The 57,671-nt window shown below is 70.8% G+C and carries 46 protein-coding genes, 1 pseudogene and 1 riboswitch (1 of these 48 cut by a window edge); of the genes and pseudogenes, 16 read left to right on the forward strand and 31 right to left on the reverse strand.

Translation table 11 applies throughout. The annotated features are described in order from the left end of the window. Positions 1 to 38: 38 nt before the first annotated feature. The 3 genes from ACTWNK_RS27330 to ACTWNK_RS27340 form a co-directional block, all read right to left on the reverse strand. Positions 39 to 1,355, reverse strand: a complete 1,317-nt coding sequence (locus ACTWNK_RS27330) for a glycosyltransferase family 2 protein (protein ID WP_474307409.1) — start codon at positions 1,353 to 1,355, stop codon at positions 39 to 41. After that, the gene (wecB, locus tag ACTWNK_RS27335) at positions 1,352 to 2,428 is read right to left on the reverse strand and encodes a non-hydrolyzing UDP-N-acetylglucosamine 2-epimerase (RefSeq protein ID WP_474307410.1); all 1,077 of its coding nucleotides are present in this window, start codon (positions 2,426 to 2,428) and stop codon (positions 1,352 to 1,354) included. The genes ACTWNK_RS27330 and wecB overlap by 4 nt, the downstream gene beginning before the upstream one ends. 74 nt (positions 2,429 to 2,502) lie before the next feature. After that, a complete protein-coding gene (locus ACTWNK_RS27340; protein WP_474307411.1) occupies positions 2,503 to 3,444 on the reverse strand; it encodes a heme o synthase in 942 nt (313 codons plus the stop codon). Positions 3,445 to 3,774: 330 nt separating this feature from the next. Here ACTWNK_RS27340 and tkt point away from each other — a divergent pair, with 330 nt between their 5' ends. The 7 genes from tkt (at position 3,775) to ACTWNK_RS27375 (ending at position 16,913) form a co-directional block, all read left to right on the forward strand. Next, positions 3,775 to 5,781, forward strand: coding sequence for a transketolase (gene tkt, locus ACTWNK_RS27345; protein ID WP_474310995.1), 2,007 nt, complete (start codon positions 3,775 to 3,777; stop codon positions 5,779 to 5,781). A 5-nt stretch (positions 5,782 to 5,786) separates the two neighbouring features. Then, on the forward strand, positions 5,787 to 6,878 hold the full coding sequence (gene tal, locus ACTWNK_RS27350; protein ID WP_474307412.1) for a transaldolase: 1,092 nt from the start codon (positions 5,787 to 5,789) through the stop codon (positions 6,876 to 6,878). Then, a complete protein-coding gene (locus ACTWNK_RS27355; protein ID WP_474307413.1) occupies positions 6,878 to 8,494 on the forward strand; it encodes a glucose-6-phosphate isomerase in 1,617 nt (538 codons plus the stop codon). Before tal ends, ACTWNK_RS27355 begins: the two co-directional genes overlap by 1 nt. Before the next feature lie 95 nt (positions 8,495 to 8,589). Then, the gene (zwf, locus tag ACTWNK_RS27360; protein ID WP_474310996.1) at positions 8,590 to 10,119 is read left to right on the forward strand and encodes a glucose-6-phosphate dehydrogenase; all 1,530 of its coding nucleotides are present in this window, start codon (positions 8,590 to 8,592) and stop codon (positions 10,117 to 10,119) included. A gap of 8 nt (positions 10,120 to 10,127) precedes the next feature. Then, complete coding sequence (locus ACTWNK_RS27365; protein ID WP_474310998.1) at positions 10,128 to 11,030, forward strand: glucose-6-phosphate dehydrogenase assembly protein OpcA; 903 nt, start codon at positions 10,128 to 10,130, stop codon at positions 11,028 to 11,030. A gap of 108 nt (positions 11,031 to 11,138) precedes the next feature. Further along, positions 11,139 to 11,918: a 6-phosphogluconolactonase gene (gene pgl / locus ACTWNK_RS27370; protein WP_474307414.1), complete on the forward strand. Its 780-nt coding sequence runs from the start codon at positions 11,139 to 11,141 to the stop codon at positions 11,916 to 11,918. Positions 11,919 to 12,023: 105 nt separating this feature from the next. Then, positions 12,024 to 16,913: a pentapeptide repeat-containing protein gene (locus ACTWNK_RS27375; RefSeq protein WP_474307415.1), complete on the forward strand. Its 4,890-nt coding sequence runs from the start codon at positions 12,024 to 12,026 to the stop codon at positions 16,911 to 16,913. On the opposite strand, the gene add is transcribed toward ACTWNK_RS27375, so the two are convergent. Further along, positions 16,905 to 17,912 carry an adenosine deaminase gene (add, locus tag ACTWNK_RS27380; RefSeq protein WP_474307416.1) on the reverse strand — a complete coding sequence of 336 codons (1,008 nt, stop codon included), beginning with the start codon at positions 17,910 to 17,912 and terminating at the stop codon, positions 16,905 to 16,907. The two genes, ACTWNK_RS27375 and add, sit on opposite strands and share 9 nt — an antisense overlap. A gap of 97 nt (positions 17,913 to 18,009) precedes the next feature. Here add and ACTWNK_RS27385 point away from each other — a divergent pair, with 97 nt between their 5' ends. Further along, positions 18,010 to 18,771, forward strand: a complete 762-nt coding sequence (locus ACTWNK_RS27385) for a class I SAM-dependent methyltransferase (RefSeq protein ID WP_474307417.1) — start codon at positions 18,010 to 18,012, stop codon at positions 18,769 to 18,771. Positions 18,772 to 18,778: 7 nt separating this feature from the next. Here ACTWNK_RS27385 and ACTWNK_RS27390 read toward each other — a convergent pair whose 3' ends face one another. Further along, a complete protein-coding gene (locus ACTWNK_RS27390) occupies positions 18,779 to 19,504 on the reverse strand; it encodes a hypothetical protein (RefSeq protein ID WP_474307418.1) in 726 nt (241 codons plus the stop codon). A gap of 86 nt (positions 19,505 to 19,590) precedes the next feature. On the opposite strand from ACTWNK_RS27390, the pseudogene ACTWNK_RS27395 reads away from it, so the two are divergent. Next, a pseudogene (locus tag ACTWNK_RS27395) lies at positions 19,591 to 20,010 on the forward strand (Clp protease N-terminal domain-containing protein); the annotation flags it as partial. Between the two features lie 176 nt (positions 20,011 to 20,186). On the opposite strand, the gene ACTWNK_RS27400 reads toward ACTWNK_RS27395, so the two are convergent. Continuing rightward, positions 20,187 to 21,209, reverse strand: a complete 1,023-nt coding sequence (locus ACTWNK_RS27400) for an N-acetyltransferase family protein (protein WP_474307419.1) — start codon at positions 21,207 to 21,209, stop codon at positions 20,187 to 20,189. A 147-nt stretch (positions 21,210 to 21,356) separates the two neighbouring features. Between ACTWNK_RS27400 and ACTWNK_RS27405 the strand changes: the two genes are divergently transcribed. The 4 genes from ACTWNK_RS27405 to ACTWNK_RS27420 all read left to right on the forward strand — a co-directional run bounded on the left by ACTWNK_RS27405 (position 21,357) and on the right by ACTWNK_RS27420 (position 26,516). Next, the gene (locus ACTWNK_RS27405; RefSeq protein ID WP_474307420.1) at positions 21,357 to 22,757 is read left to right on the forward strand and encodes an NAD(P)/FAD-dependent oxidoreductase; all 1,401 of its coding nucleotides are present in this window, start codon (positions 21,357 to 21,359) and stop codon (positions 22,755 to 22,757) included. Between the two features lie 11 nt (positions 22,758 to 22,768). Further along, complete coding sequence (locus tag ACTWNK_RS27410) at positions 22,769 to 24,376, forward strand: amidohydrolase (RefSeq protein WP_474307421.1); 1,608 nt, start codon at positions 22,769 to 22,771, stop codon at positions 24,374 to 24,376. 125 nt (positions 24,377 to 24,501) lie between these two features. After that, on the forward strand, positions 24,502 to 25,167 hold the full coding sequence (locus ACTWNK_RS27415) for a glycoside hydrolase family 25 protein (protein WP_474307422.1): 666 nt from the start codon (positions 24,502 to 24,504) through the stop codon (positions 25,165 to 25,167). Between the two features lie 82 nt (positions 25,168 to 25,249). Further along, a riboswitch (cyclic di-AMP (ydaO/yuaA leader) is annotated at positions 25,250 to 25,387 on the forward strand. 226 nt (positions 25,388 to 25,613) lie between these two features. Then, complete coding sequence (locus ACTWNK_RS27420; protein ID WP_474307423.1) at positions 25,614 to 26,516, forward strand: CHAP domain-containing protein; 903 nt, start codon at positions 25,614 to 25,616, stop codon at positions 26,514 to 26,516. A gap of 347 nt (positions 26,517 to 26,863) precedes the next feature. Here ACTWNK_RS27420 and ACTWNK_RS27425 read toward each other — a convergent pair whose 3' ends face one another. The 5 genes from ACTWNK_RS27425 to gap all read right to left on the reverse strand — a co-directional run bounded on the left by ACTWNK_RS27425 (position 26,864) and on the right by gap (position 30,626). Beyond that, a complete protein-coding gene (locus ACTWNK_RS27425; RefSeq protein ID WP_189140373.1) occupies positions 26,864 to 27,208 on the reverse strand; it encodes an RNA polymerase-binding protein RbpA in 345 nt (114 codons plus the stop codon). A gap of 78 nt (positions 27,209 to 27,286) precedes the next feature. Then, a complete protein-coding gene (gene secG, locus ACTWNK_RS27430) occupies positions 27,287 to 27,517 on the reverse strand; it encodes a preprotein translocase subunit SecG (RefSeq protein WP_474307424.1) in 231 nt (76 codons plus the stop codon). A 101-nt stretch (positions 27,518 to 27,618) separates the two neighbouring features. Then, a complete protein-coding gene (gene tpiA, locus ACTWNK_RS27435; protein ID WP_474307425.1) occupies positions 27,619 to 28,401 on the reverse strand; it encodes a triose-phosphate isomerase in 783 nt (260 codons plus the stop codon). A gap of 33 nt (positions 28,402 to 28,434) precedes the next feature. Further along, positions 28,435 to 29,622 (reverse strand): phosphoglycerate kinase, encoded by a 1,188-nt coding sequence (locus ACTWNK_RS27440; RefSeq protein ID WP_474307426.1) that lies wholly within the window; start codon positions 29,620 to 29,622, stop codon positions 28,435 to 28,437. Then, positions 29,622 to 30,626: a type I glyceraldehyde-3-phosphate dehydrogenase gene (gap, locus tag ACTWNK_RS27445; RefSeq protein WP_474307427.1), complete on the reverse strand. Its 1,005-nt coding sequence runs from the start codon at positions 30,624 to 30,626 to the stop codon at positions 29,622 to 29,624. Before gap ends, ACTWNK_RS27440 begins: the two co-directional genes overlap by 1 nt. Positions 30,627 to 30,834: 208 nt before the next feature. Between gap and ACTWNK_RS27450 the strand changes: the two genes are divergently transcribed. Continuing rightward, complete coding sequence (locus ACTWNK_RS27450; RefSeq protein WP_474307428.1) at positions 30,835 to 31,380, forward strand: hypothetical protein; 546 nt, start codon at positions 30,835 to 30,837, stop codon at positions 31,378 to 31,380. 607 nt (positions 31,381 to 31,987) lie between these two features. On the opposite strand, the gene whiA is transcribed toward ACTWNK_RS27450, so the two are convergent. The 10 genes from whiA to uvrA all read right to left on the reverse strand — a co-directional run bounded on the left by whiA (position 31,988) and on the right by uvrA (position 45,060). Beyond that, entirely contained in the window at positions 31,988 to 32,968 is a 981-nt protein-coding gene (gene whiA / locus ACTWNK_RS27455) for a DNA-binding protein WhiA (RefSeq protein WP_474307429.1), read from the reverse strand. Between the two features lie 71 nt (positions 32,969 to 33,039). Then, positions 33,040 to 34,026 carry a gluconeogenesis factor YvcK family protein gene (locus tag ACTWNK_RS27460; RefSeq protein ID WP_474307430.1) on the reverse strand — a complete coding sequence of 329 codons (987 nt, stop codon included), beginning with the start codon at positions 34,024 to 34,026 and terminating at the stop codon, positions 33,040 to 33,042. 442 nt (positions 34,027 to 34,468) lie between these two features. Then, positions 34,469 to 35,443, reverse strand: a complete 975-nt coding sequence (gene rapZ, locus ACTWNK_RS27465) for an RNase adapter RapZ (RefSeq protein ID WP_474307431.1) — start codon at positions 35,441 to 35,443, stop codon at positions 34,469 to 34,471. 37 nt (positions 35,444 to 35,480) lie between these two features. Then, positions 35,481 to 37,412, reverse strand: a complete 1,932-nt coding sequence (gene uvrC, locus ACTWNK_RS27470; protein WP_474307432.1) for an excinuclease ABC subunit UvrC — start codon at positions 37,410 to 37,412, stop codon at positions 35,481 to 35,483. A gap of 90 nt (positions 37,413 to 37,502) precedes the next feature. Next, the gene (locus tag ACTWNK_RS27475; RefSeq protein WP_474307433.1) at positions 37,503 to 37,952 is read right to left on the reverse strand and encodes a Rieske (2Fe-2S) protein; all 450 of its coding nucleotides are present in this window, start codon (positions 37,950 to 37,952) and stop codon (positions 37,503 to 37,505) included. 94 nt (positions 37,953 to 38,046) lie between these two features. After that, positions 38,047 to 38,511 carry a Rieske (2Fe-2S) protein gene (locus ACTWNK_RS27480; RefSeq protein ID WP_474307434.1) on the reverse strand — a complete coding sequence of 155 codons (465 nt, stop codon included), beginning with the start codon at positions 38,509 to 38,511 and terminating at the stop codon, positions 38,047 to 38,049. Positions 38,512 to 38,645: 134 nt separating this feature from the next. Beyond that, on the reverse strand, positions 38,646 to 39,080 hold the full coding sequence (locus ACTWNK_RS27485) for a Rieske (2Fe-2S) protein (RefSeq protein WP_474307435.1): 435 nt from the start codon (positions 39,078 to 39,080) through the stop codon (positions 38,646 to 38,648). Between the two features lie 150 nt (positions 39,081 to 39,230). Beyond that, positions 39,231 to 40,568: a S8 family peptidase gene (locus ACTWNK_RS27490; RefSeq protein WP_474307436.1), complete on the reverse strand. Its 1,338-nt coding sequence runs from the start codon at positions 40,566 to 40,568 to the stop codon at positions 39,231 to 39,233. Beyond that, positions 40,565 to 41,203, reverse strand: coding sequence for a hypothetical protein (locus tag ACTWNK_RS27495; RefSeq protein WP_474307437.1), 639 nt, complete (start codon positions 41,201 to 41,203; stop codon positions 40,565 to 40,567). Before ACTWNK_RS27495 ends, ACTWNK_RS27490 begins: the two co-directional genes overlap by 4 nt. A gap of 1,016 nt (positions 41,204 to 42,219) precedes the next feature. Further along, positions 42,220 to 45,060 carry an excinuclease ABC subunit UvrA gene (uvrA, locus tag ACTWNK_RS27500; RefSeq protein WP_474307438.1) on the reverse strand — a complete coding sequence of 947 codons (2,841 nt, stop codon included), beginning with the start codon at positions 45,058 to 45,060 and terminating at the stop codon, positions 42,220 to 42,222. Positions 45,061 to 45,408: 348 nt separating this feature from the next. Between uvrA and ACTWNK_RS27505 the strand changes: the two genes are divergently transcribed. Together ACTWNK_RS27505 and ACTWNK_RS27510 are read left to right on the forward strand one after the other, a co-directional pair. Then, on the forward strand, positions 45,409 to 46,236 hold the full coding sequence (locus ACTWNK_RS27505; RefSeq protein ID WP_474307439.1) for a maleylpyruvate isomerase family mycothiol-dependent enzyme: 828 nt from the start codon (positions 45,409 to 45,411) through the stop codon (positions 46,234 to 46,236). A 26-nt stretch (positions 46,237 to 46,262) separates the two neighbouring features. After that, positions 46,263 to 46,919: an MBL fold metallo-hydrolase gene (locus ACTWNK_RS27510; RefSeq protein WP_474307440.1), complete on the forward strand. Its 657-nt coding sequence runs from the start codon at positions 46,263 to 46,265 to the stop codon at positions 46,917 to 46,919. Positions 46,920 to 46,926: 7 nt separating this feature from the next. Here ACTWNK_RS27510 and ACTWNK_RS27515 read toward each other — a convergent pair whose 3' ends face one another. From ACTWNK_RS27515 to recN, 10 genes are all read right to left on the reverse strand, one after another. Then, the gene (locus ACTWNK_RS27515) at positions 46,927 to 47,196 is read right to left on the reverse strand and encodes a hypothetical protein (RefSeq protein ID WP_474307441.1); all 270 of its coding nucleotides are present in this window, start codon (positions 47,194 to 47,196) and stop codon (positions 46,927 to 46,929) included. A gap of 94 nt (positions 47,197 to 47,290) precedes the next feature. Continuing rightward, positions 47,291 to 48,121 (reverse strand): CDP-diacylglycerol--serine O-phosphatidyltransferase, encoded by an 831-nt coding sequence (pssA, locus tag ACTWNK_RS27520; protein WP_474307442.1) that lies wholly within the window; start codon positions 48,119 to 48,121, stop codon positions 47,291 to 47,293. Then, a complete protein-coding gene (locus ACTWNK_RS27525) occupies positions 48,108 to 48,755 on the reverse strand; it encodes a phosphatidylserine decarboxylase (protein ID WP_474307443.1) in 648 nt (215 codons plus the stop codon). Before ACTWNK_RS27525 ends, pssA begins: the two co-directional genes overlap by 14 nt. Before the next feature lie 111 nt (positions 48,756 to 48,866). Then, positions 48,867 to 49,859: a TerC family protein gene (locus ACTWNK_RS27530; protein WP_474311000.1), complete on the reverse strand. Its 993-nt coding sequence runs from the start codon at positions 49,857 to 49,859 to the stop codon at positions 48,867 to 48,869. A gap of 183 nt (positions 49,860 to 50,042) precedes the next feature. Then, positions 50,043 to 51,131, reverse strand: coding sequence for a glycosyltransferase family 4 protein (locus tag ACTWNK_RS27535; RefSeq protein ID WP_474307444.1), 1,089 nt, complete (start codon positions 51,129 to 51,131; stop codon positions 50,043 to 50,045). An 8-nt stretch (positions 51,132 to 51,139) separates the two neighbouring features. Further along, positions 51,140 to 52,783 carry a murein biosynthesis integral membrane protein MurJ gene (gene murJ, locus ACTWNK_RS27540; RefSeq protein WP_474307445.1) on the reverse strand — a complete coding sequence of 548 codons (1,644 nt, stop codon included), beginning with the start codon at positions 52,781 to 52,783 and terminating at the stop codon, positions 51,140 to 51,142. Between the two features lie 10 nt (positions 52,784 to 52,793). After that, the gene (locus ACTWNK_RS27545; RefSeq protein ID WP_474307446.1) at positions 52,794 to 53,672 is read right to left on the reverse strand and encodes a hypothetical protein; all 879 of its coding nucleotides are present in this window, start codon (positions 53,670 to 53,672) and stop codon (positions 52,794 to 52,796) included. Between the two features lie 4 nt (positions 53,673 to 53,676). Beyond that, positions 53,677 to 54,657: a copper transporter gene (locus tag ACTWNK_RS27550; RefSeq protein ID WP_474307447.1), complete on the reverse strand. Its 981-nt coding sequence runs from the start codon at positions 54,655 to 54,657 to the stop codon at positions 53,677 to 53,679. Further along, entirely contained in the window at positions 54,654 to 55,850 is a 1,197-nt protein-coding gene (gene steA / locus ACTWNK_RS27555) for a putative cytokinetic ring protein SteA (RefSeq protein ID WP_474307448.1), read from the reverse strand. The genes ACTWNK_RS27550 and steA overlap by 4 nt, the downstream gene beginning before the upstream one ends. Before the next feature lie 126 nt (positions 55,851 to 55,976). After that, positions 55,977 to 57,671, reverse strand: the 3' portion of a protein-coding gene (gene recN / locus ACTWNK_RS27560) for a DNA repair protein RecN (RefSeq protein WP_474307449.1). It continues 15 nt past the right edge of the window; the window shows 1,695 of its 1,710 coding nt (coding positions 16–1,710); its start codon lies beyond the right edge, outside the window; the stop codon is at positions 55,977 to 55,979.

The following is a 57,671-nucleotide window of genomic DNA, read 5'->3' on the forward strand; positions in this document are numbered from 1 at the left end:
GGACGCGTGTCGACACCGTGTGGACGGATGTCGCCTGTTCAGGCCTCCAGGGCCACCTGCTGGCCGCCCGCGGTGAGCTCGGCGTTGCGCCGGGTCTTGGCCCAGCCCCCGCGCCGTCGCAGCAGCCGGTAGAAGGCACGCCAGGCCGTCACGTAGAAGGCCGCCAGGTACAACGGGTAGGCCAGCCCCCAGCCCACACCGCGCCACCACGACTCCCCCGTGAGCACCAGCCGACGGTACCTGGGCCCCCACAGCGCGAACGGCGCCACGCCGAAGGCCATGAGCGAGGTCAGCGACCACAGCCCCAGCGTGCTCTGACCGGCGGCCAGCAGGGCGATCGGCACCGGGTAGACGAAGCTGGCCACGATGTGCAGCCACGGCTGCATCAGCGTGTAGGTGATCTCACTCGCCGACCTGAACGGCAGCAGCCGCCACACCCGCGGCAGGTAGGCGGCGCACTCCATGTTGCCCTGCGCCCACCGGGTGCGCTGCACCAGCAGGCGGCGGGTGTCGTACAGGCCCTCCTGCTCGACGAACGTGGCCCGGGTGAACGCCGTGCGCATCCCGGCCAGCAGCAGGTGCAGGCCGAGCTCGAAGTCCTCCAGCAGCGAGCCGCGCCAGGGGCCTTCGCCCTCGTCCACGGCCGCGAGGGCGTTCAGCCTGGCGAACTGGCCGTTGCCGCCGAGCGCGATGCTGGCCGTGCCGCGCCGCAGGCTCTGCAGGGCGGCGACGGGCGCGCGGAACTCGATGTCCTGCATGCGCACCAGCGTGCGGGCGTAGAGGTTGCGTGCCCGTCCCGACCCGGGGCGCGGCCTGCGCTCGTCCCTGTTGACCATGCGCACCTCGATCTGCACCGCGTCGACCGCCGGGTCGCCGAGTATCGCGGCCAGCACTTCGAGACAGTTGGGCGCCGGTCGCCCGTCGGCGTCGAACACGCCCACGACGACGTTGCCCGGGTCGCGGCCCCCACGCCAGTCGAGCAGCGCGTGGTAGGCGGCGTTCAGCGCGCCCGACTTGCCGGTCCTGGCGTCGGGCAGCCGCCTGCGTACCAGGTGCACGAGGGGGTCGCGCTCGGCGTGCGAGGCGGCGATGCCGGCCGTGCGGTCGCCGGAGTCGTCGTCGACCACCCACACGTGTGCCTGCGGCAGCGCCGCGCGCAGATAGGCGATCGTGTGGCCGATCACCGCCTCCTCGTCCCGGCACGGCACCAGCAGATGCCACTCCAGCGGCGCCGGATCGCCGAGCCTGACGCGCCCCACCCGCCCGAACGTGGCCAGCAGCACCAGCAGCACGACCAGGAACAGCCCGCTGAGCAGCAGCGACGCCACCAGCGCCGCCGCGAGATACCCGCTCATGCCGCCGCCGCTCGCTCCAGGTAGGCCTGTGCGACGTCGGCCACCCGCCTGGCCGCGAGCCCGTCCCCGTACGGCGAGGCCACCTCCAGCAGGTCGCGGCCGATCAGCTCGCGTGCCGCCTCGCCGATGCGCGAGGGCGTGACGAGCCTGGCGAAGTGCTCCATCGACTCGGGGCGCTCGGTGGAACGGCGGACGACGGCCAGCGGGCGCTTGAGCACCGTGACCTCCTCCTGCACGCCGCCCGAGTCCGAGACCAGCAGCGCCGCGTGCCTGGCCAGCGAGAGGAACCTGGCATGGCTCAGCGGCTCGGTGACGACGAGGCCCTCCAGCGACTCCTGCCGCCGCCGCAGCGCCTTGCGCGTGCGCGGATGCAGGGCCAGTACGACGGGCAGCGGGAGCGCGCGCAACTCGGCCAGGATGCGGCCGAGCACGGCGGGGTCGTCGGTGTTCTCCGGCCGGTGCACGGTGGCCAGCACGTAGCCGTCGGGGGTCAGGCCGAGCCGGTCGAGTTCGGCCAGCCTGGCCGACATCAGCGGCAGCCTGCCGGTGACGGCCTCGACGACCGTGTTGCCCGTCACCACGACGCGTTCGGGCGCGATGCCCTCGGCGGCGAGGTTGTCGGCGTTGTGGCCGGTGGCCGCGCACAGCACGTCGGCCAGGTGGTCGACCAGGATCCTGTTGTGCTCCTCGGGCATGGCCCGGTCGCGGCTGCGCAGCCCGGCCTCGACGTGCACCAGCGCGATGTCCCTGGCGTTGGCGGCCAGGGCTCCGGCGAGGGTGGCGTTGGTGTCGCCCTGGACGATCACGACCTCGGGCGGGTCGGCCTCGAACAAGGCGTCGAGCTGGGTCAGCGCCAGGCCGATCTGCACCGCGCGCGGGCGGCCCGCCACGCCGTGCAGGGTGATCGGCTCGGCCAGGCCGTACTCGGCGAAGAAGCCCGCCGACATGCCGTCGTCATGGTGCTGGCCGGTGTGGTAGATCCGTACGGGGATCCCCCTGTCGCCGAACTCCTTGATCACTGGAGCCAGCTTGACGATCTCCGGCCTGGTGCCGAGCACCACAGCGACGTGCATCTCTTCCTCCGACTGAACGAACGGTGTCGTCCATGGGGAGGGGCGAGATGCCCCGTTTCATACGGTGATAGCGGTCACACCAGCAACGCGTCGACGGCGACGGCGAGGAAAAGCAGCGCCAGGTAGGCGTTGGACCAGTGGAAGAAGCGCATGGGACGCAGGTCGACGCCGGTCTTGCCCGCCTTCAGCCTGCCCCGCAGCCGGTAGACCTCGACCAGGCACGCGACGCCCAGCACGGCGGCGACCACCGGGTAGAGCAGCGTGGTGCCCGCCACCGGCCACAGCAGCAGCGAGCACGCCACGGTGGCCCAGGTGTAGAGGATCGACTGACGCACGACCTCGGCCTCGGTCGCGACCACGGGCAGCATCGGGATCTCCGCCGCCGCGTAGTCGTCCTTGTAGCGCATGGCCAGCGTCCAGGTGTGCGGTGGCGTCCAGAAGAACACCACGCCGAACAGCACCAGCGGCGCCCAGTCCAGGCGACCGGTGATGCCCGCCCAGCCGATCACCACCGGCATGCACCCGGCCAGGCCGCCCCACACGATGTTCTGCGAGGTGCGGCGCTTGAGGAACATCGAGTACACGAAAATGTAGAACAGGATCGCCGCCGTCGACAGCACGGCGGCCAGCCAGTTGGTGGTCAGCCACAGCCCGGCCGTCGACAGCACGCCGAGCACGATGCCGAAGATCAGCGCGTTGCGCGGCGTCACCTGGTGGCGGGCCAGCGGGCGCTTGCGGGTGCGGCGCATCTTCACGTCGATGTCGCGGTCGATGTAGCAGTTGAGCGCGTTGGCGCTGCCCGCCGACAGGGTGCCGAAGACCATCACCGAGATCGAGGTCCACAGATCGGGCAGGCCCCCGGCGGCCAGGAACATCACCGGCAGCGTCGTGATCAGCAGCAGCTCGATGACACGCGGCTTGGTGAGCGCGACGTAGGCCTTGACGACGGCGCCGAAGGTGCGCGGCATGTCGTCGGCTGCTGCGGCCGTCGCCTGCTTGTTGGTGAGCACCGTCAAGGCGCTTCCAGCACGTGCGGAGTCAACGCGTAACCTCGTGATTGGATCCGTGGACGCCTCTCATTACCCCGGACGTCACTGCGAACAAACAAACTGTAGTCGCAGGGGTGGGCGGTCCGGCCACAGGGGGCACAAGCCATCTGGGGGCCCGGCTACCACGGGGTAGCGGAACAACCCGTTAGGGTCCGGTGTTGGCGGGAAAAAACGCCAGACCGGCGTCACCATACACAACGAGATCCGGAGACAGAGCACTTGAGCAGCGAACTCGTGCCAGCCCTTGAATGGAACGACCTGGACCGGCAGGCGGTTGACGTCGTGCGGGCCCTGGCCATGGACGCGGTGGAGAAGGCGGGATCGGGCCACCCCGGCACCGCCATGAGCCTGGCGCCCGCCGCCTACCTGCTTTTCCAGCACACGATGCGCCACGACCCCTCCGACCCGACGTGGGCCGGTCGCGACCGCTTCGTGCTCTCCCCCGGTCACTCCAGCCTGACGCTCTACATCCAGCTCTACCTCTCCGGCTACGGCCTGACCCTTGACGACATCAAGGACCTGCGTCAGTGGAACAGCCTGACGCCGGGCCACCCCGAGCACGGCCACACCAGGGGCGTGGAGACGACGACGGGCCCGCTGGGCCAGGGCGTCGGCAACGCGGTCGGCATGGCGATGGCCGCCCGCCGCGAGCGCGGCCTGTTCGACCCCGACGCGGCGCCCGGCGCCTCGCCCTTCGACCACCACATCTGGTGCATCGCCTCCGAAGGCGACATCGAGGAGGGCATCAACCACGAGGTCGCCGCGCTGGCCGCCCACCAGAAGCTCGGCAACCTGACCGTGCTGTTCGACTCCAACCACATCTCGATCGAGGACGACACCCAGATCGCGCTGTCGGAGGACGTCGTCGCGCGCTACGAGGCCTACGGCTGGCACACCGCGGTCGTCGACTGGACCCAGACCGGCGACTACGTCGAGGACGTCCAGGCGCTGCACCAGGCGCTGGAGGCGGCCAGGGCCACGACCGACAGGCCGTCGTTCATCCGGCTGCGCACGATCATCGGCTGGCCCGCGCCGAACAAGCAGAACACCGGCAAGATCCACGGCTCGGCCCTGGGCGCCGACGAGGTCGCCGCGACCAAGCGCGTGCTCGGCCAGGACCCCGACAAGAGCTTCGACGTGCCCGAGCAGGTCCTCCAGCACGCCCGCGAGGTCGTCGCCCGCGGCCGTGAGGCCCGCGCCGAGTGGGACAAGGCCTATGCCAGCTGGCGGCTGGCCAACGAGGAGCGCGCGGCCGAGTTCGACCGCATCTCCGCGCGCGAGCTGCCCGCCGACTGGACGAGCGCGCTGCCCGAGTTCGAGGCGGGCTCCTCGGTCGCGACCCGCAAGGCGTCGGGCGAGGTGCTCAACTCGCTGTCGCGGGTGCTGCCCGAGCTGTGGGGCGGCTCGGCCGACCTGGCCGAGTCCAACAACACCACGATGAAGGGCGAGCCCTCCTTCATCCCCGAGGAGTACCAGACCAAGGAGTTCCCGGGTCACCGCTACGGCCGCACGCTGCACTTCGGCATCCGCGAGCACGGCATGGGCGCCATCCTCAACGGCATCGCCCTGCACGGCGGCACCCGGCCCTACGGCGGCACGTTCCTGGTCTTCTCCGACTACATGCGGCCCGCCGTACGGCTGGCGGCGCTGATGAAGCTGCCCGTCACCTATGTGTGGACGCACGACTCCATCGGCCTGGGCGAGGACGGGCCCACGCACCAGCCGGTCGAGCACCTGTGGGCGCTGCGCGCGATCCCCGGGCTCGACGTGGTGCGGCCCGCCGACGCCAACGAGACGGTGGCGGCGTGGAAGACCGTGCTGGAGCACACCGACAGGCCGGCGGCGCTGGCGCTGACGCGGCAGAACCTGCCGGTGTACCCGGCCAATCCCGAGGGCGTGGCCAAGGGCGGCTACGTGCTGCAGGAGGCCGGCTCGGGGGTGCCCCAGGTGATCCTCATCGCGACCGGCAGCGAGGTCGAGCTGGCCGTGGGGGCGCGCGAGATCCTGGAGGGCGAGGGCATCGCGGCGCGTGTGGTGTCGATGCCGAGCGTGGAGTGGTTCCAGGCGCAGGAGGAGGGCTACCGGCACTCCGTCCTGCCGCCTGCGATCAAGGCGCGTGTCGCGGTCGAGGCGGGAATCGGCCTCGGCTGGCGCGAGTTCGTGGGAGACGCGGGGGAGATCGTGAGTCTCGAGCACTTCGGCGCCTCCGCACCGTACAAGACGCTTTATGAGCAGTTCGGCCTCACCGCCGAGCACGTGGCGGCGGCCGCGAAGGCCAGCCTCGCCAAGACGACGGAGAAGTGAAGAAGATGAGCGAGAACCTGAAGAAGCTGTCCGCAGCCGGCGTTTCGATCTGGCTCGACGACATCAGCCGCGAGCGCCTGCGCACCGGCAACCTGGAGCAGCTCATCCGCGAGAAGAACGTCGTGGGGGTCACCTCCAACCCGACGATCTTCCAGGGTGCGCTGGGCAAGGGCGACGCCTACGACACCCAGCTGCGCGACCTGGCGCTGCGCGGGGTGAGCGTCGACGAGGCGGTGCGGGCGCTGACCGCCTACGACATCCGGTGGGCGGCCGACGTGCTGCGCCCGGTCTACGACGCCACCGGTCACGTCGACGGGCGCGTGTCCCTTGAGGTGGACCCGCGGCTGGCCCGCGACACCGACAAGACGGTCGCCGAGGCGCGTGCGCTGTGGTGGCTGGTCGACAGGCCCAACCTGCTGATCAAGATCCCGGCCACGCTGGAGGGCCTGCCCGCGATCACGCAGGCGATCTCCGAGGGCATCAGCGTCAACGTCACGCTGATCTTCTCCCTGGAGCGCTACCGCGCGGTCATCGACGCCTGGCTGAGCGGCCTTGAGCAGGCCAAGGCCAACGGCCTCGACCTGGCCTCGATCGAGTCCGTCGCCTCCTTCTTCGTCAGCCGCGTCGACTCCGAGATCGACAAGCGCCTGGACAAGCTGGGCAGGCCCGAGCTGAAGGGCAAGGCCGCGATCGCCAACGCCCGCCTGGCCTACGCGGCGTTCGAGGAGATCATGAACTCCGACCGCTGGGCCGTGCTCAAGGCGGCGGGCGCCCGTCCGCAGCGCCCGCTGTGGGCCTCGACCGGCGTCAAGGACCCGGCCTACTCCGACACCATGTACGTCGACCAGCTCGTCACCGCCGACACCGTCAACACGATGCCGGAGAAGACCCTCGACGCCACGGCCGACCACGCCGCGATCACCGGCGACACCGTCAAGCCGTTCTACGAGGACGCCTGGAACACCATGGCGGCGCTGAAGGACGCGGGCGTCGACTACGACGACGTCGTCAACTCCCTTGAGGAGGAGGGCGTGCAGAAGTTCGAGGCCTCCTGGAACGATCTGCTGGACAGCGTCACGAAGAAGCTGACCGCCTGATGGATGTGACCTACGAAGACGGCGAGGTGGCCGAGCTGGCCGCCTCGGCCGTCCGTGGGCTCACCCAGGAAGGTGTGCCCGCCAAGCTCGCCGCGGGCGACCCCACGCTGTGGGGCCCGGCGGCCGAGGCCGAGGCGGCCCGCCGCCTCGGCTGGCTCAACCTCCCCCTCACCTCGCGCGAGCTGCTGCCCGAGATCGGCAAGCTGGTCGAACGGGCCCGCGCCGAGGGCCTCGACCATGTCGTGCTGGCCGGGATGGGCGGCTCGTCCCTGGCGCCCGAGGTCATCGTCAACTCCGCCGAGCTGGCGCTGACCGTGCTGGACACCACCGACCCGGGCCAGGTGCTGCGCGCCCTGTCCGACCGGCTGGACCGCACGATCCTGGTGATCGCCAGCAAGAGCGGCTCGACCGTCGAGACCGACAGCCACCGCCGCGTCTACGAGCGGGCCTTCACCGAGGCCGGCATCGACGCGGCCGAGCGGATCGTCGTGGTCACCGACCCCGGCTCGCCGCTGGAGCAGATCGCCCTGGACAAGGGGTATCGCGTCCTGCTCGCCGACCCGAACGTCGGCGGGCGCTACTCGGCGCTGTCGGCGTTCGGCCTGGTGCCGAGCGCGCTGGCGGGCGCCGACGTGGGCGTGCTGCTCGACGACGCCGCCGAGGTGGCGCCGCTGCTGGCGGGCGATGAGGGCAATCCCGGCCTCGCGCTGGGTGCGGCCATCGGCGCCGCGGCCCTGGCCGGGCGGGACAAGCTGCTGCTCGACGACGCGCTGTCGGAGATCAACGGCCTGCCCGACTGGATCGAGCAGCTCGTCGCCGAGTCGACGGGCAAGCAGGGCAGGGGCGTGCTGCCGATCGTCGGCGCCGACCGCACCGACGCGCCCGACCAGCTGGTCGCGGGCATCGACGGCGACGGCGACGTGCGCGTCGACGGGCCGCTCGGCGCCCAGTTCCTCATCTGGGAGTACGCCACCGCGATCGCGGCCAGGCTGCTCGGCGTCGACCCCTTCGACCAGCCGAACGTCACCGAGTCCAAGAACAACACCGCCAGGCTGCTGGCGGGCGGCGAGGTCGTCGTGGACGCGCCGGTGCTCGTCGACGGGCCCGTCGAGGTGCACGGCGCGCTGCCCGAAGGCGTCAAGGACCTGCCCGGCGTGCTGACCTGGCTGCTGGAGGCCGTGCCCGACGACGGTTACCTCGCCGTGCTGGCCTATCTCGACAGGCAGGCGGCCTTCGACGCGCCGGTGCGCGAGGACGCCTCGTTCGAGGAGATGACCGACGCGTGGATGGCGGCCGACCCGGCGACGCTGCGGGCGCTGCTCGCGGTGCGCACCGAGCGGCCGGTCACGTTCGGGTGGGGGCCGCGCTTCCTGCACTCCACGGGGCAGTACCACAAGGGTGGACCGCAGAACGGGGTGTTCCTGCAGATCACGGGGGTGGTCGAGGTCGACGTCGAGATTCCCGGCAGGTCCTACACGCTGGGCGGGCTGCAGCTCGCCCAGGCGCTCGGCGACTTCGGGGCGCTCGTGGAGCGCGGGCGGCCCGCCGTACGCCTGCATCTGACCGACCGCGTGGCGGGCGTCACGCGGCTGCTCGAAGCCGCACGGGAGGTGTGACGGTGACCGGAGTGAACCTCGACAGTCTTGAGCCTGGCGCGCCGGTCGAGGAGGCGCTGACCGCCGCCTTCGCCGCCGCGAGCACGGCCACCACGCTGGAGGCGGCGGCCAACAACCCGCTGCGCGACCCGCGTGACAAGCGGCTGCCCAGGGTGGCGGGGCCGTGTGTGCTGGTGCTGTTCGGCGTGACCGGCGACCTGGCCAAGCGCAAGCTGCTGCCCGCGATCTACGACCTGGGCAACAGGGGGCTGCTGCCGCCCGGTTTCTCGCTCGTCGGGTTCGCCAGGCGTGACTGGGCCAACCAGGACTTCGCCGCGCTGACCCACGACGCGGTCAAGGAGCACGCGCGCACGCCGTTCCGCGAGGAGGTCTGGAAGCAGCTCGCCGAAGGCATCGTGTTCGTGCCTGGCGAGTTCACCGACGACGGGGCGTTCGACGCGCTGTCGATGGCGCTGAAGGAGATCGACGAGAGCCGGGGCACGGGCGGCAACTACGCCTTCTACCTGTCGGTGCCGCCGAAGTTCTTCCCCACGGTCGTCGAGCAGCTCAAGCGCACGGGCCTGGCCAACGCGCCTGACGGTTCGTGGCGCAGGGTGGTCATCGAGAAGCCGTTCGGGCACGACCTGGAGTCGGCGCACGAGCTGAACTCGATCACCAGCGCGGTCTTCCCCGAGTCGTCGGTGTTCCGCATCGACCACTACCTGGGCAAGGAGACCGTCCAGAACGTCATGGCGCTGCGGTTCGCCAACACGCTCTACGAGCCGATCTGGAACCGCAACTATGTCGACCACGTCCAGATCACGATGGCCGAGGACATCGGCATCGGCGGCAGGGCCGGGTACTACGACGGCATCGGCGCCGCCCGTGACGTGATCCAGAACCACCTGCTGCAACTGCTCGCGCTGATCACGATGGAGGACCCGAGCACGTTCGAGTCCGACGCGCTGCGCCGGGAGAAGGAGAAGGTGCTCAAGGCGGTCCAGCTGCCCGCCGACCTGAAGCTCGGCACGGCGCGCGGCAAGTACGCCGCGGGCTGGCAGGGCGGCGAGAAGGTCGTCGGCTATCTGGAGGAGGAGGGCATTCCGGCCGACTCCATCACCGAGACCTACGCCGCCATCAAGCTGGAGATCGCCAACCGCCGCTGGGCGGGCGTGCCGTTCTACCTGCGCACGGGCAAGCGTCTGGGTCGCCGGGTCACCGAGGTTGCCGTGGTGTTCCAGCGGGCGCCGCACCTGCCCTTCAGCAAGGACGACACCGAGATCCTCGGCCAGAACGCGCTGGTCATCCGGGTGCAGCCGGACGAGGGCATCACGGTGCGGTTCGGCTCGAAGGTGCCGGGCACCGCGATGGAGGTACGCGACGTCTCGATGGACTTCGCCTACGGGGAGTCGTTCATGGAGTCCTCGCCCGAGGCCTACGAGCGGCTGCTGCTGGACGTGCTGATCGGCGATCCGCCGCTGTTCCCGCATCAGCGCGAGGTGGAGCTGTCGTGGAAGATCCTCGACCCGATCGAGGAGTTCTGGGCCACGCAGGGCCAGCCTGAGGACTACCCGTCGGGCACCTGGGGCCCGCCGTCGGCCGACGAGATGATGGCCCGCGACGGCCGAGTGTGGAGGCGACTGTGACCTCGTTCATGCTGACGGGCACGACAGCGGGCAAGATCTCGGCCCAGCTCACCCATCTGCGGCACAAGATGGGCGCACCGGCCATAGGGATGGTGCTCACGCTGGTCGTGGTGTGCGACGAACGCGACCAGTACGACTCGGTACGCGCCGCCACCGAGGCAGCGCGCGAGCATCCTTCGCGCATCCTGGTGGTGATCCCGCGCGAGAGCGACGAGGCCAACCGCCTGGACGCCGAACTGCGCATCGGCGAGTCGACCCCGGGCGAGGTCGTGGTGCTGCGCCTGTACGGCGAGCTGACCTCGCACGCCGACTCGGTCGTCAGCCCGCTGCTGCTGCCCGACACCCCCGTGGTGGTCTGGTGGCCGGGCACGGCTCCGGCGGTGCCCGCCGACGACCCGATCGGCATGCTGGCCCAGCGCCGCATCACCGACGCCAAGTCGGCGAGCGACGGGGTCAAGGCGCTGGTCACCAGGGCCAAGGGCTACCACCCCGGCGACACCGATCTGGCCTGGGCCAGGCTGACCCCGTGGCGCAGCCTGCTGGCCGCGGCCTTCGACCAGCCGGTCGGCAAGGTCAAGAAGGGCTTCGTCGAGGCGGTGGCCGGTCATGCGAGCGCGCCGCTGCTGGCGGCGTGGTTGTCGGAGCGGCTCGGGGCGCCGGTCAAGGTGTCGGACTCGGCCGGGCCCGGCCTGACGTGTGTCAGGCTGACGCTGGCCGAGGGCGGCGAGATCGCGGTGACCCGCAACGACGCGCGTCAGGCCTCGCTGGCCAGGCCCGGTCAGCCCGACCGGCATGTGGCCCTGGCCCGCCGGGTGACCTCCGAGCTGCTGGCGGAGGAGCTGCGCAGGCTGGACTCCGACGAGGTCTACGAGTCGGCGGTCAAACGCCTGGCCCGCAGCCACAAGTCCTGAAAAATCCGTGGATCGACCGGTGGCCCCGCTGCTGCAGCGGGGCCACCGGCGTCTGCATCGTCATCGAGGGGCGCCCGGGCCGAACGGCCGGGCGTGAAAGGTAGATCTGTGAGCGCAGTACCCACGGTGGTCGTCCACCGCGACGCCGCCGTCCTGGCCGACGCGGTCGCCGCCCGTATCATCACCCGGCTCGTCGACGTGCAGGCGGCGCGCGGCTCGGCCTCGCTGGTGCTGACCGGCGGCTCGGTCGGCATCGCCACGCTGGCCGCCATCGCCGCCACCCCGGCACGCGACGCCGTCGACTGGCGTCACCTGGACATCTGGTGGGGCGACGAGCGTTTCCTGCCGTCGGGCGACCCCGAACGCAACGAGACCGGCGCCCGCGCCGCCCTGCTCGACCATGTCGACCTCGATCCCGCCCGGGTGCACGTCATGCTCGGCCCCGACTCCGGCCTGAGCGCCGAGGAGTCGGCCGAGGCCTACACCGAGGAGCTGCGCAAGGCCGCACGCCCCGAGGACCACGGCCCCGTGCCCTCCTTCGACGTCATGCTGCTCGGCATGGGCCCCGACTCGCACGTCGCCTCGCTCTTTCCCGGCATGCCCGCCCTCTACGACGAGCGTCCCGCCGTCGCCGTACACGGCTCGCCCAAGCCGCCGCCCACCCGCGTCTCGCTGACGATGGCGAGCATCCACGCCTCGCGCGAGGTCTGGGTGGTGGCGGCCGGACAGGAGAAGGCCGGAGCGGTACGGCTGGCGCTGGCGTCGGACTCCGGGCCGGTCCAGGTGCCCGCCGCCGGGGCGAGGGGCAGGCAGGCGACGCTGTTCCTGCTGGACCGGGCGGCGGCGTCGAAGATCCCGGCCGGGCTCGGGCGCATCGCCTCTCCCTGAGCGTCTCCCCCGGCGGGGAGGTGTTCGTGATCGCGAAGTGAGGGCGCGAAACGGGGCGCGTCCTTAAGATGTCCGTCATATGCGCGCTTCTGGCGAGGAGAGGCGATGACGGAGCGTTCCATCACCGTGTTGCATCTGGAGGGCCCCCGGTTCGGCGCGGAGGGGGTGGCGACGCCGCCCAAGCTGGCCACCGCCCTCCTGGCCGACCTCGCCGCGGGGCCGCCCATGCGTCCCGATCTCATGGTGGTGGCGGGCGCTCTCACCCATGGGGCCAAGCCCTCGCAGTTCGCCCAGGCGCGGGAGTGGCTGAGGCGGCTGGGCGCGGAGCTCGGCCTCGGGCCGGGCCGGGTGGCCATGACGCCGGGCGAGAGCGACGTCAACCTGGCCAAGTGCCAGGGGTACTTCCTGGAGATGCAGGACGAGGAGCAGGGGCCGGTCCCGCCGTACTATCCCAAGTGGCGGCCCTACGCTGAGATGCTTGAGGAGTTCTACCAGGGGCTCGCGGACGCTCCTCGTTTCCTGCCCGACGAGTACTGGTCGATGCTGGTGGTGCCCGAGCTGCGCACGGTGGTGGCGGCGATGAACTCCACCGAGGCGGTCAGCCATCTGGGCGGGCAGACGGGCCGCCACCAGCTGGGCGAGCGGCAGACGCGGTGGTTCGCCGACCGGCTGTGGAGCTATCGCAGGGACGGCTGGCTCAAGCTCGGCGCCGTGCACGGCTATCCAGCCACACCCGTGCTCGACCTGGTGCTGAACGGTCCCGCGCAGTCGTCGGGCGGCTACCGGCTCGTGCGCGTCTCGCCGTCGGGGTTCGAGTCGGTCTGCAGGCGCCCGGCCCAGGGAGAGCGCTGGACCACGGCACCGGCCCCCGCCCTGCCGAGCCGCCCGGCGGACGCGCCCGCGCTGTTCGGCACGCCCGCGACCGGGGAACGCGCGGTCGTCGTCGGCGGGGACAACACCGGCGTCATCATCACCGGCGACCTGGACGCGCGCCTGCCCCCGCCCGACGACCTGCTCTCGCGTGTCTGGCGCATCTGCGAGGAACGCGAAAAGGGCGCGAGGGTCGAGCCCCAGCGCCACGTCAAGGGGCTTGCGTACCTGCGCGTCACCGCGGCCAGCGAGTCGTGGGTCTCGGTGTACCCGGTGGGCGTGCACGCGGGCACCCCCACCGAGGACGTGCTGCGCGCCTTCACCGAGGAGGTGCACGAGAGCTACCGTGCCGGCGGCCTGGCCACGGCCTCCTATCTCGTCTACGACGGCGCCCCCGCACCCGACGACCTGCGTGAGCACGCCCGCGCGAAGGGCGTCAAGCTGCAGAGCCTGCTGGAGTTCCAGGGCTTCTACGACCTGCGCCCCTACGCGAGCCGCCAGGCCGAACGCCTGGCCGCCGACCCCGTCTACCCCTCCCGGCTCTATGTCGAGCAGCGCTTCAGCGTGCTCGGCCAGGCCACCTCGGCCGGAACCGTCAGGACCGGGCTGCTGGACCAGCTGCGCATGTGGGCGGGCGACGCCGACGGGCGCTTCGTCGTCGTGCTCGGCGAGTTCGGGCACGGCAAGACGTTCCTGCTGCGCGAGCTGGCCAAGCTGGTGCACACCCGGCAGGAGCCGCCGCTCATCCCCGTGCTGATCGAGCTGCGCCACCTGGACAAGTCGCACAGCCTGGAGCAGATGCTGGCCGCCCATCTGACCCTCGGCGGCGAGGAGGTCATCGATCTGCGCACCCTCCAGGGCCTGATCAAGGGCGGGCACGTGCTGCTGCTGTTCGACGGGTTCGACGAGCTGGCCGTACGGGTGACGTACCCGGAGGCCGTGAAGCATCTCGCGACCATCATCGGGGCCGCGCAGGACAAGGCGAAGATCGTGCTGTCCAGCCGTACGCAGCACTTCCTGACCGATCAGGAGGTGGAGACGTCGCTGGCGCTGAAGCTGGGCGGGGTGCATGGGCGGCGGCTGGTCAAACTGCTCGACTTCGACGACGGCCAGATCCTGGCCTACCTGACGCAGCGGCTCGGCGGCGAGGCCCCGGCGCGTGAGCGCTACGAGCTGCTCGAACACGTACGCGACCTGCTGGGCCTGTCCCACAACCCGCGCATGCTCGACTTCATCGCCAGGCTCTCCCCCGAACGCCTGCTGTCGATCCAGGAGCGGCGAGGCGTCATCACCGCGGCCGATCTCTACCGCGAACTGCTGGAGCAATGGCTGATCCACGAGTACGAAAGGTCGCTGGCGCCGGGCGGAGCGCCTCCGCTGACCAGGCAGGAGCGCTTCGACGCGGTGTCGCGGCTGGCGCTGCGCATGTGGGAGACCGGCGAGCGCACCGCGGGTGTGGACGACCTCAGCATGATCTCGCAGGCGCTGTCCGACCTGGCCGACAGGCAGCTCGAACCCGACGAGGCCGTTCACATGATCGGCTCGGGCACGCTGCTGGTACGCGGGGAGCACAGCAGGTTCTCCTTCGTGCACGGGTCGGTGATGGAATGGCTGGTCGCCGATCAGATCGCGATCAGGCTGCGGGCCGGTGAGGCCGACCCGGCGGGGTTGCGCTCCAGGGCGCTGTCGGAGCTGATGGCCGACTTCCTGACCGGTCTGGCCGGGCCGGACCTCGTCCGGGAATGGGCCGACCGCACGTTGTCGGCGGGCGACGCGTCGCACGTGGCCGCGGGCAACGCCCTGCTCCTGCGGGAGCGGCTGCCCCAGCCTCCGGTGGAGGCCCCCGCACCCCCCGCGCCGCCGCTCTCCCTGCCCGGCGCCGACCTGCGCGGTTCGGTCGCGCTCGCGGACGGCGACCACCAGGGCGCGAACCTGGCGGGCGCCGACCTGCGCCATGCGACGCTCTCCGGGGCCGACCTCACCGGGGCCGACCTGTCGGGCGCCGACCTGCGTGGCGCCTCGCTGGTCCCCACGGCCGAAGGCAGGCACACCGTGCTCGCCGACGCCGACCTGCGCGACGCCGACCTGTCGGGAGCCAGGCTGATCGGAGCCGACCTGCGCGGGGCCCGGACCGAGGGCGCCAAGTGGTGGCTGACGGCGACAGCCGGCATGCAGGGGGACACACGGCCCAGCCCGCCGCCCGATCTGCAGTTCTCCGCTGAGAGTGGCCGGGACGCGGGCCTGGTCTGGCACCCGAGCGGCACCCTGATCGTCACCAGGGCCGGACACCAGCTCCAGATCTGGGACGCGAACGGCATGCCGGTCCGCCGGGTGTGCGCGCAGGACAACGAGCCCGTCAGGTCCTACGCCTGGACCGCCGACGGCGAGCACCTGCTGATGCTGACCGACAGCGCGATCCAGCGCTGGACACCTGCGACCGGCGACTACCACAGCACTCCAGCAGACCAGGGCAGAAGGCTGAACACGCTCGGGTCGGTGGTGTGGAGCCCCCAACGCACTCTCCTCGCCGAGATCGACAGCTGGGGCGTCACCGTGCTGAGCGTCACGGGCGAAGTGGTCGCCTCCCTGCCCGCGGACCTCATGTACGGCTTCAGCGCGGCCTGGCATCCCGAGGGGCGCGAACTCGCCGCCCTCACGAGTGACGGCTCCCTGCGGCTGTGGAACCTGGACAGTGGTCGGGAGACGACGTCCGATCTCGGCTATCGCCCGATCTACAGCCTCGCCTGGCACCCGGTGGAACGCCTGCTGCTGGCCCGGCACAGCGACACGTCGGGGCTGCTCGTGGATCCCGACAGCGGGGAGCTGGTCGGCACCTTTACCGCAGGGATCGGCTCGACCCTGGCCACCGACCCCGGAGGAAGAACGCTACTGGCCAGTTCCGTGGGCGGGACACTGGAGATCCACGAACTGGACACCGGCAGGCTCGTCGCCTCGGCCGACAGCGAGCACCCCGTGCTGCGGGAACTGCGGTGGAGCCCCGACGGCTCCAGGGTGGCGGGAATCGTCCACGACGGGATCCTCGTGTGGGATGCCGACGGCTCCCGCGTGCCCGGCGCGTCACCTCCCAAAGCGTCGGAGGCCGCAGCCCTGTCCTGGACGGCCGAAGGCGAACTGGTCAGTGCGCACCCCGATCACGGCGTCCTGCAGTGGAGTCTGGGCGCGGGTGTCGCCATCCAGCTCCACGCCCCCTTCGTCACGCGCCGCGCGATGGCCCTGCAACGCCACGGCGGCCTCCTGGCGGTCGCGGAGAGTTCCAAGATCGACATCTGGAACCTCGGTACTACCACCGTGAGCCAGACCATCCCGTTCGGGAGCTCCCACGTCGCCTCGCTCGCCTGGCATCCTCGACGGCGGCTGCTGGCCGTGGCGGACTTTCAGGGCGGCCTCATGCTGGGGTTTGATCTGGGCTTGAGATCCGGGCCCGCGCAGGTGTCGCAGATGGCCTGGCATCCCGACAAGGCGCTGCTCGCCGCCGCGTATCACAGGGGCGGGCTGACGTTGTGGGATGAGCGCGGGAGCGCCCCCGTCACGGCCCGCGAGTTCTCCGATGTCGCACTCACCGCCCTGGCCTGGCATCCTTCCGGGCGCTTCCTCACGTGCGTCGGATACAGCAGGCTTTGGCATTGGACGTGGAAGGTGGGCGAAACGGCCTCAGTCACCGGCGAGTCCGAGGTGATCAACAGATCGGCCGCGTGGAGTCCCTCCGGTGCGCGGCTGGCGATCGGCAGGGAGGACGGCAGCGTACAACTGTGGGACGCCTCCGGGACCGAGCTCGTCACCACCCTTCACGGCCCCCGGACCACGATCGCCTCGCTCGCCTGGCATCCCGGCGGTCAGCACCTGGCCGCCGCCGGATCGGACGGCACGATCAGGCTGTGGGACCTGACGGTGGCCGGCGCCCCTTCCTATGTCACGCTCCTGCCCATCCCCGACGGCTCGGCCGCCTTCAGCGCCGACGGGCTCACCTACAAGTTCTGCGGCGATCCGACCGACGTCTTCTGGTGGGCGGCGGGCCTGGTGACCTACAAGCCGGGCGAGCTCGACCCGTACACGCCGCGGATGCGCCGCGTGCCCTACGACACCCCGCTGGCCGAACTACGCTGAGACGGCGTCGATCTCGGCCAGGACCGCGCGCTTGCCCTGCTCGCTCATGTACGACGCGTTCACCCCGTTGCGGGCGAGCTGCGCCAGTCCGGCCCGGTCCACACCGAGATGCCGGGCCGCCGCGCGGTACTCCCCCGTCAGCGTCGTCCCGAACATGGGCGGGTCGTCGGAGTTGAGCGTGACGAACAGACCGGCCTCCAGCAGGCGGGGCAGCGGATGCTCCTCGATCCGGGCGACCTGGCCGGTGCAGACGTTCGAGGTCGGGCAGACGTCGAGCGGGAGCTGCCGCTCCTTCAGGTAGGCGACCAGGCGGTCGTCGTCGAGGCAGCGGATGCCGTGGCCGATGCGTTCGGCGCCGTAGCCCTCGATGGTCTCCCAGATGGTCTCGGGACCGCTCATCTCACCGCCGTGCGGCACGCTGTGCAGCCCGGCGTTGCGTGCGGCGGTGAAGGCGTCCCGGTAGGCGTCGCGGTAGCCGGGACGGCACTGCTCGATCCCGCCGATGCCGAAACCTACCAAGGCCGAGGGAGGTTCCTCCAGGGCGTGCTTGACGGTGATGGCGGCGGCCTCCTCTCCGAACTCGCCGGGGATGTCGAAGATGTAGGCCATCTGCACGCCGTAGGAGGCGTAGGACACGTGCGCGGCCAGGTCGAGCGCCTCGGTGACGGCGGTCATCGGCAGGCCGACCAGCCAATGGGAGTACGGCGTGACCTGCAGTTCGACATAGCGCGTGCGCTGGGCGGCGAGGTCGCGGGCCAGGCCGGTGACCAGGGTCGCGATGTCCTCGGGCTCACGGACCAGCGAGTTGACCGCCAGGTAGACCTCGGCGAAGTGCGGGAAGTCGCGGAAGGTGTAGAACTCGCGCAGCTGCGCCTCGTCCGTCGGCACGCCGTTGCCTGGATGCCTCCTGGCCAGTTCGAGCACGGTGGGCAGCGAGGCCGACCCGACCAGGTGAACATGCAGTTCGACCTTGGGCAGGGCGTCGATGAAGTCGTCCATGCCGCCCGACGATAGGCGGCTGCGCCGTCACCGGGACAGAGGAAGCCGATCAATCTCACACAAGAAAGTAAGGATTTCCGCACGTAGGCTACTCGGCATGATCGAGAATCCGGCCGAGGCCTTCGAACGAGGATTCGCCAGGCTCACCTCCCACGCCGTTGGCCCCCTGCTGCGCCTGGTCCGCACGTCGGGCTCGCCGCTCCTGCTGGACGTCGGCTGCGGCACCGGCGTGGTGACGTCGGCCGCGCTCGCACTCGGCGCGCGGGTCACCGCCGTCGACGCCGACCTCGACATGCTGGAGCTGACCGCACGCCGCCACCCCTACGCCGAGGTACGACAGGCCGCACTGCCCGAGCTGCCCTTCCCCGACGAGTCGTTCGACGCGGTGGCGGGCAACTTCGTCGTCAACCACGTCCCTGACCCGCCCGCGACGCTCGCCGCACTGCACCGCGTGCTGCGGCCGGGCGGCGGCCTGGCGCTGAGCTGGTGGAAGCTCGACGAGATCAGCGCCGCCTCCGTCTTCGGCGACGCCCTCGACGCGGCGGGAGTCGCCTACCGGCCGCCCGTGCGCCCGTTCACCGCCTACGAGGCCCCCGAGGCGTTCGCCGCACTGGCCGGGCGGCACGGCTTCACCGGGGTGGGCGTCGACACCCTGCGCTGGCGGCACCGCGTCGAGCCCGACGACTGGTGGCGGGCCATCGTGGCCGGCAACGGGTTCAAGTCCAACGCCATCAGGGCCTTGGACGAGGACACCAGGGCCGTGGTGCGCGGGCACTACGACAGGCTGGTCCGGCCGTACCTGCGCGACGGTGTGGTGGAGTTCCCGGTGTGCGCCTATCTGGGGCACGGCATCCGATAGCAGGCCCTCACTTCTGCGCCCGGCGCCGGGCCTTGGCCTCCTCCCGCCTGGTCACCCTGAGGCGCTGCTCGGCCTTGGCGAGTTTGCCGCGCGCCTTGACGAGTTTGCGTTCGAGCCGTGCGACCTTCTCGGCCCGTGTCTCGTAGTCCTGCACGGCTCGCTCCAGTTCCCTGCGCCATTCGGCATGCGCCTCCCGCGCCAGGCGGCTCTCCTCGGCGCGCTCGGCCTCGCGCTCGGGCCTGGGCGCCTGCCGTACGGCGGGGGTGGTGGTGGGCACGGGGGCGAAGCCCGAGTAGGCCAGGGGCTTGGCCAGGCGACCGGTCCGGACCTGGGCGGCGGCGTCGGCGTCGACGACCGCGGCGTCGAAGGTCTGCTCGGCCTCGGTCGCGGCGCCGCCCGCCAGGGCGCCTTCGGCACGGGCGAACGCGGTGAGTGCGGCGACGGCCTTGGCCCGGCGCGCGCCCAGCGCGTTCAACGCCTCGGCGTCCTGGGCGGCCCAGGCGGCACGCAGTTCCTCGCCCACGGCGAGCAGGTCGGCCAGCTCGGCGGGATGGGCGCGCACGGCCTGGTTGACCGCCCACGCCGCGACCGTGGGACGGCGCAGCGCCGCCACACCCGCCGCCAGCTCCCTGTCGCCCGCCGCCCTGGCCGCCCTGGCCTCGGCGTCACGGGCCTGGACGAACGCGGCGGGCGCGAGCCCGTACAACCGGTCGGCGATCTCGTCAAGATCCACGAAGGTGGGATACCCCGAAACGGGTGCAGCGCATCGCCGGAATATGCCGCATAGTGGTAGAGGCATCCTGTCGAACGGAGGCCCCGGTGTTCGAGCGCTTCACCGACCGCGCCCGGCGGGTGGTCGTCCTCGCCCAGGAAGAGGCGCGGACACTCCACCACGACCACATCGGCACCGAGCACGTCCTGCTCGGCCTGCTGAGCGAGCACGAGGGCGTGGCGGCGCAGGTGCTGCACGACCTGGGCGTCGATGCCCGGAGCGTGCGCACGTTCGTGCACGACGTGATCGGCGAAGGCCCGGGCACGCAGGCGCACCACATCCCGTTCACGCCGCGCGCCAAGAAGGTGCTGGAGCTGTCGCTGCGCGAGGCGCTGCAGCTCAAGCACACCTTCATCGGCACCGAGCACATCCTGCTCGGCCTGCTCAGGGAGGGCGAGGGCGTCGCGGCCCAGGCCCTGCGCGCCGCGGAGGTCAGCCTGGAGGACGCCAGGCGCCGCGTGGCCGAGCGGGTCACCAGGGGCGCACGCGAACGGGCGAGCGAGATGTTCCTCGCACCCGGAGCCTCACTCGCCGACCAGCTGGCCGACATCAGGCTCGCCATCGAACGCCTCCAGGCCGGAATGCACCGCCTGGAAGCCAGGCTCGACGCCATCCAGAACCCACCCGAGCAGACCTAGCCCCCTCACCGTACGGCGGGCACCCCGACCGCCAGCCTGGCCTCGACCACACCGGGATCGTCGGTGTACCCGAGCGTCGCGCCGAGCGACACCATCAGCCTGCGCATGCGCGTGTTGTCCGACAGCAGCGTCGCGCGCACCTCGGCGAACCCGAGGTCGCGCGCCTCCCGCACCACCATCCTGGCCAGCTCGGCGCCGAGCCCGAGCCCCTGCCAGCGGTCCTCCACGAGGAAGGCCATCTCGGCGCTGCCGGGGTCGGCGGTGAACATCAGACTGGCCAGCCCCACCACCTGTCCGTCGTGCCCGGCCACGAACGACAGCCCCCTGCTCCGGTCGCACAGCCGATCGAAGACCCGGGGCGGCAGCGACGGCATCGAGGTGAAGTAGCGGAACCTGCGCGCGTCGGGCGAGCACCTGTCGTGCAGATCGCGCACGGCCTCGCGGTAGAGGGCGGTCAGCGGGCGCACGGTGACCTCGGCCCCGTCCGACAGCCGCACGGTGAGCTCGCCCGTCCTGGCCTCGGCCGGAGGCTGGGCCAGCCGGACGAACGAGGCGGCACGCGCGGCCTCGGTCAGCGTGAACGGCAGACCGGCCCGCCGCAGCCGTACGGCACGCTTCGGCGCGACCGGCACGGTGAGCAGGGTGGGGTCCGGAAGATCGTGCATGGCCTCACCGTAGACCCACCGGGCGTCGTCGGCGCGCAGCAGGGCCGCCAGCAGCTCGGGCAGCCGCCACGGCGCGGCCCGCAGCCTGGAGGCCAGCAGCAGGGCCCTGGTGGGCTCGTCGGTGAGCTCGTGCGCGGTGGCCGCGACCACCTGGACCCTGCGCCCGCCCGCCTCCTCAAGCGCCGCGCGCACGGCCTCGGGGCTGGCGGGGATGTCGGCGACGAACTCGTCGACGGTGCCGTCGGTGTCGGGCTGGACGCTCAGCCCGAGAATGTTGCCGCCCTTGGCCGCCAGGGCCGCCGCCAGTGAGGCCAGGCGGCCCGGTCGTTCGTCCACGGTGGTGCGGATGCGCAGGAATCCCATGGTGTCTCTCCCCTCCGTCGCCTGCCAGAATGCTGGAGGTCTGTTACGGCGTTGCTACGCATGGGTGAGCCTGGCGTTTCATCTATCGGATTACGAAATCCGTTGCCCGATGCGACGCCTTAAACGGATATAGCAGGATATGGGGCTATGAACGCGCGTGTTCCCCTGGCTGGGGATTTCGTCAACGGGGATGTCTCCTTCTGGTATCGCTCGATCGGAGTTCCCGTGCCAGGCGAGCCGCTGCCAGGCGACCTGCGGGCCGACGTGGTGATCGTCGGCGCCGGATACACCGGACTGTGGACCGCCTACTACCTCAAGAAGGCCAGGCCGAGCCTGTCGGTGGTGATCCTGGAGAAGGAGTTCGCCGGGTTCGGCGCCTCGGGACGCAACGGCGGCTGGCTCACCGGCGACATGGCGGGATCGCACGAGCTCTACGCCAAGGAGCACGGCCGGGCCGCCGTCCAGCGCCTGCAGCGCGAGATGTTCGACTCGATCGACGAGGTCATCGCCGTGTGCGCGGCCGAAGGCATCGACGCCGACATCGTCAAGGGCGGCGTGCTGCAGTTCGCCCGCAACAGCGCGCAGGAGAGCAGGCTGCGCGCCACCGTGGCCGAGGCCGAGGCGTGGGGCCTGACCGAGGCCGACCTGCGCCTGCTGGAACCGGCCGAACGCTGGGACCGGCTCCGCGTCGAAGGCGCGCGCGCCGCCACCTGGAGCCCGCACTGCGCCCGCATCCAACCGGCCAAACTCGCCCAAGGCCTGGCCCGTGCCGTACGCGAGCTGGGTGTGCCGATCTACGAGCGCACCGCGGTCACCGAGATCGCACCGCACCGCGCGGTCACCGCCACCGGCACCGTCAGCGCCGACTACGTCATCAGGGCGACCGAGGGCTTCACCTCCGAGCTCAAGGGCCTGCGCAGGCAGTGGCTGCCGATGAACAGCTCGATGATCGTCACCGAGCCGCTGCCCGAGGCGTTCTGGCAGGAGGTCGGCTGGGACGGCGCCGAACTGCTGGGCGACCTGGCCCACTACTACATGTACGCCCAGCGCACCGCCGACGGCCGCGTCGCCTTCGGCGGCAGGGGCAGGCCGTACCTGTACGGCTCGCGGGTCGACGCGCGCGGCCACACCCACGACTGGACGGTCGAGGCGCTGTGGCGGCTGCTGGTCGACTTCTTCCCGGCCGCTCGCACCTCGGCCGTGGCCCACGCCTGGTCGGGGGTGCTCGGCGTGCCGCGCGACTGGTGCTCGACCGTGCACGTCGACCGGGCCAGCGGCATCGGCTGGGCCGGCGGGTACACCGGGCACGGCGTCACCACGACCAACCTGGCCGGGCGCACGCTGCGCGACCTCGTGCTCGGCGAGAGCACCGAGCTCACGTCGCTGCCGTGGGTCGGGCGCGACGTGCGGGCCTGGGAGCCCGAGCCGTTGCGCTGGCTCGGCGTGCACTCGATGTACCGCCTCTACCGCCAGGCCGACGCGCGCGAGGCCACGATGGAGCGCACCTCGGTCCTGGCCCGCTTCGCCGATCTCATCACCGGACACTGAGGAGTCTGACTGTGACCACCCTGTTTCGCGGCGGACGCGTCTTCGTCGGCTCGGCCGAGCACTTCGCCGAGGCCGTCCTGGTCCGCGACGGTGTCATCGCCGCCGTCGGCGCCGAACGCGACCTGGCCGCGCAGGCGGGCCCGCACGACAGCGTCGACCTCGACGGCGGCCTGCTCATCCCCGGCGTCACCGACGCCCACATCCACCCCGTGCAGGCCGGGCTCGAACGCGCCAAGTGCGACCTTTCGGAGGTCTACGGACTCGACCCCTACCTCGCCAAGGTGAGCGCCTACGCCGGCGCCCATCCGGGCAGGGAGTGGATCGACGGCGGCGGCTGGGACATGTCGGCCTTCCCCGGCGGGCTCCCGCACCGCTCGCAGCTGGACTTCCTCGACCGGCCCGTCTACCTCATCCAGCGCGACCACCACGCCGCCTGGGTCAACACCAGGGCGCTGGAGCTGGCCGGCATCACCCGCGACACGCCCGACCCCGCCGACGGCCGCATCGAGCGCGACGCCGACGGCTCGCCCTCCGGCGTGCTGCACGAGGGCGCGATGGACCTGGTCGGCCTGCTGACCCCGCGCCCGAGCGCCGCCGACCTGGACGCCGCCCTGCTCGACGCCCAGGCCCATCTGTTCTCGCTGGGCATCACCGGCTGGCAGGACGCCATCGTCGGCTCCTACGCCGGCTCCGACGACCAGCTGCCCACCTATCTGTCGGCGGCGGCCTCAGGGCGGCTCAGGGCCCGCGTGGTCGGCGCCCTGTGGTGGGACCGCACCCGCGGCGCCGAGCAGATCGAGGACCTGCTGGCCAGGCGGGCGTCGGCCGAAGGGCTCGACCGCTTCAGCGCCGGTTCGGTGAAGATCATGCAGGACGGCATCGCGGAGAACTTCACCGCGGCCGTCATCGAGCCCTACTGCCGCTGCGGCGGCACCGGCCTGTCCTACATCCAGCCGTCGCTGCTCAACGGCTACGTCGCCGAGCTCGACCGGCACGGCTTCCAGGTGCACTTCCACGCGATCGGCGAACGCGCCGTGCGCGAGGCGCTCGACTCCCTGGAAGGCACCTCGCCGGACAACAGGCACCACATCGCGCATCTGCAGATCGTCGAGCCGAGCGACGTGCCGCGTTTCGCCGCGCTCGGCGTCACGGCCAACCTGCAGCCGCTGTGGGCCACCCACCACGCCCAGATGGACGAGCTGACCATCCCGTTCCTCGGCGAGGAGCGCTCGGCCTGGCAGTACCCTTTCGCCGATCTGCTCGCCCGCGGCACCAGGTTCTGCGCGGGCAGCGACTGGCCGGTGTCCAACGCCGATCCGATCCAGGGCATGCACGTCGCGGTCAACCGCACCGAGCCCGGCTCGTCGGTCCACGTGTCCTACCCCACCGCGCTGCAGCCGTTCCTGCCCGGCCAGGCGCTGTCACTGGCCACGGCGCTCAACGCGTACACGGCGGGGTCGGCGTGGATCAACCGTTCGCCCGCCGGGGTCATCGAGGCCGGGCGGCCCGCCGACCTGGTCGTCCTCGACCGCGACCTGTTCGCCCTGCCCGCCGCCGAGATATGGACGGCCAAGGCGAGGGCGACCTTCGTGGACGGCGACCTCGTCCACGGCGGATGAGCTCACCCGTACGGCGGGGCCCGGCATCGATCGGTTGACACCGGGCCCCGCCGATTGGGTGACGCGCAGCGGACCCGCGCCCCGGATGGTGGAAGGAACACCCATCACGACCAGGGAGTTCCTCCATGAGAGTCCGCACCGTCCCGGCGCTCGCCCTCGCGGCGCTGACCGCCTCGCTCGCCTTCGCCGCACCCGGCCACACCGACACCCTCGTGTACGGCGAGGACGTCTCGCGCTGGGCCGCCGACCACGACTGGGCGGCGAGCAAGGCGGAGTTCGGCATCGCCAAGGCCACCGAAGGCACCGGGCGCACCGACCCGTCCTTCACCTCGCACTGGAAGGCCATGGCGGCCAAGGGCATCGTCAGGGGTGCCTACCACTACGGCCATCCGGGCAACGACCCCGTCGCCGAGGCCGACCACTTCCTGACGGTCGTCGGCTCGCGCGGCCTGGCCGAAGGCGACCTGCTCGCCCTCGACCTGGAGACCACCGACGGCCGTTCGCGCGAGCAGGTCACCACCTGGGCCAAGCGCTGGCTGGCCCGTGTCGAGGCCAGGACCGGTGTCAAGCCGCTCTTCTACAGCAGCTGGTCCTTCGCCGACACCCACGGCGACGGCCTGTCCGGCTACCCGCTCTGGGTGGCGCACTACTCACGCGCCAAGGGCACGGTCACCCCGCCCGCCGACTGGAAGCAGTGGGTCATCCACCAGTACTCCGACGACCCGCCCACCGACGCCAACGTCTCGCGCCTCACGGTCGAGCAGCTGCGTGAGCTGGGATATCAGGGCTAGGGCTTACCCGGACTTTATTTACCCTTTCCCGATTGCCACCGACTCGTTACCAACACTAGAGTCCCCCGTTATCGGCCGATGACCGGCCGAACCGCCGAGTCCCCGTCATGGGGAGCCGGGGACCCACATCGTTCCCGGGGTGAATCCGCTGCAGGTCAGCGGTAGGGCACTCCTACGCCCGAACCCGTCAGCTAACCCGGTAGGCGGCATAGGAGAAGGAGCACACGTGCGCTTCCACCTCGTCATGCCTCGAACCTGGCCAAGACACGTCATCCCCGACGGACCCCACGGTCCGTCCGCGCCTGCCACCGCGTAGCCGCCGCACGCCGGGCCCCTTTCCCCGGGCCCCGTGTCCCCCATGTGCGCGCCGATGGGCGCCACACCTGTGACGACCGCACCCTTCCCCGCGGATCGTCTCCGACGTGTCCCCAACCCCCATTCCAGGTATGAACACTGAAGACATCCAGAAAATGATCAAGGTCCTCGACACCCAGGTGGGATATGTCGAGAAGGCCGGCGGCTACACCAAGTTCGGCGACTGGTACGCCAAGAACGTCGACGACAGCTACGACTTCTCCGACGCCGCCTGGTGCGACATGTTCCTCGCATGGGGCGCCAAGCAGACCGGCCTGGAGGAGGCGTACGGCCAGTTCGCCTACACCCCCGCCCATGCGGCCTGGTTCAAGAAGCAGGACGCCTGGGGCAAGGAGCCCGAACCCGGCGCACTGGTCTTCTACGACTGGTCGGGCGGCAAGTCCCTCAGCGGCATCGACCACGTCGGCATCGTCACCAAGGTCGAGGGCAAACGCATCAAGACCATCGAGGGCAATGTCGACGCCCGCTTCGCCAAACGAAAGGAGCGCGACCAGAGCAAGGTCGTCGGCTACGGCTACCCCGACCGCACCGAGGGCGGCAAGGCCCTCCGCGAGGCGGCGCCCCCCACCGGCGACACCTCCGGGTCCTCTCCCGCGCCCACTACCGAGGCCTCCGCGCCTGCTACGACCGCTTCCCCTGCGCCTGCTGCCGAGGCCTCAGGGGCTTCCCCCGCCCCCACTAGCGAGGCCTCCCCCGGGCATGCTCCGACCGCTTCCCCTGCGGGGCGCGACTCGGCGTCGGCCGTGCTTGCGCCCGGAGGTGGGAGTACTCCGCCCTCGGGGGGCGAGGGCATCGCCCTGACCGCGATGGCCCAGAACCTCAGTCCCGTGACCGATCTGGGCTCGGCGGGCGCCATCGCCCCCGTGCTGCTGACCGTCGCCCTGCTGGCGCTCGGCCGCCGGGGCGTCACCAGGGCGGTCAGGTCCCTGCGTCCGGCTCCCCGTGGTCGCCATCACCGGGTGGCCCTGGCCTGACCGACGTGTCCGTCACCCCCGTGCGCGTGTCGTACGGGGGTGTGCGGGCTGTCCGAGGGTGTGCGGGTCGCACGAGGGGGTGCGGGTCGCACGGAGGTGTGCGGGTGGCTCCCGGTCGCCTCGCCCTGCCCGGGAGGCTCGGGCCTCACACTGCGGCGCCGCGTATCGGTGGATGGCCGCGCTCCCGGGTACCGCCCCCCTGCGGGCGGTTGCCCGCGTCGGGCGGTGGTGCTGGGGGTGGCTTGCCGTAACAGGTGGGCGTGGGTTGGGGTGGGCGTGCGAAGGCCCCCGCAGGATGTCCTGCGGGGGCCTTCGCATATGCGCTCAGAAAGACAGCGCTCCCACGGTCACCAGGGCGACTTGTTGTTGCGCAGGCGCTCCAGGGCTTCCTCCAGGATGGCCTTGCCGTCCTTGTCGCTGCGACGCTCCTTCACATAGGCGAGGTGCGTCTTGTACGGCTCGTTGCGGGGAGGGGCCGGGGGGGCCGCCTCGTCCTGGCCTGCGGGGAGACCGCAGCGGGGGCAGTCCCACAGCTCGGGGACGGCCGCGTCGCTGGCGAAGCTGGGCCTGGTCTCGTGCATGTTCGCGCACCAGAACGAGACCCGCACTCGCGGGGCCGCCTCGCCGCGCTCTGCCTCACCCATCGGCCCGGCGCCGACTCGGCTGCCACGGATCGCGTTGCCACTACCCACGGATGAACTCCTCGCTCGATCGCCCCGCGGGGACACGGGGGAGAATCACTGTCACGCTGTGTACGTCGTTACCGGGGGTCAGGGCTTGAGCAGGAGACCCAGGGCGATGATGCACACGAACCATACGACACCAGTGATGATGGTCAGGCGGTCGAGGTTACGCTCGACGACCGAGGAACCGCCGAAGTTCGACGAGAAGCCGCCGCCGAACATGTCGGACAGCCCGCCGCCCTTGCCCTTGTGGAGCAGCACAAGCAGGATCATGAGACAGCTCGCCAGAATGAGGGCGGCGGAGATTCCGATAATCACGGGTGACCTGATTCCTCTGATACGAAGTACAGTCGCGACGATTCAAACTTGCTTCTAGAGGGTACGACGTGATGTCAAGTCGTACCCCCCGAACGCCTCAGTCAGCTGGACAATTCGCCAAAACGGCAGATCTTAACGTACTCCGCCGCGTCGAGTGCGGCACCCCCGACCAGGGCGCCGTCGACGTCGGGCTGAGCCATGATCCCGGCGATGTTATCCGACTTGACCGAGCCACCGTAAAGGATACGGACCGCGTCCGCCACCTCCGCGTCATACAGATCGGCGAGTCGCGCCCGAAGAGCGCCGCACACCTCCTGCGCGTCGTCGGGCGTGGCGACCTCGCCGGTGCCGATCGCCCACACGGGCTCGTAGGCGACGACGATCTTCTTGGCCTGCTCGGCGGTCACCTTGTTCAGGGCGCCGTCGAGCTGCGAGAGGCTGTGCGCGACCTGCCCACCCGCCTGGCGCACGGCCAGGCCTTCGCCCACGCACAGGATCGGCGTGATCGAGTGCCGGTAGGCCGCCTGCACCTTGGCGTTGACCAGGGCGTCGTCCTCGCGGTGGTACTGCCGCCGCTCGGAGTGGCCGATCGTCACGTAGGTGCAGCCCAGCTTGGCCAGCATCACGCCGGAGATCTCGCCGGTGTAGGCGCCGCCGTCGTGCGGCGACAGGTCCTGCGCGCCGTACACGATGCGCAGCTTGTCGCCGTCGACCAGGGTCTGCACACTGCGCAGATCCGTGAACGGCGGGAGCACGGCCACCTCGGCCTTGTCGAAGTCCTTGTCCGACAGGGCGAAGGCCAGCTTCTGGACGAGTGCGATGGCCTCCAGGTGGTTGAGGTTCATCTTCCAGTTGCCGGCGAAGAGCGGCTTTCGCGTGGTCATCGCCCGCTCACCTGCACCCGATTTGCCTGCACGCTATGCCTCCAGGGCCGCGAGTCCGGGCAGGGTCTTGCCTTCGAGGTACTCGAGGCTCGCTCCGCCACCGGTGGAAATATGGGAGAAACCATCTTCGGGCAGTCCGAGCTGACGCACGGCCGCGGCCGAGTCGCCACCGCCCACCACGGAGAAGGCCTCCGATGCGATCAACGCTTCGGCGACCGCTCTGGTGCCCCCGGAGAAGGCCTCGAACTCGAACACGCCCATCGGGCCGTTCCAGAACACCGTGCGCGCGTCGGCCAGCTTGCCCGCGAACAGCTCCCTGGACCTGGGGCCGATGTCCAGGCCCTGGCGGTCGGCCGGGATCGCGGTGGCGTCGACCACCTCGAACTCGGCGTCCTCGGCGAAGTGCGTGGCCGCCAGCACGTCGACCGGCAGCACCAGCTCGACGCCGCGCTTGACCGCCTCGTTGAGGAAGCCGCGCACCTGGTCGAGCTGGTCGGCCTGCAGCAGCGACTGGCCGACCTCGTGGCCCTGCGCGGCCAGGAAGGTGTAGGCCATGCCGCCGCCGATGAGCAGCCGATCCACCTTGGTCAGCAGATTGGCGATGACGCCCAGCTTGTCGGAGACCTTGGCCCCGCCGAGCACGACCACATAGGGCCGCTCGGAGTCCTCGGTCAGCCGCTTGAGCACCTCGACCTCGGCCAGGACCAGCCCGCCCGCGGCATGCGGGAGCAGCGCGGGCACGTCGTAGACGCTGGCGTGCTTGCGGTGCACCGCGCCGAAGCCGTCGCCCACGTAGAGGTCGGCCAGCGCGGCCAGCTCCGCCGCGAACGCCTCACGCACGGCGTCGTCCTTGGACTCCTCGCCCTTCTCGTAGCGAAGGTTCTCCAGCAGCGCCACCTGGCCGTCGCCCAGCTCGGCGACGGTCTGCCTGGCGCTCGGCCCCACCACGTCGCCCGCGAAGGCCACCTCGGCGCCGAGGAGCTCGCCCAGACGCGCGGCGACCGGCTTGAGGGAGTACGCGGGGTTGGCCTCGCCCTTGGGCCTGCCGAGGTGCGCGGTCACGACGACACGCGCACCGGCGGCGGCGAGCCGCTTGATCGTCGGAACCGAGGCGCGGATGCGCCCGTCGTCCGTGATCACGTCCCCGTCGAGGGGGACGTTGAGGTCGGCGCGCACGAGCACGCGCCGGCCCTTCACGTCGGAGTAGTCGACCGAGCGCATCAGAGGTCCGCGCCCACCAGCTCGATGAGGTCCACGAGGCGGTTGGAGTAGCCCCACTCGTTGTCGTACCAGCCGACGACCTTCACCTGGTTGCCGATGACCTTGGTCAGACCGGCGTCGAAGATGCAGGAGGAGGGGTCGGTGACGATGTCGGCGGAGACGATGTCGTCCTCGGTGTAGGTCAGGTAGCCCTTGAGCTCGCCCTCGGCCGCGGCCTTGAACGCGGCGTTGACCTCTTCGACGGTGACCTCGCGGTTGACGTCGACGGTCAGGTCGGTGGCCGAGCCGGTGGGGATCGGCACGCGCAGCGCGAAGCCGTCGAGGCGGCCCTTGAGCTCGGGCAGCACCAGGCCGATGGCCTTGGCCGCGCCGGTGGAGGTCGGCACGATGTTGAGCGCGGCGGCGCGGGCGCGGCGCAGGTCGCTGTGCGGGCCGTCCTGCAGGTTCTGGTCCTGCGTGTAGGCGTGGATGGTGGTCATCAGGCCCTTGTCGATACCGAAGTTGTCGTTGAGGACCTTGGCCAGCGGCGCCAGGCAGTTGGTGGTGCAGGAGGCGTTGGAGATGATCGTGTGCTCGGCCGCGACGTACTTGTCGTGGTTGACGCCCATGACGACGGTGACGTCCTCGTTCTTGGCCGGGGCCGAGATGATGACCTTCTTCGCGCCGTTGTCGGCGTGCACCCTGGCCTTGTTGGCGTCGGTGAAGAAGCCGGTCGACTCCACCACGACGTCGACACCCAGCTCACCCCAGGGCAGCTTGGCGGGGTCACGCTCGGCGAACGCCTTGATCGCCTTGCCGTCGACGATGATCTCGTCGGCCGTGGCCTTCACCTCGTACGGCAGGCGGCCCAGGATGCTGTCGTACTTCAGCAGGTGGGCGAGCGTCGCATTGTCGGTCAGGTCGTTGACCGCGACGATCTCGATGTCCTTGCCGCTGGCCGCGACCGCTCGCCAGAAGTTGCGACCGATGCGACCGAAGCCGTTGATACCTACGCGGATGGTCATCGAAACCGATCTCCTCGTACGTCTTGCGCCGGAAGCGTCCGGCGACGTGGCGGGCTGTTACCTCAACCACGAACCCTATCGGAAGCAAATTGGTTTAGACCACTTCAGGTCCCGCCCTGTCTTTGGCAGTTCGAGACTCGTCATTTGCGCGGTTCGAGTAAAGTGCCCGACTCGACACAGTAAACACGTCTGATCGCTGGGGGCTCAGATGGCGAAAGGCTCGTCGGGACTGCTCCGAAGTACGCTCTTCGGGCTGATCGCGCTGGTCGTGGCCGCCGTGGTCGCGGGCGCCGCGGTGTACTGGTCCAACCCGCTGCCGACCGCCGTGGCGACCACCACCGTGCTGGCCGCCGGTATCGCCTGCGGCGTCCTGGTCGCCCTGGCCATGCGCTCGGGCCGCCCCACCTCCGCCCTCGTCCCCGTGCTCGCCCTGCTGCTGGCCGGAGCCGGAGCCGCACTCGGCATGCACGCCGCGGTCATGGCGCTCTTCCACTCCCCCCTGGAGCTCGGCAGCCTCCTCACGGTGGCCGCCCAGGCCTGGCCCGACCTCGTCACCGCCCTCACCGCCCACCTCGTCCCCCCTCTGGTCCCCGGCCTCGCCGCCGTGACCGCCTGCCTGCTGTCCGCCGTGTCGCTGGGGCGCAGTCGGCGGGCGGCGGCTGCGGATGTGGGGGCGGGGGCCGGTCCGGTGGAGGAGGAGCCCCAGTACCGCTCAGCCTTCGAGCCGGTCCAGGACCCCCGCCAACACCGGTGACCTGCGCGGGGTGAGGAGTGCGCGTCTGGCGAGGCCGCCCACACGACACGGCCTGGTCTGGCCTGGCTGGACGGCGAGGCCGAGCCTGTGATCCGCCCACGTGTTGTCTGCTGGCCTAGCGTGGCGCCTGTCGTTGCCCCTGCCTCGGGCTGAGCAGGCATGGCCGAGCAGACCGCCTGACGAGACCAGCGTGCGACCTCGCTCTGCGACGCGAGCACGGACGTTGCGAGCACAGGCGTTGCGAACACGGGAAGCGCCGCAGTCCTGGCGTCCCAGGCGTTGTGGCGGCGTTCGGAGGGCAGGTGTGCCCTCCGAACGCCGCCACGCCGCCACGCCGCCCAACAGTCACACGACAACGCCCAGAGCCCGCACACACGCACACACGTACGCACGTACGTACGCACGCACATACGCACGGCGAACCGCCCCGCGACCCATCACCGGCAGCGCCAAGCGGCACAAAGCAACCGCCACAAGCCCCAGCCCGCGCCCCGCGCACCCGCCCTCAAAAACGCCCCTCAAACGCAAAGGCGTCCAGCAAGAGCAACGCGCCCGCCCAGCCCCCCCACGGCGTAACCCAACCGCCCGACAGATCCCGTCAGGCCCCCTACGACGAAAGCATGTCCACAGTGAGGTTGGCCTCGGTGTTGGGGATGCCGATGTCCGAAGCCCGCTTGTCGGCCATCGCCAGCAAGCGTCTGATGCGTCCGGCGATCGCGTCCTTGGTCAGCGGCGGATCGGCGATCTGCCCCAGCTCCTCCAGCGAGGCCTGCTTGTGCTCCACCCGGAGGCGTCCGGCGATCACCAGGTGGTCCGGCGCCTCCTCGCCCAGGATCTCCAGCGCCCGCTGCACCCTGGCCCCGGCCGCCACGGCCGCGCGGGCCGAACGGCGCAGGTTGGCGTCGTCGAAGTTGGCCAGCCTGTTGGCCGTGGCCCGCACCTCGCGGCGCATCCGGCGTTCCTCCCACGCCAGCACGCTGTCGTGGGCGCCGAGCCTGGTCAGCAATGCGCTGATGGCGTCGCCGTCCCGCACCACGACCCGGTCGACCCCGCGTACCTCACGGGCCTTGGCGTGGATCTTCAGTCGCCGTGCCGAGCCGACCAGCGCCAGGGCCGCCTCGGGCCCGGGACAGGTCACCTCCAGCGACATCGAACGCCCGGGCTCGGTCAGCGAGCCGTGTGCCAGGAACGCTCCCCGCCAGGCCGCCTCCGCGTCGCAGGAGGCCCCCGCCACCACCTGACGCGGCAGCCCGCGAACGGGACGCCCGTGATTGTCGATCAGGCCGGTCTGCCTGGCCAGCGCCTCGCCGTCGCGGTACACCCGCACGACATAACGCGACCCCTTGCGCAGCCCGGCAGGCGCCAACACCATGACCTCGGCCTTGTGCCCGAACACCTCGCCGATGTCCTTGATCAGCCGCCGCGCGGTGGCATTGGTGTCGAGCTCGGCTTCGATCACGATGCGCCCGCCCACCAGGTGCAGCCCGCTCGCGAACCGCAGCAGCGTGGACACCTCGGCCTTGCGGCAGCAAGGCTTCAGCACCGGCAGGCGGCTCAGCTCGTCCTTCACCACACCCGTCATTGCCATAAGCGTTAGTCCTCCCCCATACAGACCGGCCTACAGCAGTCTCTCGCACCTTCCGGCCGCGCCGACCAGGATCAACGCTTCTGGAGGAAAATCTCGTCCAGGACGGAGGCAAGACGTCGTGGGTCATGCCTCGGCGACCCGTCGGAGGCGGCGACCTGCGCCATCACCAGCCTGGCCCCCAGCGAGTCGGCCGCCTTCTCCAGCGCGTCGGGCTCGTCGACCACCCCGATATCGGCAAGCACGACATCCACCGACAAGTCCGGCGCGTGCTGGCGAAGCACCTCCAGATGCTGCTGCGGCGAGAAGTCGTCGGTCTCGCCCGGCTGCGGCGCCAGGTTCAGATTGACCAGCCGCCTGGCCTTCGTGGCATGCAGCGCCCTGGCCAGCTCGGGCACCTTCAGATGCGGCAGCACACTGGTGAACCACGACCCAGGCCCGAAAACCACCCAATCGGCGTCGAGCACCGCCCGTACGGCCTCCTCACAGGCCGGAGGATCCTCGGGCACCAGCGAGATCGCCTGCACCCGCCCGGGCGTCAAGGCACAGGCCACCTGCCCGCGTACGGTCGACACCACGCCGTCGAGTTCGACCTCGGCCACGATGTCCAGCGGCACCGAGGCCATCGGCAGCACCCGGCCGTGCGCGCCCAGCAGCCTGCCCACCCAGTCCAGCCCCGCGACCGTGTCGCCGAGCAACTCCCAGAGCGCCACGATCAGCAGGTTGCCGACGGCATGCCCGTGAATGTCGCCCTGCGCCTGTCCGGCGCCCTGGGCCGCGTCACCGAAACGGTGCTGGACGACCGCGGCCCACGTGGCCCCCCACTCGTCGTCACCGCACAGCGCCGCCAACGCCATCCGCAGGTCCCCGGGAGGCAGCACGCCGAGCTCGCGTCTGAGCCTGCCGCTCGATCCGCCGTCGTCGGCGACCGTCACCACGGCCGTCAACTCCCTGGTGACCGCCCGCAAAGCCGACAACGACGCATAAAGCCCATGCCCGCCCCCCAGCGCGACCACCTTGGGCCCACCGGCCAGGGGCGCGTCCGACAACTCCCGCCGCACCCCCAACTCCCTGCGCCCGGCCGAACCCTGCCGCCCGACCGCCCCGTGCCGCCCGGCCGAACCCTGCGACCCGGCCGCATCCCGGCCGTCAGCCCCATCCCGCCGCCCGGTCACTGCCTGCGACTCCCCAGCACCGGCCACCAGACTCCCGTCCCCGCGCCCGTCACCGGCGCGCCCTTCCGTCTCCCTGCCCTGCCGGCCCCCAAGGCTCCCGCCCTGGCGAACGCCCAGGCCCTGCCACTGCCGTCCTGCCCTGGTCGCCTCGTCCTGATCACCGGCCTGGCCCTGCCTCACCGCGGCCGGACGCCCCGCGCCCGGCCCGGCTCCCCACCTGTCATTCCACGCAAGCCAGAGCCAATCACATCCACCCCGCCCACACCCGGACCATCACCATCTGGACCACCCACTTCTCCCCCACCACCACACACCCGGCCGGGCGCCCCTACTCCCTGCCCACATCCCGATGACTGACCTGAACCTCCATGCCCCGATCGCGCAACCGCCCGCCGAGCTGCTCGGCCATCGCCACACTGCGGTGCTTGCCGCCCGTGCACCCGACGGCCAGCGTCGCGTAGCTCTTGCCCTCGCGGGTGTAACCGGCGGCGACGACGCCGAAGACCTCTTCGTAGCCGTCGAGGAACTCCTTGGCCCCGGGCTGCCCCAGCACGTAGTCGCGCACGGGTGTGTCGAGGCCGTTCATCGGCCGCAGGTCTGGCACCCAGTGCGGATTGGGCAGGAACCTGCAGTCGACCACGAGATCGGCGTCGACCGGCAGCCCGTACTTGTATCCGAACGAGACCACATTGACCCGCAGCCCGGGCCGGTCCTCCCCGCCGAAGAACGCGACGATCTTGCCGCGCAACTCGTGCACATTGAGCGAGGAGGTGTCGATGACCAGGTCGGCGTTGGCCCGGACCTCGCGCAGGATGCCGCGCTCGCGGGCGATGCCGTCGACCAGCCTGCCGTCGCCCTGCAGCGGATGCGGCCTGCGGACGTTCTCGAAGCGGCGCACCAGCTCCTCGTCGCTGGCCTCCAGGAACACCACGCGTACGGCGACGCCGCGTGCGTCGAGCTCCTCGATGGCGGCGTTGAGGTCGGTGGTGAAGGCGAGGCTGCGCACGTCGACGACGGCCGCGACCTTGTCGGCGGCCAGCTTGACCCGCCCGGCCTCCTCGGCCATGGCGAACAGCAGACCCGGCGGCAGGTTGTCGATGACGAACCAGCCGAGGTCCTCCAGCGCCTTGGCCGCGGTGCTGCGGCCGGCGCCTGACATACCGGTGACGATGACGAATGCGGCCTCGCGCCGCAGCTCGCCCTGGGCGCTCGTGCCCTCGCCGCCCGCTCTCGCGTCTCGATCGGGCGCGTGCGACCCGGGCGCGGCGCCCGTGTCCTCAGCCCGCTCCTGTCCAGCGGTCATGAATCCTCCTTCTCCGGCCTCACGACCGCGCGTCCGGTCATGTGCTCTCCCCCTTCAAGGTCGCCACGATCACTTCCGCGATCGAAGGACCGATGCCGGGGACCTCACAGATGTCGGCCGCGGTGGCTTCTCGCAGCCTCTTCACCGATCCGAAGTGCTTGAGCAACGCCTGCCTGCGCGCCGGGCCGAGCCCTGGCACACGGTCGAGCTCGCTCTCCTTGACACTCTTGGACCTCTTGGCACGATGGTAGGCGATGGCGAAGCGATGAGCCTCGTCACGCACCCGTTGCAGCAGGTAGAGCCCCTCGCTGGTCCTCGGCATGATCACCGGCTGGTCGTCGCCCGGCAGCCAGACCTCCTCCAGGCGCTTGGCCAGCCCGCAGACCGCGACGTCGTCGACGCCGAGCTCGTCGAGCGCCCGCTGGGCGGCGGCTGCCTGGGCCGGACCACCGTCGACGACCACCAGGTTGGGCGGGTAGGCGAACTTGCGCGGCCTGCCGGTCTCCGGGTCGATCGGCCCCTCGACGGGCGCCCCCTCACCCCCGAGCGCGTCGCCGCCCAGCTCGCCCGTCGCCGAGCGCTCCTCCAGGTAACGCTTGAAACGCCGGGTGATGACCTCGTGGATCGAGGCGACGTCGCCCTCGGCCGACCGGACGGCGAAGCGCCGGTACTCGCTCTTGCGGGCCAGGCCGTCCTCGAAGACGACCATGGAGGCGACGACGTTCTCGCCTTGGAGATGGGAGACGTCGTAGCACTCGATGCGCAGCGGCGCCTGGTCGAGGTCGAGCCCCTCGGCGATCTCCTGCAGCGCCTTGCTCCTGGTGGTGAGGTCGCTCGCCCTGCGGATCTTGTGCTGGGCCAGCGACTCCTTGGCGTTGCGCTCGACGGTCTCCATCAGCGACTTCTTGTCGCCGCGCTGCGGCACCCTGACCTCGACCCTGGCGCCGCGCTGCTCGCTGAGCAGCTCGGCCACGGCCTCGGCGTCGGGCGGCAGCGCGGGCACCAGCACCTCGCGCGGCATCGCCTCGGCCGCCGACTCGCCGTACATCTGCAGCAGGAAGTGCTCGACCAGCTCGCCCGGTGTGGTCTCCTCGACCTTGTCGACGACCCAGCCGCGCTGGCCCCTGATGCGCCCTGCGCGTACGTAGAAGACCTGGACGGCGGCTTCGAGCTGGTCCTCGGCCAGGGCGATCACATCGGCGTCGGTGGCCTCGCCGAGCACGACGGCCTGCTTCTCCAGCGCCCGCTGCAGTGCGTTGACGTCGTCGCGCAGCCGCGCGGCCTTCTCGTAGGCCTGCTCGGCCGCCGCCTGGCGCATCTCCTTCTCCAGGCGCTTGATGAAGCGACCGGTGTTGCCCGCCATGAAGTCGCAGAAGTCCTCGGCCAGGTCGTGGTGCTCCTGCGGGGTCACCCGGCCGACACACGGCGCCGAACACTTGTCGATATAGCCCAGCAGACACGGCCTGCCGATCTGCCCCGCCCGCTTGAACACCCCCGCCGAGCACGTGCGCACGGGGAAGACGCGCAGCAGCAGGTCGACGGTCTCGCGGATGGCCCAGGCGTGGGAGTAGGGCCCGAAGTAACGCGTGCCCTTGCGCTTGGCCCCGCGCAGGACCTGGACCCGGGGGAACTCCTCGCCCATCGTGACGGCGAGATAGGGATAGGACTTGTCGTCGCGGTACTTCACATTGAAACGCGGGTCGTACTCCTTGATCCAGGAGTATTCGAGCTGCAGCGCCTCGACCTCGGTGCCGACCACGGTCCAGTCGACGCCGGTCGCGGTGGTGAGCATGGTCTGGGTGCGCGGATGCAGCCCCGCGAAGTCGGCGAAGTAGGAGTTGAGCCGCTGACGCAGGCTTTTGGCCTTGCCCACGTAGATCACCCGGCCGCCGGCGTCCCTGAACCTGTAGACGCCTGGGGAGTCGGGGATGGACCCGGGCTTGGGCCGGAAACTCAAGGGGCTCGCCACACCTCCAAGACTATCGGCCGCCACCGACAGCGCCGAAATCCACGACGAAGGCCCCCGTACGGCGAAGCTCCGCCGTACGGGGGGAAGGGGTCAGGCCAGTGAGATGGAGTCCCCACTGACCTTGATCGGCACTTCGGCCAGCGGCTCGGTTGCCGGGCCTTTGGTCACGGCGCCGTCGGCGACGGCGAACATGCTCTTGTGGCACGGGCACACGATCTGCCCGTCGGCCACACTGCCCACCGTGCAGCCCGCGTGCGTGCACACGGCGGTGAAGCACTTGAACTCCCCGGCCACGGGCTGGGTGACGACGACCTTCTGCTGCTTGAAGATCGTTCCGCCGCCCACGGGGATGTCGGCCGTCGTGGTCAGCGCGCCCGCCGCGTCCGCCGGAGGGGCGGAGGAGGCGGGCGCCGAGGACGCGGGCGTCGAGGCGGCGGGGGCCGAGGACGCGGTCGCGCCCGTTCCCGACGGCTCCTGGCTATCGCCACCGCAGGCCGCGAGTACCACGGCCAGGCCGCTCGCGCCGACTCCGGCGATCATCGCTCTACGGTTGTGCAGGTCATCTCGCATGCGATCAACCAACCGCACAGTGCTGAGAGGAATGTGAAAGAACGCGCGGTCCGTTACCGAGATTTCAGCCCAGCGAGATCGAGTCGCCTGTCACCGTGATCTTCTTGGCCGCCAGCGGCTCCGGCGCCGGGCCTCCCGCCACCGAGCCGTCGGCGATGCTGAACTTACTGCCGTGACACGGGCAGTTGATGGTGCCGTCGGCGACCGCGTCGACCGTGCAGCCCGCGTGCGTGCACACGGCCGTGAAGCACTTGAACTCCCCCGGCGTCGGCTGGGTGACGACGACCTTCTTGGCCTTGAACACCTTGCCGCCGCCCTCGGGAATCTCGGACGTGCTGGCGAGCGCCGCCTTCTCGCCCTTGCCCTTGCCCTTGCCTGCGGGCGCCTCGCTCCCGGGCTCCTGCTCCGGCTCGGGCTCCTCTGCCGCGCTGCCCGCCGGGTTGCCGTACCCGGCGCACCCCGACAGCACCGCGGCCAGTCCCGCGCCTCCCGCGCCGAGTACGACGGCCCTGCGTGTGGTCTCCGACATGGTGCGTTCCTCCCAGGATCCGGTACGGCCGACCGCCCGATGCCGGTTCAGCATGACCGAGACGCCCTCTGGGAACTATGCAGAAATACCCGCACACGAATACCGGCGCGCGAATACCGGCGCGCACGACCGCGTCAGAGAATGACGATCCCGTCGCCTTCGAGCCTGACCGCGAACTCCTTCAGCGGCGCCTCGGCCGGCCCCTTGAGGCACTTGCCGGTGTCGGCGGCGAACTCGCTGCCGTGGCACGGGCAGGTCATGATGTTGTCCTCGGGCCTGCTCACCGCACAGCCCTTGTGCGGGCAACTGGCGGTGAACGCCTTGTACACGCCCGAGGCGGGCTGGGTCACGACGATCTTCCACTGCGAGATCACCTTGCCGCCGCCCACGGGTACGTCCGCCGTCTTGGCGATGACCTGCCCCTTGATGCCCGGCGGCACGACGGCCTCCGCGGGCGTGCCCGAGCCGCACCCGGCCAGGGCCACACCGCACACGGCCACGCCCGCCATGCCCAGCGCCTCACGCCGCCCGAGTCCGGGCATGCCGGAACCCCGTCCTTCGCCAGCCATGTGTCGGCCCCTCCGCATGTCCCCCGCCGGCCCCCTGCAGGCCAGGCCCTGTTCGATGGCACCACTGTATTTCGCGGCCCCCCTGCCCCCGCATCCGCCCCGAGGGCGACATCGGCGGTGCCCGGCCTACCACGCAGGGGGGAGGCCGCCCTACGACGGCAGGGGTGCGCCGGGCCCCTGCGGCCGTCGTTTCCGGCGGCGCAGCAGCAGGAACGCCACCAGCGTCAGCATCAGCCCGAGCCCCGCGGCGCTCGCCCCGATCGTCACCACGGTCATGTCCAGCGCCGGGTGGGTCATCCGCGAGGAGCCGTCCGGCTGGGCGAGGAACTCCTTGCCCTTGTACTCGCGTGCCGTCACACCTGCGGCGGGCGGCCGGTTCGAGGCGGCGACCGCTCCCGCCGCGTCGACCAGGCCGTAGCCGATCTGCGGGCTCCAGCCGGTCTGCGGGTGCCTGGCCGTCGTGGTGAGGATCTTCCGTACCTGGAGCGGGGTGAGGTCCGGGTTGCGGGCGAGCATGAGCGCGGCCACGCCCGAGGTCAGGGCGGCGGCGGGCGAGGTGCCGTTGCCCGAGGCGTAGCCGCCCACATTGCGCGCGGCCCAGATGTCGACGCCCGGCGCCGCCACCGTCGTGGTCGCCTTGACCGTGGAGAACTCGGCCCGGCTGAGGTCGGGGCCGAGCGCGGCCACCGAGATCACGCCCGGGTAGGCCGAGGGGAACTGCGTCCTGTTGCTCTCGTACTCGCCGCCGTTGTTGCCCGCCGAGGCGATGACGACCACACCTTTGTTGAGCGCGTAGGCGACGGCCGACGCCTCGGTGTCGACATAGGCGAAGATCGCCGAGTCGCCGGTCCCGAGCGACATGGAGATCACCTTCGCACCGTGGTCGACGGCGTACCTGATCCCCTGGGCGACCGGGCTGTCCCGCCCCGCCTCGGTCTTCTTGATCCGCTTGAAGTCCGGATCGTCCAGGTCGGTGATCACCCGCAACGAGAGCACCTTGGCCTTCGGCGCCACCTTGAGCACCGAGTACGCCATCGCCGTGCCGTGCACGCCCCACAGTTTGGAGCCTCGCTTGACGTCCCCCGAGAAGAAGTCGGGACCTTCGGTGACACGTCCTCGCAGGGCGGGGTGCCTCTTGACGACCCCGGTGTCCAGCACGGCGACGGTGACGCCTTCACCTTGACTCGACCGATGCGCCGCCGGGAGGCCGAGCGCGGCCGCCTCCCAGCCTCGGGGGGCTTGGGTACGGGTTCGGGGCTGGGTTCGGGAGTCCTGGGTCGTCTGGGGCTGGAGGGCTTTCGTCTGGGGCTGAGGGGCTGCGGCGGCACGTGCCCGGACAGGCGGCGCATCCTGCGGCCCCGACGCCGCTGCTACGGCCTGCGTCTCGCCTGCGAGCACTGGCTCCGGCTCCGCCGCAGGCAGCAGGACGGCCGTCGTCATGGCGGCGGCGAGCAGGAGTACGGCCCTGCCCCTCGATCGGCCGGTCACCGCGTGCTTCCCTTCGGCGTGGGGCTCTGGCTCCGGCCAGGCCGGAGAGCGGGCTCGATCTGCAGTTCGCTCAGGTACGAGGAGAAGGCGTAGGACAGGTCCAAGGCCGTCTCCCGCCACGGGACACGTTCGGCGCCAGGCCGCTTGCTACGCCAGGGGGAGGGCAGGTCGGCCGCCATCCGGCCCTCGGTCGACCCCATGGACACGGCCACGACATGGTCGATCGACAGGTCGATCACCGCGCTGCCCGCCACCGCATTGCGCCTGGAGTCACGCCACTGCGCCGCGACCGTCCCCGGCACCGCGTACGCCTTGACCCCCATGTCCGGATAGTTCGCCGACTTCTCCTCCTCCAGGTACGCGCTCAGGTCCCGCTCGGCCGCCTCGTCCCTGAGCGCGATCACCGCCACCGTGCCGACGAACGCGCCCGTCGGGTCGGTGTACGTCGCCCGCAGCACGCCCTTGCACCCTTGGGCCTTGGCCTCCTTGAGCAGGTCACCGCTCAGCCCCGCCTCACACGTGGTCTGCGGCGCGATCCCCAGCCGTACCCACTGCGCATGCTCGACCGCGGTCTGGTCGAACCTGGCCGAGGCCTTCCTGCTGATCCGCTCCGGAAAGATGTCCGCCGCAGGCACATTCCGCCACAGATTCCGCCAGAACGCCGTGTTCCGAATCTCCTGCTGCCCGTTCCCCCACGCATGCACCACCACCGCCCCACCCCCCAAAACCAACAAAACCCCCAGCCCCGCCAACGCCACCCCCAACAAAACCCGCCCAATCCCATTCTTAACCACCCCACCCTGCTGTCCCGCTCCCGCCCCCGACCCCGGTCCCAGCCCCGCCCCTGCCCCTAGCCCTGGCCCTGGCCCGCCCAACTGCCCGTAGCCACCTTGCTGCCCGTAACCCCCCTGCTGCCCAGGCTCACCCTGATGCCCAAGCCCACCTTGCCGCCCAAGCCCACCCTGATGCCCGAACCCGCCCTGATGCGCATAGCCGCCGCTCTGCTGCGTATGCCCACCGGCTTGCTGCCAGGGCCCGCCATAGTGCCCGTCACCGACCTGCGGCCCCAAAACCCCCGGATGCCCATACCCCTGCCCATACCCCACGCCCTGCCCGTACGGCATGCCCTGCCCATGCAGCGCCTCCTGCCCGTACGGCACACCTTGGCCGTATGCCTCACCCGAGGGCAATCCCCCACCCTGGGGATGCACCCCGCCAACCCCAGGCACATTCACCCCAACCGGAGGCACCCCCACCGGCGGCACACCAGCCCCCGGCCGAGCCCCGGCCGGATAGGCCCCTTGCCCAACCATCCCCGGATACCCGACCCCAGCCCCAGGCTCGGCATACCCGGCAGCCCCAACCTGTCCTGCAGACCCGCGCTGCCCTCCGGTCCCGACATTCCCAGCAGGCCCGACATGCCCACCAGGAACCCCGGAATCCCCAGAAGCACCAGAACCTCCCGAGCTCCCAGGACCTCCAGAACTCCCGGAACCTCCAGGCATCACAGACTCACCCGGTTGACCCGGAACAGGGGGCTGGCCCATCGAGCTCCTGACAGAGGCGAAAACAAGTCAGGACACCATATCGGCCACACCCCCACCACGTTCCCCACAACCGGAACCGCGACAGAAGTCCGAAATATCCGGAGCTACACCCCCAAGATCTTCCGCAGGAACCGCCCGGTATGACTCTCCTCGACCTGCGCGATCTCCTCAGGCGTGCCGGTCGCCACCAGCGTGCCGCCCCGCGACCCGCCCTCCGGCCCCATGTCGATCACCCAGTCAGCCGTCTTGATCACGTCAAGGTTGTGCTCGATGACGATCACCGTGTTGCCGCCGTCGACCAGCCGCCCGAGCACGCCGAGCAGCCGCCGGATGTCCTCGAAGTGCAACCCGGTCGTCGGCTCGTCGAGCACGTAGATCGTGCGCCCGGTGGAACGCCGCTGAAGCTCGGAGGCGAGCTTGACCCGCTGCGCCTCACCGCCGGACAACGTCGTGGCGGGCTGCCCCAGCCGTACATATCCCAGCCCGACGTCGTTGAGCGTCTGCAGATGCCGCTTGATCGCCGGAATCGCGTCGAAGAACGCCAGCGCCTCCTCGATCGGCATGTCGAGAACCTCGGAGATCGTCTTGCCCTTGTAGTGCACCTCTAGCGTCTCGCGGTTGTAGCGAGCGCCGTGGCACACCTCACAGGGGACGTAGACGTCCGGCAGGAAGTTCATCTCGATCTTGATAGTGCCGTCACCCGCGCACGCCTCGCAGCGCCCGCCCTTGACATTGAAGCTGAAACGCCCGGGCTGGTACCCGCGCACCTTCGCCTCGGTCGTCTGGGCGAACAGCTTGCGCACATGGTCGAACACACCGGAGTACGTCGCGGGATTGGAGCGAGGCGTGCGCCCGATCGGCGACTGGTCGACATGCACGACCTTGTCGACCTGGTCCATGCCGTTGATCCGGGCATGCCTGCCTGGCACCGTGCGGGCGCCGTTGAGCTCCTTGGCCAGGGCGTTGTAGAGAATGTCGTTGACCAGCGTGGACTTGCCCGACCCGGAGACACCGGTCACCGCCGTGAACACACTCAGCGGGAACTCGATGTCGACGCCCTTGAGGTTGTGCTCGCGCGCCCCCTTGACCGTGATCTGCCGCTTCTTGTCCCGCTTACGGCGCTTGTCGGGGATGGCGATGCTCCTGCGCCCTGACAGGTACGCCCCGGTGAGCGACTCCTCCGAGGCCAGCAGGTCCTCGACCGTGCCCGAGACGACGACCTGCCCGCCGTGCTCGCCCGCGCCGGGACCGATGTCGACCACCCAGTCGGCCGCCGCGATCGTGTCCTCGTCGTGCTCGACGACGATCAGGGTGTTGCCCATGTCGCGCAGCCGGATCAGCGTCTCCAGCAGCCGCATGTTGTCACGCTGGTGCAGCCCGATCGAGGGCTCGTCCAGCACGTAGAGCACGCCGACCAGGCCGGAGCCGATCTGCGTGGCCAGCCTGATGCGCTGCGCCTCGCCTCCGGCCAGCGTGCCGGAGGCCCGGTCCATCGTCAGATAGTCGAGCCCGACGTCGAGCAGGAAGCCCATCCTGGCGTTGATCTCCTTGACCACACGCTCGGCGATGTGCATGTCACGCTCGGACAGCGTCAGGTCGGCCAGGAACCTGGCGCACTCCCCGATCGACATGCCCGAGACGTCGGCGATCGACCTGCCGGACACGGTCACGGCCAGCGAGACCGGCTTGAGCCGTGCGCCCTTGCAGGTCGGGCACGGGATCTCCCGCATGTAGCCCTCGAAGCGCTCGCGCATGGCGTCGCTCTCGGCCTCGGCATGCCTGCGCTGCACCCAAGGGATGACGCCCTCGTAGGTGGTGTAGTACGAGCGCTGCCTGCCGTAGCGGTTGGAGTAGCGGACGTGGACCTGCTCCTCGTGCCCGAACAGCAGCGACTTCTGCGCCTTCTTCGGCAGCTTCTCCCACGTGGTGTCGAGATTGAAGCCCATCGTCAGGCCGAGCGCCTCGATCAGCCGTACGAAGTATTCGCTGGTGTGGCCACCGGCCCACGGGTTGAGCGCGCCGTCGCCCAGCGTCTTCTCCGGGTCTGGCACGACGAGGTCGGGGTCGACCTCCATCTTGGTGCCGAGCCCGGTGCAGTCGGGACAGGCCCCGAACGGTGAGTTGAACGAGAACGAACGCGGCTCCAGCTCCTCGAACGACAGATCGTCGTAGGGGCAGTAGAGGTGCTCGGAGTAGAACCGCTCCCTGCCGGGATCGCCCTCGGGCAGGTCGACGAACTCCAGCGTGATCGTGCCGCCCGACAGCTGCAGCGCGGTCTCGACCGAGTCGGTCAGCCGCCGCCGCGACGACTCCTTGACCGAGAGCCTGTCGACGATCACCTCGATGTCGTGCTTCTCGTACTTCTTCAGCGTCGGCGGCTCCTCCAGGCGGATCACCGTGCCGTCGACGCGCGCCCTGGCGAAGCCCTTGGTCTGCAGCTCGCGGAAGAGCTCGGCGTATTCGCCCTTGCGCCCGCGCACGACGGGGGCCAGCACCTGGAACCTGGTGCCCTCCTCCAGCTCCATCACACGGTCGACGATCTGCTGCGGCGTCTGCCTGGCGATGGGCCTGGCGCAGACGGGACAGTGCGGCTTGCCGATGCGGGCCCAGAGCAGGCGCAGGTAGTCGTAGACCTCGGTGATCGTGCCGACGGTCGAACGCGGGTTCTTGCTGGTGGACTTCTGGTCGATCGAGACGGCGGGCGACAGACCTTCGATGAAGTCGACGTCGGGCTTGTCCATCTGACCGAGGAACTGCCTGGCGTAGGCCGACAGCGACTCGACGTAGCGGCGCTGGCCCTCGGCGAAGATCGTGTCAAAGGCGAGACTCGACTTGCCCGAGCCAGACAGGCCGGTGAAAACGATCATAGAGTCTCGCGGGAGGTCCAGCGAGACGTCCTTGAGGTTGTGCTCTCGTGCGCCACGCACGATCAGGCGGTCAGCCACGGTGATCCCGATGTCGAAGGTCTGGATAGGTCCACGGGGGATGCTAGAGGGTGGGTCCGACAGTTTCCGGTGAGAGCGCACGGGCCCCGGGGAGAGACGGCTCCCACAGGGCGCACCGCCCGGCTCCGGGCAACGCGCGTCTCCATCAGACTACGGGTTTCATCCGCCCCCGTCGGCGCCCTTGACGTTTCAACCATACGAACAGCCCGCTTATGCCCGACCACGTGCCGCTCACGTGCCCTCGCGCGGGCCACTCGATTCCCGTCCGCATACGGTACGCCCTTCGAGCACCGTCCCGCACACACGTTCGATCGATTCACCGAGATTTCCATGTGATGAAGTGTCTCCATGACGCTGACCGACACTTTGCGAGCCGAGCTGGCCGCGGCCACCGAGCGCCTCCTGAGCGCGTCCGACGACCTCACCGACGCCGACGTCGCGGCCCCCTGCGCCCTGCCCGGCTGGAGCCGGGGCCACCTGCTCACCCACGTCTCCCGCAACGCCGACAGCATCGTCAACCTGCTCACCTGGGCCAGGACCGGCGTCCGGACCCCGCAGTACCCCTCGCAGCAGATCCGCGACGCCGAGATCGAGGCGGGATCCGGACGCCCGGCCGCCGAGCAGCTGGCCGACCTGCGCGCCAGCGCCGACCGGCTGGCCGTGGCCCTGGCCGAGCACCCCGCGCAGAGCTGGTCGTCACGGGTCGAGGCGCTCAGGCCGCCGCCGCACCCGGCCTGGTACCTCCTGGTACGCCGCCTGCGCGAGATCGAGGTGCACCACGTCGACCTGGCCCTGGCCTACTCCCCCGCCGACTGGCCCACGCCGTTCCTCACCACGGAACTGCACGACATCGCGGCCACCTGGGACACGGCGACCAGCACGGTCGGCGGCCTGCGCCTGCTCGACGTGGAGCCGGGCAGGCCGCCGCTGGAGTGGAAGGACCTGGGCCGGGGCCCCGTGGTGGAGGGCGACGCGCGTGCCGTACTGGCCTGGCTGATGGGGAGGTCGTGGGGCGAGGGTCTTAGAGTGGCCGGGAACGGGCAGGGATCGGCCCGCAAGGCGACGGGACAGGCCGTTCCCGACGCACCCCCGTGGATGGCGCTGACCAGCCCGATCGGGCTGCCCGCCGATCCACCGGCCGGATACCCGGGAGACGAGCGCACCGACCGGCCGTAGTCACGGCGCACTTCGAGGAGCATGCGATGACCTATACCGGCAATGTCGCGGCGGGCGGTCCCGCCGACGTTCGCGAACTGCCCGGCCTCACGATCGCCAAGCTGGAGGTCGGTTCGTTCGGCAACAACGCCTACCTGCTGCGATGCGCCGAGACGGGCGACGGCCTGCTGATCGACGCCGCGGCGGACGCCGACAGGCTGCTGGCCCTGATGTCGCAGGCGCCGGTCACCACGATCGTGACCACGCACCAGCACCCCGACCACTGGCAGGCGCTCGAACAGGTGGCCAAGGTGAGCGGCGCGACCACGATCGCCCATCCGCTCGACGCCGACGGGCTGCCGGTGCCGATCTCGCGCCTGGTCGAGCACGGCGACAGGATCACGGTGGGCATGCGCTCGCTGGAGGTGATCCACCTGCGCGGGCACACGCCGGGCTCGATCGCGCTGCTCTACGACGGCGGCGGCGCCGAGCAGCACCTGTTCTCGGGCGACTGCCTGTTCCCCGGCGGCGTCGGCAACACGTGGAAGGACCCCGAGCGGTTCGAGGCGCTGTACACCGATGTCGTGGAGCGGGTGTTCGACCGGCTGCCCGACGAGACCTGGGTCTACCCGGGCCACGGCGGCGACACCACACTGGGCGCCGAGCGGCCCTCGCTGCCGCAGTGGCGCGAGAGGGGCTGGTAGGCGGGGTTCAGCCGGTCAGGATACGGGCGATCAGCGTCGCGGCGGCCTTGGGGTGCTCGGTGCTCTCCACGACCTCACCCCACGACCATCGGTAGAACCAGCCCTGCTCCATGGCCACGCAGTCGACGGTCTCGGTGAGCAGGGCGGTGACCCCGTCGCCCACCCGGAGCGAGGGCGGATCGGTGCGAAGAACGACGCTCAGCCCCCTGCTCTCCAGCTCGTCGGCGAGTTTGCCGAGGAAGTAGGTGCGGGTGTGCTCTCGCGGCGCGACCGGCATGCCCCCATTCAAGCCGAAGCGCCGCCCGCCGTACAACGACGACGCCCCGCCACCCTCGTCAGGAGGGCGGCGGGGCGTCGTGGCGTGAGGTGGGTCAGCCGCCGATGCGCTCGGCTTCCTTGCGTTCCTTGCGCTGCTCGCGCTTGAAGAACAGCATGCGCAGCGGAATGGCCGTGACCAGGGCGATCTGCATGGCCGCGCCGATCATGATGGGCGTGTCGCCGCCTTCGGGCCAGGCGGCCCACACGGTCAGGCAGGCCACATTGATCATGATCCAGGCCAGCACGACGGCGGCGAGCTGCCCCTTGGGCTTGGGGTACTCGATCCGGCTCACCATCAGCCAGGCCACACCGAGCACGGCGGCCAGCGAGAACCAGTTGGGCTTGAACAGCAGCACGATGGCCACGACGGTCATCGCGCCCATGGGGATCGGAAGCCCCATGAAGTCGCCGCTCTTCGTCTTGACGCAGGCGAACCTCGCCAGCCGCACACATCCGGCGATCAGTACGGAGGCGGCGGCGGCGATCACGGCAGGCAATGGGAGCGTTCCGGTGAAACCGCCCCAAATGACGATCATGAAGGCAGGCGCGAACCCGAAGCTGATCACATCGGCCAGATTGTCCAGCTCGGCCCCCATCGCCGAGGCGCGAAAACGCCTGGCGACCAGCCCGTCGAACAGGTCACAGGTGGCGCCGATGAGCAGCAGCACGACGGCCGTGGCGAAGTAACGAGGATCGGGAACGAACCCGGTGCCCTCCTTCAGCGCCTGGATGGCCGAGGACGCGAGCACGCAGACAGCGAGGAAACCGCACAGCGCGTTGCCTAGCGACAACGAGTCGGCGGCCGACAGGCGGAAGGCCTTGCCTACGGGACCGCGGGGCTCCTCCTCCTCGGCTCCTCGCCAGTCTGCGTCAGCCGCGGTCAAGGCGTGTCACCCCAGCCACCGTCTTCTCCCCCACGGAGACCGCGGGCGAGATGCCTTCGGGCAGATAGACGTCGACCCTGGAACCGAACCTGATCAGGCCGATCCGCTCGGTCTGGGCGACCTTCACACCGGCGCTCAGGTACGGCACGATCCTTCGCGCCACCGCGCCCGCGATCTGCACCATCTCGATGTCACCGAGCGCGGTCGCGAAATGCCACACCACGCGCTCGTTCTGGTCGCTGTCCTTGTTGAACGCCGGCAGGAACCCACCTGCCACATGCTCCACGGACGTGATGGTTCCCGCAAGGGGGGCCCGGTTGACGTGCACGTTGAGCGGTGACATGAAGATGGCGACGCGGGTGCGCCCGTCCGGCCACGGGTCGATGCTCTGCACGACGCCGTCGGCGGGCGAAAGCACCCTGCCCTGCCCGGGAGTGCGCTCGGGGTCGCGGAAGAACCAGAGCATTCCTCCCGTGAGCGCGGTCAGCGGTACGGCCGCGAGCGCCCAGCGCCGGTCACGGCGGCTGAGCAGCGTGGTCGCGGCGGCAGCCGCCACGGTCGGGAACAGCCACGGAGAGACGCCGCGTGCGAGCCGCACACGGCCGGACTTGTGGCTAGCAGAATCGTCTGACACGGACAACCTTTGGTGGTGACTACGGACTAGGCGCTTTGCCGCGAATGTTACAGAACGCGCAACGGTCACACGGCGCAACGAGACAAGCAAAGCGCCTCGACCGACGTTGCGCTAGCCCTGATTCGCCTTCGCGGAGGTGGGGTTTGTCTTGCCCTTCCGCGCGTCGCTCCGGGACTTGAGCAGACTCGCCACTGTTGTCACGACCATCGTGAGGCCGATGACCGACAGCGACACCGAGATCGGCACGGCGGGCGCCCACGAGACATCGCTGGCATGCAGAGCCTCGAGAACCAGCTTAACCCCGATGAACCCGAGAATGAACGCGAGGCCGTAGCTGATGTAGACCAGGCGCTGCAGCAGACCACCCAGCAGGAAGTACAGCTGACGCAGCCCCATCAGGGCGAACGCGTTGGCGGTGAAGACGATGAACGGATCCTTGGTGAGTCCGAAGATCGCCGGAATCGAGTCGAGCGCGAACAGCAGGTCGGTGGTGCCGATCGCGATCATCACGATGAGCATCGGGGTGACCATGCGCTTGCCGTCGATGCGTACGAAGATCTTGGAACCGACGAAGTCAGGCGTGGTGGGGAAGGCCCTGCGGGCCCACTTGAGCACGGCGTTCTCTTTGAACTCGTCCTCGTCGCGGCCGTGCTGACGGATCAGGTTGATCGCGGTGTAGATGAGGAAGGCGCCGAACACGTAGAACAGCCAGCTGAAGCGCTCGAGGGCGGCCGCGCCGAGCGCGATGAAGATGCCGCGCATGACCAGCGCCATCAGGATGCCGACGAGCAGCACCTTGTGCTGGTACGCCTTGGGAACGGCGAACCTGCTCATGATGATGAAGAAGATGAAGAGGTTGTCGACGCTCAGGCTGTATTCGGTGATGTATCCGGCGAAGAACTCACCGGCTCTGGCGCCACCGGCCCAGATCCACAGTCCGATCCCGAACAGGACGGCCAGCGCGACATAGAAGCAGACCCAGAAGGTCGCCTGCTTCATCGAGAACTCGCGGGCCTCGCCCTTGTCCACGATCCACAGGTCGAAAGCGAGAATGAGTAGCAGACCGCCGATGACGGCAATCCACGCCCACACAGGAACACTCAGCACAATAGGACAACCCTCCGGCACGCATGACAGACAGCCGGAGGTCTCTCCCGCCCGCGCTCGTGCGGACCGACAGCCCCGGGGACCCCATGGAATGAGGCACCGTGATGACGAGGCTGTCGCGTAGGGATACTCCCCTCCCTCAACCTAACCAGTATAGGAGAACGCTCTGGCGCAGCCTAATCATCCCCGCGACGACACTCCGAGGTAAGTCGCCAGCGCCGCCAGCACTGCGTCATCCGCGTCGGGCAACTCACCCGCCCGCTCGACCGACGCCGCCGCGAGTTCCCGCGCCCTGACCGGATCACCCGCCACCTCCTGTACGGCCTGCCGCATGCCCGCCACGTCGCCGTAGGCCACCAGCACGCCCGCGCCGCCGAGCAGCCCGGGTATGCCGCCGACGGCCGTGGAGATCACCGGTTTGGCCGCGGCCAGCGCCTCCGACATGCTGAGCGGCAGCCCCTCCCAGCGCGACGGCCACACCACCACGGTCGCCGCCGCCAGCAGGTCGGCCACGTCGTCACGCCGTCCGAGCAGCCGCACCGGCAGCCCTTCGGCCTCGATCCGCCGCTGCAACTCCTCCCGCAGCGGCCCGTCGCCCGCCACGACGAACAACGGCCGCACCCCTTCGTACGGCCCCGCCGCCACGTCGAGCAGCATCTCCAGGCCCTTCTGCTGGGCCAGTCTCGCCACCGTCAGCACCAGCGGCCGATCCCCGGCGCCGAGCTCACGCCGTACCTCGTCGGCCTGCCTGCCCGCGGGACGCAGCGCGGGGGCGGGCACCACGGCGGGCCGCACCAGGCGCGCGCCGAGTGCCCGCATGCGCTCGCCGAGGTCGGGCGAGACCACGAGGACCATGGCGGCGCGCCTGGCCACCACACGCTCGAGCACGGCGTAGACCGCGCCGACGAGGCCACCGGCGGTGAGCGCGTTGTGCAGCGTCACCACCAACGGCCTCGCGCCCGCCAGCCCGGCCAGGGCGCCCGCGCGCAGCCCGTGCGCGTGTACGACGTCGGCCTGCCTGGTCAGCCGCCTGATCGCGGCGACCGCGCGCAGGTCGGCCGGCGGGTTCGGCCGATCGAAGATCGCCACCTCGGCGAAGCGCGCGCCCGCCGCCGTGAAGCCGAACGCCTCCTCCACCGAGCGCGGCCCGATCACCACGACCTGGTGCCCCAGGCGTACCAGTCCTTCGGCGAGCATGCGCACGTGCCTGCCGACACCGCCCGCGCTGGTGCCGAGCACGAAGGCCACCCGCAAGGCCGGCTGTCCCATCGCCTGTCTCATCGCCCCTCGTCCGATGTGCGCGCCCCTGCCTTCGAGCGCCTGAACCTGCCGAGCACGGCCCTGGCGTCGTCGCGGTCCACCAGGAAGGCGACTGCGGCGAAGGCCAGGGCGGCGAGCACGGCCGCCGCCATCGCGACCGGCACACCGGCCCAGCGCGAGACGTCGGCCAGCGGCAGCACGACCAGCAGCCCGGCCCCGAATCCCGCGACGCCCCCGAGCACTGCCGCGAGCAACGCACGGCCGATCCCGCTCAGCGCCTGACGCCCGTGCGCCCGCACCACCGCGACGCCGATGAGCACACCGCCCACCGACATGCCCACCGTGCTGCCCAGGGCCAGCGCCCCGACCACCCAGCGCGGTTCGGGCGCGAGCAGGGCGAACACCGGCTGGGCCACCAGCGTGACCACCCAGCCGGTCACCGTCGCCGTGGCCGCCGCCCGGCCGTGCCCGGAGGCGTAGAGCACGCGCCCGAGATGGAACAGCACCGCGTACCCGATCAACCCCGGTGCGAACAGCGCCACCGCCACCGCCATCGCGGGCGGCTGCCCGCCCACCGTGCCGAGCAGGAACACCCTGGCCGTCGGCACCGCGACCGCCGCCATCACCCCCGCCGCCAGCCCGGACAGCAACACCACCGCCCTGCTCGCCGACGCGCTCAGCGCCGCGAACCCCGCACGGTCCCCTTCGGCCGCCCTGGTCGCCAGCACGGGAAACGCACTGGTCGCAATGGGTACGGCCAGCACCGCGTACGGCAGTTGCAGCAGCGCCCACGAGTAGTTGTAGACCGCGACCAGCCCCTGCCCGCCCACCCCGTTGGCCAGCCTGATCGCCACCACGAGCGTGACCTGCTGGGCGACGAGCACGGCGAGCCCGGCCACGCCGAGCCTGCGCGCCTCGGCCCCGACACCGGGCGGGAAGGACAGCCGGGGCCGCCAGCGCAGCCTCAGCCTGGCCACCGGCCCGGCCACCGTGACGACCATCGCGGCGGCGGCGATCGTCGCGCCGAGCGACAGCGTCAGCTCGCCCGCCGTGGTGAGCGCCTTCAGATCCCCCTGTGCGCCGTCGGAGACCGGGATGAAGGCCAGATAGGACCCGACGATCAGCAGGCTGGACACCAGCGGCGCCAGCGCGGGCCCGAGGAAACGCCGATGCGCCTGCAGCACGCCGTACAGGACGACGGCGATGCCGAAGAACAGCATGCGGGGAGCGAAGACCACCAGCATGTCGGAGGCGACGGCCACGACCTCGCCGATCTCACAGCCTCGGACCTCGGGGCCGGTGAGCAGGACGACGATCGGTTCGGCGAACACCGCGATCAGGGCGGTGAGCGGGATCAGCGCCAGCAGGACCCAGGTGAGCAGGGCCGAGGCGATGCGCCCGACCTCGGCCCGGCGCGCGGGGTCGGCGGCGGGCCCGGCCAGCACCGGGACCACCATCCCGGCGAGCGCGCCGCCCGCGACCAACTCGAAGACGATGTTGGGTACGTAGTTGGCCGTGCTGTAGGCGGTGTTGAGGCAGGCGTTGCCGAGCGCCTCCGACTGGACGAGGTAGCGGCCGAAGCCGACCACCCGGGCCACGGCCGTGACGACCGCGATGACGAGCGCCGCGCCCGCGACGCCACGCCCCAGCAGCCTCACCATGCCACGGGGTTCAGGAGGGGTTCGCGACGGGACGGCGGCCGAGCATGTCGAGGCGGTCGAGCACCGGGTTCGCCGCGATGACCTTGGTGAAGCTGATCTTCTCGGAGGCCGCGGTCAGCGCCACGACCTTGCCGAGCAGGACGAGCCTCGCGGGCCTGCCGAGCCGGACGGCGGCGGCCAGGCCGATCAGCGCGCCCATCGCGTTGGCGCCGGCGTCGCCGAGCATCGCACGCTCGGCCAGGTCCTCGGGCAGCAACGCCAGCGCCGCGCCCAGCGGCACGGCGCTCAGCGCGGCGGCGGCCGGGTCGCCGGCGAGCACCGAGGCGGCCAGCAGCGGCGTGCCGGTCAGCAGCCCGACCTTGATCGCACGTCCGGGGCGCAGGTCGAAGAGGTTGGCGAGGTTCGCGCTCGCGGCGATCAGGGCTCCGTTGATCACGGTGTCGACCGGGCCGCGCGAGACCAGCGCGGCAGCGGCGAGGCCGAGTGCGCCGATGCCGAGGATCTTCACCGAGCCGCTGGTCACCTCGCCCTTGGCCAGGGCGGTCAGATGACCCTTGAAGCCCTTGGACGCGGTCGCGCCGTACAGGTCGTCGTAGGCGCCGAGCGCTCCGCTGCCCGCGCCCGCCAGCAGGGCGGCGAGCCTGGCCTTGACCGGCAGCCCCGGTGTCAGCGCGGCGGCGGCGCTCGCGCCGATCACGAAGGCTGGGCCTTCGAGCAGGGTGACCGGCTCGCCCCTGTGGTTGGTCCGGCTCCAGCGCGAGAGGTCCCCCTCGTCCTTGGCGTCGGGCGCGAGGACGGGCGCGGGCCTGTGCAGCGCCGCGTAGGCGGCCTTGGCCGCGACCGCGCCGAGCGCGGCGCCCGCCAGGGCGAGAAGGAGGGAGCGGGCCATGGCGTTAGCCTCCGGAAGCCGACGTGGAGGGGGAGGGCGAAGGCGCGGGGAGGGTGACCGGCTGGAAGCTCGAAGCCCCGGCGCCGAGACCGTAATGTCCGGTCTTGCCGCCCATCTGCTCCCGCAGAGCGTAGACGATGACCACGCGGCCCGCAGGCATATCGAGGGCGTCGCCCGACGACACCCGCGCGGCCACGTCACCGGTGTCGCGCAACATCGCGATGACGCCACCCGGCAGCGCCGAGCTCGGCGGCCCCGCGATCACCGTGCCCTGGTCGCCGGCGTCCAGGCCTCCGGCGAGCGAGACGATCGCCCCGGCCTGCGCCTCGGCGTTCTCCCCTTCGTAGGGCTCGGCGGGCGCGAACACCACGGCGGTCGTCGCGCGTTCGGCGGGCTTGCCCTCGACCGAGATCAGCCCGGCCCGCTGGAAGCCGTCGAGCACGGCGGGCGTCGCGGAGTTCTCGGTGCCCGCCAGCGACCGGTCGGGGGTGACGACGGCTGCGGCCAGCAGCGCGGCGGCCCGGTCGTAGGCGGTGGCCGACGCCGAGAAGGTCAGGTCGGCGGGCTTGAGCTGGGTGACGAGCTCGTCGACCAGGCGGGACTGGTCGGGGTCGATGTACTTGTCGGTGAGCGTGATGCGCCCGCTGATCTCGGCGCCCGCCGCGGTCAGCGCCTGCTGCTGGGCCTCGCGCTGGGCGTTGTTGGCGCCGGGCGCCTCCACGATCAGGACGCGGTCGCCGCCGAGCAGGCCGCCCACGAGCTGTGGCGTCGTCGCGGTGATGAAGGCGTCGTTGGCCGCCTGCCGCCCGCGTACGACGTCGAGCTCGGTGCGCAGCTCGTTGTTGGCCTTGGCCAGCTGGTCGCTCGTCTTGAGCGCCGCCTCGACCGCTGGGTTGGACAGCAGCGTCGTGCCCATGACGATGCCGACGGCGAGCGCGAGGAAGATCGCGACGATGGAGACGAGGTGATAGCGAAAATCGATCACGAGAAGAGTCCGACCAACCAGAAGATGAAGGCGTTCCAGAGATCCTGCAGCCCGTTCAGCCAGGTCTGGCCGATCGGGGAGGCGAACAGGGCCACACCCATGGTGATCAGGGCGGTGACCACGAGCAGCAGCAGCGCCGAGGTGGAGATGCGGCTGCGGTAGAGCCTGCTGACGCCCTTGGCGTCGACGAGCTTGCTGCCGACGCGCAGACGGGTCAGGAAGCTGCTGGCCATGCCGGAGCGCCCCTTGTCGAGGAACTCCTCCAGCGTGCCGTGCGTGCCGACCGCGACGATCAGCTCGGCGCCGAGGTCGTCGGCGAGCAGCATCGCGATGTCCTCGCTGGTGCCTGTGGCCGGGAAGATCACGGCCTCGCGGCCGAGCTTGTGCACGCGCTCCAGGCCCGGCGCGTTGCCGTCGCGGTAGGCGTGCACGACCAGCTCGGCGCCGCAGGTCAGGGCCTTGGCGGAGACCGAGTCGAAGTCGCCGACGATCAGGTCGGGCAGATAACCGGCCTCCAGCAGCGCGTCGGCGCCGCCGTCGACGCCGATCAGGACCGGCCTGAACTCCCTGATGTAGGGGCGCAGGGTGGCGATGTCTTCCTTGTAGTGGTAGCCGCGCACCACGATGAGGACGTGCCTGCCCTCCATCTGGGTGCGGATCTGCGGCACGCCGACGCCGTCGATGAGCAGCTCGCGCTCGCGGCGGACGTACTCCATGGTGTTGACGGCGAAAGCCTCGATCTGCACCGAGAGCCCGGCCCTCGCCTCGGCCATGGCGGCCTCGACGGACTCGGCGCTCTGCTCCTCGCCCTTGCCCGCGACCTCGTCGTCGAGGTAGACGACGCCTTCGTGCAGGCGGATCGTGTCGCCGTCCTTGACCCGCTCGAACAGCTCGCCCGTCGCGTTGTCGACGAACGGCACGCCCGCGTCGATCAGGATCTGGGGGCCCATGTTGGGGTAGCGGCCGCTGATGCCCGCGGCCACATTGACCACGGCCGCGGCGCCGCACGCCACGAGCGCCTCCGCGCTGACCCGGTCCACGTCGACATGGTCGATAATCGCGATTTCACCAGACTTGAGGCGCTTGGTCAGCCTCTTCGTCCTGCGATCGACTCTTGCCACTGCCGTGACACCGGGAAGGTCGTTGACCTTCCTGCCGCGGAGGCCCGGTATCCCTCTCCCCGGAACCTTCATCAAGACCATCCTGCCAGAGTGGGAGACCCGGCAGGTCGCGCACTGCGCGGCGTGTCAGATATGTCACGCAAGATCACTTATGGCTCCCGCCCCCCTCGGCAGGCCGGGGCGCCCTCCCGCCCGGCCTCACCTTTCGGCTGAGGCGATCTCCAAGAGCTCCTCGGCGTGCGCCCTGCCCAGCTCGGAATCCTCCAAACCGGCCAGCATCCGGCTCAGCTCGCGGACCCGGCCGCCGTGATCCAGCGTGACGACGCCGCTGCGCACCACACTGCCGTCCTGGGCCTTCTCCACCACCAGATGCTGGTCGGCGAAGGCCGCCACCTGCGGCAGATGGGTCACGACGATCACCTGCGCGGTGCGCGCCAGCCTGGCCAGCCGCCTGCCGATCTCGACCGCCGCCTTACCACCCACCCCGGCGTCGACCTCGTCGAACACGAACGTCGGCACCGGGTCGGCGCCCGCGAACACCACCTCGATGGCCAGCATCACGCGGCTGAGCTCACCGCCGGAGGCGCCCTTGCCCAGCGGCAGCGGCGGCGCCGCCGGATGCGCCGCCATGCGCAGCTCCACCTCGTCCAGCCCCTCAGGCCCGAACTCTGCCGCCAGCGCCAGCTGCACCACGACCCTGGCATGCGGCATCGCCAGGGCGGTCAGCTCGTCGGTGACCGCCTGCCCGAACCTGTCGGCGGCGCCGGTGCGGATGCGGGTGAGCTCGGCCGCCAGCTCGCCCAGCCGTACGGCGAGCTCCTCGCGCTCGCGCTCCAGCTCGCCGATCGTGTCGTCGTCGCCCTCCAGCTCGCCCAGCCGCTCGGCGGCCTGCCGGGCCCAGGCCAGCACGGCGGTGGTGTCCAGGCCGTACTTCCTGCTGAGGCCGGCCAGCAGCGCGCGCCGCTCCTGGGCGACGGCCAGCCTGGCCGGGTCGGCCTCGACCGACTCGGCGTAGGCGGCCAGGTCGGTGGCCACGTCGGCGACCAGGTATCCGGCCTCGGCCAGCCGGTCGGCCACCGAGGCGAGCTGCGGGTCGTAGTCGCGCACGGCCTCGATCGCACTGCGCGCCATGCCCAGCAGGGACACGGCGTCCTGCAGCGCCTCCGGGCCGCTCATCGGGTCGCCGAGCAGCGCGGTGTGCGCGGTGGTGGCGGCGCCGCGCAGGGCGTCGGCATGCGACAGGCGCTCCTCCTCCTCGCGCAGGTCGGCGTCCTCGCCCGCCTTGGGGTCCGCCTTCTCGATCTCCTCGAGGCCGAAGCGGAGCATGTCGGCCTCCTGTGCCCGCTCCCTGGCCTTGGTGGTCAGCTCCTCCAGCAACGCGGCGACCTGCTTGTGGCGTTTGTAGGCCTGCTCGTAGGCGCGCAGCGGCTTGACGAGGTCTTCGCCCGCGTAACGGTCGAGCGAGGCACGCTGGCGCGCGGGCTGCAGCAGGCGCTGCTGATCCATCTGCCCGTGCACGGCCACCAGATCGTCGGCGAGGTACGTCAGCGTGCCGACCGGCACCGTGCGCCCGCCGAGCCAGGCCCGGGAACGCCCCTCGGCCGAGACCGTGCGCGAGATGATCAGCTCGCCCTCCTCGATCTCACCGCCGACGTCCTCGACCTGCTGGGCCACCCGGCCGCCCGCCTGGATGACCAGCGTGCCCTCGACGGTGGCCTTGTCGGCTCCCGGACGCACCCGGTTGGGGTCGGCGCGACCGCCGAACAGCAGGCCGAGGCCGGTCACGACCATCGTCTTGCCCGCTCCGGTCTCGCCCGTGACCACGTTGAACCCGGGCGACAGCTCCAGGACGGCCTCGTCGATGACGCCGAGCCCCTGGATGCGCACCTCCTC

This window comes from Nonomuraea sp. IBHARD001 (assembly GCF_056106265.1).

Bases quoted from the DNA above. Each gene is read 5' to 3' on its own strand.
- ACTWNK_RS27330 (WP_474307409.1), bottom strand. From the start codon at position 1,355: ATGAGCGGGTATCTCGCGGCGGCGCTGGTGGCGTCGCTGCTGCTCAGC.
- wecB (WP_474307410.1), bottom strand. From the start codon at position 2,428: ATGCACGTCGCTGTGGTGCTCGGCACCAGGCCGGAGATCGTCAAGCTG.
- tkt (WP_474310995.1), top strand. From the start codon at position 3,775: ATGGACGCGGTGGAGAAGGCGGGATCGGGCCACCCCGGCACCGCCATG.
- tal (WP_474307412.1), top strand. From the start codon at position 5,787: ATGAGCGAGAACCTGAAGAAGCTGTCCGCAGCCGGCGTTTCGATCTGG.
- ACTWNK_RS27355 (WP_474307413.1), top strand. From the start codon at position 6,878: ATGGATGTGACCTACGAAGACGGCGAGGTGGCCGAGCTGGCCGCCTCG.
- ACTWNK_RS27365 (WP_474310998.1), top strand. From the start codon at position 10,128: ATGCTGACGGGCACGACAGCGGGCAAGATCTCGGCCCAGCTCACCCAT.
- ACTWNK_RS27375 (WP_474307415.1), top strand. From the start codon at position 12,024: ATGACGGAGCGTTCCATCACCGTGTTGCATCTGGAGGGCCCCCGGTTC.
- add (WP_474307416.1), bottom strand. From the start codon at position 17,912: ATGGACGACTTCATCGACGCCCTGCCCAAGGTCGAACTGCATGTTCAC.
- ACTWNK_RS27385 (WP_474307417.1), top strand. From the start codon at position 18,010: ATGATCGAGAATCCGGCCGAGGCCTTCGAACGAGGATTCGCCAGGCTC.
- ACTWNK_RS27400 (WP_474307419.1), bottom strand. From the start codon at position 21,209: ATGGGATTCCTGCGCATCCGCACCACCGTGGACGAACGACCGGGCCGC.
- ACTWNK_RS27405 (WP_474307420.1), top strand. From the start codon at position 21,357: ATGAACGCGCGTGTTCCCCTGGCTGGGGATTTCGTCAACGGGGATGTC.
- ACTWNK_RS27415 (WP_474307422.1), top strand. From the start codon at position 24,502: ATGAGAGTCCGCACCGTCCCGGCGCTCGCCCTCGCGGCGCTGACCGCC.
- ACTWNK_RS27420 (WP_474307423.1), top strand. From the start codon at position 25,614: ATGAACACTGAAGACATCCAGAAAATGATCAAGGTCCTCGACACCCAG.
- tpiA (WP_474307425.1), bottom strand. From the start codon at position 28,401: ATGACCACGCGAAAGCCGCTCTTCGCCGGCAACTGGAAGATGAACCTC.
- ACTWNK_RS27440 (WP_474307426.1), bottom strand. From the start codon at position 29,622: ATGCGCTCGGTCGACTACTCCGACGTGAAGGGCCGGCGCGTGCTCGTG.
- gap (WP_474307427.1), bottom strand. From the start codon at position 30,626: ATGACCATCCGCGTAGGTATCAACGGCTTCGGTCGCATCGGTCGCAAC.
- ACTWNK_RS27450 (WP_474307428.1), top strand. From the start codon at position 30,835: ATGGCGAAAGGCTCGTCGGGACTGCTCCGAAGTACGCTCTTCGGGCTG.
- whiA (WP_474307429.1), bottom strand. From the start codon at position 32,968: ATGGCAATGACGGGTGTGGTGAAGGACGAGCTGAGCCGCCTGCCGGTG.
- rapZ (WP_474307431.1), bottom strand. From the start codon at position 35,443: ATGACCGCTGGACAGGAGCGGGCTGAGGACACGGGCGCCGCGCCCGGG.
- ACTWNK_RS27475 (WP_474307433.1), bottom strand. From the start codon at position 37,952: ATGATCGCCGGAGTCGGCGCGAGCGGCCTGGCCGTGGTACTCGCGGCC.
- ACTWNK_RS27480 (WP_474307434.1), bottom strand. From the start codon at position 38,511: ATGTCGGAGACCACACGCAGGGCCGTCGTACTCGGCGCGGGAGGCGCG.
- ACTWNK_RS27485 (WP_474307435.1), bottom strand. From the start codon at position 39,080: ATGGCTGGCGAAGGACGGGGTTCCGGCATGCCCGGACTCGGGCGGCGT.
- ACTWNK_RS27505 (WP_474307439.1), top strand. From the start codon at position 45,409: ATGACGCTGACCGACACTTTGCGAGCCGAGCTGGCCGCGGCCACCGAG.
- ACTWNK_RS27510 (WP_474307440.1), top strand. From the start codon at position 46,263: ATGACCTATACCGGCAATGTCGCGGCGGGCGGTCCCGCCGACGTTCGC.
- ACTWNK_RS27515 (WP_474307441.1), bottom strand. From the start codon at position 47,196: ATGCCGGTCGCGCCGCGAGAGCACACCCGCACCTACTTCCTCGGCAAA.
- ACTWNK_RS27535 (WP_474307444.1), bottom strand. From the start codon at position 51,131: ATGGGACAGCCGGCCTTGCGGGTGGCCTTCGTGCTCGGCACCAGCGCG.
- murJ (WP_474307445.1), bottom strand. From the start codon at position 52,783: ATGGTGAGGCTGCTGGGGCGTGGCGTCGCGGGCGCGGCGCTCGTCATC.
- ACTWNK_RS27545 (WP_474307446.1), bottom strand. From the start codon at position 53,672: ATGGCCCGCTCCCTCCTTCTCGCCCTGGCGGGCGCCGCGCTCGGCGCG.
- steA (WP_474307448.1), bottom strand. From the start codon at position 55,850: ATGAAGGTTCCGGGGAGAGGGATACCGGGCCTCCGCGGCAGGAAGGTC.